Raw genomic sequence first — 54,413 nt, 5'->3', positions numbered from 1 at the left:
GGGCCACGAGGTAGCCGCCGGCGAAGGCGTCGCCCGCGCCGACGGCGTCGAGCACCTCGACCTCGTGCGACGGCTCGAAGACCGTCTCGGGGCCCGAGAACACGGTCGCTCCGATGTGGCCGTCCTTCACCACGAGCTCCGCCACGTCGGGGAGCAGTGCGCGGACGTCGTCCGCGGTCGGCGTGCCCCAGAGGGTCTCGGCCTCGTCGCGGCCGACGAAGACGACGTCGGCGAGGCGGGCGAGCTCGGCGAGCGCGGGAGCCGCGTCCTCGGCGCTCCACAGCGCCGCGCGGTGGTTCACGTCGACGCTCACGGGGATCCCGAGCTCGCGGGCGCGCAGGGCGGCGCGGCGGAGGAACCGGGCCGCCGGCTCCGAGAGCGCGGCGGTGATGCCCGAGAGGTGCAGCAGCGCGACCCCGTCGAACGGCGCCGCGTCGGCGTCCGCCTCGTCGAGGCGGGAGGCGGCCGAACCGGAGCGGTAGTAGACGACGCCCCGCCCCGGGTCCTTCACGTAGAGCCCGGTCGGGTGCTCCGGATCGGCGACCACGGAGGAGACGTCGATGCCGCGGGCGGACAGCTGGCGCAGCACGCGCTCGCCGAGCGCATCCGCTCCGAGACGGCTGTGCCAGCGGGCCGGCACCCCGAGGGCCGCCGCGTGCGCGAGCACGTTCGACTCCGCGCCGCCGGCGTCGACGAGGAACGCGCCCGCCTGCGCCACCGAGCCGTCCGTCGGCACGACCACGGCCATGGTCTCGCCCATGGCCAGCAGCACGCCGCGCGCCACGGCCGCTCCCGACGAGCTCACGCCAGGTCGGCGACCGGCGCCGGATCCATGTCGTCGAAGGCCTGGTTCTCGCCGGCCATCGCCCAGACGAACGAGTACGCCGAGGTGCCGACTCCGGAGTGCAGCGACCAGCTCGGCGAGATGATCGCCTGGCGGTCGGCGACCACGAGGTGGCGCGTCTCCTGGCGCTCGCCGAGGAGGTGGATGACGCGGGCCTCCTCGGGCAGGTCGAAGTAGAGATAGCACTCGGTGCGGCGGTCGTGGGTGTGCGCGGGCATCGTGTTCCACATCGATCCCTCGTGCAGCGTCGTGACGCCCATGACGATCTGGCAGCTGCGCACGCCGTTCTCGTGAATGTACTGGTTGAGCGTGCGGCGATTGCTCGTGGCCTGCTCGCCGAGCTCGCGCACGGTGCCCTCGCCCGGCGACACGAGCGCGGTCGGGTAGGCCGTGTGCGCGGGGGCCGAGAACAGGTAGAACTGCGCGGCTCCGTCGGCGTCCTCGAACGCCACCCGCTCGATCCCGCGGCCCAGGTACAGGCAGGCGCCGGTGACGAGCGTGTAGGTCTCGCCGTCGGCGGTCACGGTGCCGGTCCCGCCGACGTTGATCACGCCCAGCTCGCGGTGCTCGAGGAAGGTCTCGCTGCGGATCTCCTCGTAGCCGGTCAGCTCGAGCCGCTTGCCGGCGGGCATCGCTCCGCCCAGCACGATGCGGTCGTGGTGCGTGTAGACGAGGCGGATCTCGCCCTCGACGAAGATCTCGGGCACGAGGAAGTGCGAGCGGAGGTCCTCGGTGGTCATCCCGGGGATCTGCGAGGGGTTGGTGGCGTAGCGCTGGTCCATGTCGGAGGCTCCTGTGTCGCGGGTGGGAGGGGTCATCGCACGAGCCAGCCGCCGTCGACGGGGAGCACGGTCCCGGTGACGTAGGCCGACGCGTCGGAGGCGAGGAAGACGAAGGCGCCCTGCAGGTCGGCGGGCAGTCCCCAGCGTCCGGCGGGGATGCGGGCGAGGATCGCGGCGTCGCGCGCGGCGTCGGCGCGCAGGGCCGCGGTGTTGTCGGTGGCGAGGTAGCCGGGGGCGATCGCGTTGACGGTCACTCCGGAGGCGGCCCACTCGTTGGCGAACGCCTTCGTGAGTCCGGCGACGGCGTGCTTGGAGGCGGTGTACCCGGGCACGGTGATGCCGCCCTGGAACGACAGCATCGACGCGACGCTGATGATCCGGCCGGAGCCCTGCGCGATCATCCGGCGGCCGGCCGCCTGGGTGAGGTGGAACACCGAGTCGAGGTTCACGCGCAGCACCTCGTCCCAGTCGCCGGCGCTGTGCTCGGCGGCCGGGGCGCGCTTGATGGTGCCGGCGTTGTTGACGAGCACGTCGATCCGCCCGAGCCCGTCGACGGCCTCGTCGATCGCCGAGTGCAGCTCGTCGGCGCTCGCCGCGGCGAAGTCGCGTCGGATCAGCACGACCCGGCGGCCGAGCGCCCGGATCGCCTCGGCCGTCCCGGAGGCGTCGCCGCGGTCGATCAGGGCGATGTCGGCTCCGGCCTCGGCGAGGGCCAGCGCGGCCCCGCGGCCGATGCCCTTGCTGGTGCCGGTGACCACGGCGACGCGGCCGTCGAGTCGGAAGCTGTCGAGGATCATCGTCCTGCCTTTCGGAAGAGGGTCGTGAGCGAGCCGAGGCCGTCGACGCGCACGGTGACGGAGTCGCCGTCGGCCAGCGGCCGGTGCGCGGCGAGCGCGTCGGGCAGCTTCTGCGGGCTGCCGGTCGAGATCACGTCGCCGGGCTCGAGGGTGAGGCCCTCGCTGAGGTGGTGGACGAGCGCCGCCATGGTGAAGACGAGGTCGGCGGTGCTCTGCGAGACGGTGATCCGCCCCTCCCGCTCGACCTCGACGCGCAGGTCCTGCGGCTCGGGCACGTCGTCGGGCGTGACGAGCCAGGGGCCCAGCGGAGCGAAGCCGTCGGAGCACTTGCCGAGGGTCCACTGGCTCGAGCGGCCCTGCCAGGTGCGCTCCGACACGTCGTTCATCAGCGAGTAGCCGCCGATGTGCGAGGCGGCCTGCTCGAGCGGGATGTCGCGGCCCGCGCGGCCGATCACGAGCGCGATCTCGCCCTCGTAGTCGACGTCGGTGGCGGTCGCAGGCAGGGTCACGGGGTCGCCGGGAGCCGAGAGCGTGTTGGGCGTCTTCACGAAGACGTCGGGGGTCGTCGGGACCGGCCTGTCCTCTCCTCCGCTGGGCACGTGGCCGCGGTAGTTGTAGCCGATGCAGAGGATCTTGCCCGGCACGACCGGCGGCAGCAGGCGCAGGGAGTCGAGTCGCGGCAGGTCGCCGCCGGACGCGGCCCCGGCGCGCTCGCGGGCGTCTGCGAGGAGTGCGTCGTCGGCGAGCAGGCCGCTCACGGGCAGCGAGCCCAGATCGAGCACGCGGTCGCCGTCGACGATCACGCCGGTGCGGTCGCCGTCGGGCGAGGAGTAGCGGAGGAGTCTCACCAGTAGGGCCGCCAGTCCGGTCGCGAGGCGCGCACGAGCGCCTCCAGGTAGAAGTAGTCGCCCCAGAGGGTGCCCTCGTCGACGCCCACGTCCTTCGGCAGGTCGTAGACGCTGTGCAGCAGGACGGTGTCGGCCGACTCGGGGGTCGCGGGGGCGCAGTGCTCGATCAGGGCGGCGAGCAGGTCGTGCGCCGACCGGCGCCAGTGCTCGGCGCGCTCCTCGTCGGGCTCCACGGAGGCGAGCTCGAAGAGGCCGCAGACCGCGATCGCGGCCGCGGAGCTGTCGCGCGGGGCGTCGCTCCCGTCGGTGTAGACGAGGTCCCAGTAGGGCACGAGGTCGGCCGGGAGGTGCGCGAGGAAGTAGTCGGCGCACGCGCGCGACGCCTCCAGCACGGCCGGGTCGCCCGAGACGCGGTGGTTCATCGCGAAGCCGTAGATCCCCCAGGCCTGTCCGCGGGCCCAGCAGGAGTCGTCGAAGGCGCCCTGCTCGGTGCCGCCGTGCAGCGGCTCCCCGGTCTCGGCGTCCCAGTAGAAGGTGTGGAAGGTCGAGTGGTCCGGGCGGAGGATGTGCGTGCGCAGCGCCTCGACGTGGCGGCGCACGGCCTCGGCCTTGTGCGCGTCGCCCGTCTGCTCGGCCGCCCAGGTGAGCAGCGGCATGTTCATGAGGGAGTCGATGATGGTCCGACCGCGCTGCGCGGGGTCGCGGAGGTCGCCCCAGGCCTGCACGATGCCCGCGTTCTCGAGGAACCGCGTCATCAGCACGTCGGCGGCGGCCAGAGCGGTCGAGCGGCCCAGCGGGTGCTCGAGCAGCCGCCACGGCGCGACGGCCGAGAGCGTGTAGAGGAAGCCGAGGTCGTGGGTGTCGAGGTCTTCGCCCTCGTTCAGGCGCCGGGCGAAGTCCTCGAGGTGGCCGGTGGCCGCGCCGCGGAACACCTCCTCGCCGGTGAGCTCCCACGCGATCCACTGCATGCCGGGCCAGAAGCTGGTGGTCCAGCCGCGGTTGGCTCCGGCCGCGAACCCGGCCGTCGCCGGGCGCAGCTCGTACCGGCCGTCGGTGGTGGTGTCGTCCGGGTAGGCGCTGCCGAACCGCTCGATCATGCGGCGCACGACCTCGAGCGCATCGGCCAGGGCCCGCTCCGTCGTCGTCCTCGCGGAGGACGGGTGGGTGGTGGTCATGACGGTCTGTCCTTCGTCGTGGCTCACGCGGCGACCGGCTGGTCGGCGGGGAGGGCGGGCAGGAGGGTGTAGCGCGCGTCGGCCCAGACGAGGTACAGGGCGGGCGCCGCCGAGACGCCGAGGGCGAGGGCCGGCGAGAGGGTGAAGAGGTACGCCTGGAAGGCGAGGACCAGCAGCGACACGAGGGTCAGGTGCCAGCGGCGGGTGGCGAGGATCAGCGAGATCCGCAGGGTGCGCAGCAGCGCGGCTCCGGGGGCCTCGATCAGCGCGACCAGCACGACCGGGGCGGTGCCGACGACGAGCAGCACGACGATCAGGAGGAGCGGCACGACGACCACTCCGATCTGCGACGTCGAGAGGAACCGCACGTCGACCAGCGCGATCGCGGCGACCGCGGTGGCCCCCGCGGCGAGGGCGAGGGTGCGGCCCCAGCCCTGCCGCCAGGCGGCCCAGAAGGTGCGGACGACGCGGGTCCCGCCCCGGCCGTGCTCGCCGAAGACCGCGAAGGCTCCGCGGACGGCCGGCGCGCACAGCGGCAGGGCGGCCGCGAGCAGCGGCCACGACCGCGCCGGGTCGGTGGTGATCAGCAGCAGCACGAGCGGCAGGCAGCCGAGCACGAGCAGCACGTTGGTCGTGAGGATCAGGTGGACGACACCGAACAGCGAGGCGTAGAGGCCGTGCGGGATGCGGCGCATGTCAGCCCTTCAATCCGCTCGTCGCGATGCCCTCGACGAAGTACTTCTGACCGAGCAGGAAGACCACGGCGATGGGGATCACCGAGATGACCAGGCCCGCGAACAGCAGCGCGTAGTTGGCGTCGTAGAGGGTGCTGACGAAGCTCTGCAGCCCGAGCTGGATCGTCCAGAGGTCGGGGTTGCGGAGGTAGATCAGCGGTCCGAGGTAGTCGTTCCAGGTGGCGACGAAGGTGAGGAGCGTGAGGCTCGCGATCGCGGGGATCGACAGGGGCACCATGATCCGGGCCCAGATGCCGTACTCGCTCAGCCCGTCCAGGCGCGCGGCCTCCGAGAGCTCCTCGGGGATCGTCTCGTAGAACTGCTTCATCAGGAACACGCCGAACGCGCCGAACGCCTGGATGAGGATGATCGCCCAGAGGGTGTTCGACACCTTCAGGTTCGACAGCAGGATGAACTGCGGGATCATGTACGACTGCCACGGCACCGCGATGGTGCCGATGTAGACCAGGAACAGCACGTCGCGACCGGGGAACCGCATCCGCGAGAAGCCGTAGGCCGCGAACGAGCCGGTGAGCACCTGCAGCACGGTCACGACGACCGCCAGGATCAGCGTGTTCCGGATCCACGTGAGCATCCCGGACTGCGCCCAGATGTCGACGTAGTTGTTCCAGACCCAGGTGTCGGGCACCCACTTCACGGGCACCGAGAAGACGTCGTTCGGCGTCTTGAGCGAGCTCATGATCATCCAGAAGAACGGCAGCAGCAGCGCGGCCGCGGCCAGGATCATCACGGCGTAGCCGAGCAGGCGGCCCACGCGCGACAGGGTGGAGCGGCCGGCGGTCCTCCGACGGGGCGCGAGCGGCTCGTCGACGCGCGGCAGGACGGGAGCGCCCTCGGGGATCAGCAGTCCGGTCATCGGGACTCACTCCTTCTGTTGAGGAAGAACTGCACGAGCGTGACGACGATGCAGAGCAGGAAGAGGACCACCGAGACCGCCGACGCGTAGCCGAACTGGTTCTCCTGGAAGCCCTTCTGGTAGATGAACTGCGAGAGCACGAGGGTCGCCTGGCCGGGCCCGCCCTGGGTCATCACCAGGATCAGATCGAAGATCTTGAACGAGTTGATGGTCAGCATCACGGTGACGAAGAACGTGGTCGGCCGCAGGCACGGGATGGTCACGTTCACGAAGCGCTGCCAGACGGACGCACCGTCGACGCGAGCGGCCTCGTGGAGCTCGCGCGGCACCGTCTGGAGGCCGGCGAGGAACAGGATCATGTAGTAGCCCATGTCGCGCCACGTGCTGATGATGACGACGGCGGGCATCGCCCACTCCGACGATGTCAGCCACCCGGGCGGGCTCGAGAAGCCGACCGCGCGGAGGATCTCGTTGATCGGTCCGTACTCGGGGCTGAAGAGCAGGTTCCACACGACGGCGATCGCGACGATCGACGTGATGTAGGGGAAGAACGCGGCGGTGCGGAAGAACGCGACACCGCGGAGCTTGTTGTTGAGCAGCAGCGCGAGCCCGAGCGAGACGATCAGCGTCAGCGGGATGTGCAGTGCGGCGTAGTAGAGCGTGTTGGTCAGCGCGATGCGGAAGCTGCCGTCGCCGAGCAGGCGCTGGAAGTTCGCGAGCCCGACCCAGTTCGCCTGCCCGAACACGTTCCAGTCGGTGAGCGACATGTAGAAGAGCGTGATCACCGGCACGAGCGTGAGCGCCGCGAAGCCGAGGAAGTTCGGGAGGATGAAGGTGTACCCGATGAGGGTGTTCCTCACCGCGTACGCGGAGCGGCGCCGTTTCGGCGGCGGTGTCGACGTGCCGGCGTCGGCGGCGGCGAGGGTCGTCATGAGACCTCCAAGGTCTGGGCGGGGCTGGGGCTGGGGCTGTGCCGGGGTCGAGCGGAGGCGGTGGCCGGCCGGGGTCGGCCGGCCACCGCGGGGAGTCAGTCGGTGCCGACTTCGTTCTTCACGCGGTCGTCCGCCGACTTCACGGCGTCCTCGATGCTCGCGGAGCCCGAGAGGACCGAGGTGTGCAGGTCGAGCAGGATGTTCTGCACGGCCGCGGTCTTGGCCGAGGTGGGGTTCTCCGGCTTGGTGTCGTGCTCGGACCAGGCGGTCTTCGACAGCTCGTCGGTGGGTGCGCCCTCGACGGCGAAGTAGGCCTCGGCCACCGCGTCGCTGGTGAGCGCCGGGGTGATGCCGAGCGACGCGACGACCTCCGCGCCCTCCTCGCTCGCGGCGAACTCGAGGAACTCCTTGGCGGCGGCAGCCTTGGAGTCGTCGATGTTCGCGTTGATGCCGAAGCCGGTCGGGTCGCCGAAGGTCACCGGGGTGTCGCCCTCGCCGGTCGTCGAGTCGTCGAACTGCGGGATCGGGGCGATGCCCCAGTTGAAGGTGTCGGAGTCGCCCGACTTCTGCTGGGCGATCAGCGACGCGACGAACCAGGTGCCCATCGGCATCATCGCGGCGTTCTGCTTGCCGAACTCGGCCTGGTAGGTGAGCTTGTTGGCGACGACGGTGTTGTAGTCGACCTGCGCGCCGGCGTCCTGCAGCGCGAGGACGCGCTCGTAGTACGGCTCGAGGTAGCTGTAGTCGCCGCCGAGGATGTCGACGTCGGGGGTCTGCGCGGCGGCGAAGCCCTGGACGGTCGACTGCCAGCTGTGCTCGTAGGTGCCGTTCGCGGCGCTCCCGGCGGCCGAGAGCGCGGTCTTCAGCGACTCGGCGTTCGACTCGTAGTCGTCCCAGGTCCAGGAGCCGTCGGGGTAGGCGACGCCGGCCTGGTCGAAGAGGTCCTTGTTGTAGAAGAGGACCCAGGAGTCCTGGCGGTAGGGGGTCGCCCACTGCTTGTCGTCGACCTCGTACGCCTCCGCGCCGCCGATCGAGTCGGGGATCGCGACGTCGGAGACGTCCATCAGCTGTCCGCCCGCCTGGTAGGTCAAGACGTTCTTCACGTTCTTCTGCGTGATGATGTCGGGCCCGCTGCCGGCCGCGAGATCCGCGGTCATCAGCGTGTCGTAGTTGGTGGCGTCGTACTCCTTGACCTCGACCGTGACGTCGGGGTCCTTCTCGTGGAACGCGTCGGCGAGGGCCTGGAACTCGGGAGTCGTGCTCAGGCTCCAGCCCGAGACCGACAGGGTGACGGGACCGTCGGCCGGGGCGGCGGCGTCACCGCCCCCTCCTCCCGAGCAGGCGGTGAGGGACAGGGCGGCGGCGAGGGCCACCCCGGTGACGGCGAATCTTCTCTTCATGCGTGCTGCTCCTTTGCATCGGCGTGCAGGACCCCACCTCGGGTCCGCGGGTACCGGAGCGGCCGTGCGGCGCCTCCGGAGTCTGTGAGGACGTGCTCGGTGACCAGGCCGTCGGGCCAGGTCGCGGACACGTGCAGGTCGTCGCCCTCGCGGGCGACCCGGACGGCGGCGGCGAGCGGCGCGTCCGCACCCGTGAGGGTGATCAGGGCGACGACGGGCTCGCCGATGACGACGGGGACGCTCAGCACCGGCACCGCGACGCGGGGGCCGAGCGGGGAGGCGCCGTCGCGCTCGACGACGTCGGGGTCGACGTCGCCGCCCGACAGCAGGGTGATCGCGCTGGTCCGGCCGGCCGAGGCCGCCGCGGCTCCGGAGTCGTCGGTCGCGGTCGCCACGTCGTCGCCGGCCGTCGCCCAGCCGCCGATCCGCAGGCGCAGATCCTCGGGTCGGACGTCGTCGGCGAGCGAGTCGACGCGCACGACGCGCAGTTCCCAGGGGCCGCGCACGAGCGAGTCGACGACCAGGTGCCCGCCGAGGCGGGCGCTGCCGGACAGGCCCTCGCCGTGCCGGTGCGAGGAGGCCGCCGCCCGGATCCAGTGCGCGTCCCACTTCGACCCGGCGCGGCCGACGGAGCCGTCGACCGTCGTCCCCGTGCAGGTCATGCCGGTGCGGGCCGTGCCGGCGCCGGTCGGGTCCACGAGGGCGACGCTCTGCTCGAGCGGCTCGCTCCAGCCGCGCTCGTCGAGCAGCGGCGCCGCGGCCGTCGAGTAGCCCAGCCGGGCGTACAGCGGGGAGTCCGCCGAGACGGTGCCCTCGAGCGCCTTGTCGGTGCCGTGGTTGACCACGCGGACGATGCCGTCGTCGCGGGTCCCCGAGACGATCCAGCCGGGGGAGGCGATGCTCAGCAGCTCGTCGGAGCGCTCGATCGGGAGCGGCTCGGCGGGGGCGGACCACACGGGGTGGTCGGCCGGCAGGGCGATGCCGAGCATCCCCTTGACCGCCCAGTACGGCGATCCGGGGCCCGAGTAGGACTGGGCGAGCGTGCGCCACTCGTGGTGCCAGCCCATCGTGAGCACGCCCCGCTCGTCCGGAGCTCCGTGATCGGCGAAGTGCGAGACGACGGCGCTCGCCGCGCGTCGGAGGGCCCCGGGCGAGTGCGAGGGCACCTCGGCCATCACGCCGACCCAGAACGGGGCCGCGGCGGCGAAGCGGTAGATCAGGCTGCGGCCCTGCAGCAGCGGCGCGCCGTCGCCGCCGGTCAGGGTGAGCGCGTCCGAGAGGTAGCGGTCGAGCTGCGCGGTGTCGTGCGCTCGGCGCCCGGCGGCGAGCTCCGCGGCGCCCTGCATCCGCGACCACAGCACGGGGTAGACGTGCAGCGCCCAGCCCACGTAGTGGTCGAACGCGCGCTCCACGCCGTCGGCCATCCAGCCGTCCTCGCGCACGAAGGAGTCGTGCCGGGCCAGGTCGGCGGCGATGTCGTCGGCCGACCACGCGCCGCCGATCGAGCGGAGGAAGGTCTGCACGACGATCCGGAACCAGACCCAGTTGGTCTGCGGGTAGGTGTCGTCGCCCACGACCGGCTCGAGGTAGGCGATGACGCGCTGCTGAGTGACGGCGTCGAGGCGGTCCCAGATCCAGGGGCGGGTGAGGTCGAGGACGAGGGCGATCGACGCGGCCTCGACCTTCGCCTGCGCGTGCTCCTCGAGGCGGACCCAGCGGTCGGCGGCCTCGGGATCGACGCCGGTCGCGATGCCGCGGGAGTAGAAGTCGATCAGGTGGTCGACGCCGACGCCCCGCTCGCCCGCGATGCGGAACCCGGCGAGGAGGAAGGTGCGGGCGAAGCCCTCGAGCCCGTCGACCGCGCGGCCGTAGCCGCCCTCGGCGCCCGGGAGGAGGATCCGGCCGTGGCCGTCGGACGCGTACTCCATGGCGGAGGAGAGGAGGGAGTCGGCGAAGCCGACCCAGCGGTCCCGCGACCAGTCGCCCTGAGGGTCCACCTCGTTCTCCTTCGAATCGATGCCGGCTCGCCCACCAGCGGGCCGAACAAATCAGAAGCGTACACAGCGAAAAGCGACACAGCAAGACGCCCGATGCGGTTAAATGATCGTTACCGATCGAGTGAGCCCACTCGGCACCGTCCGCGCTACGGGATCGGGACCCGGAGGGGACGGACCGCGTCATGGGACGATCGAGACGACGACGCGGCCTCCCGCGCCTCTCCTCCGGCCCGACAGCGTCATCGCGGCCGGGACCGGGAGCGGGCGAGCGCCGGCTCCTCCGGTTCGCGCTACAAATGGACACATCGATCGGAGACCGGACATGAGCGATCAGACGCTGCCACGACCTCTTGCCGCAGAGCGGCGCGCGCACATCCTGACGACCCTCGCCTCGGAGGGAGCGGTGCGGATCTCGCAGCTCACGGAGGCGCTCGGAGTGGCCACCGTGACGCTCCGCCGCGATCTCGTCGACATGGAGCGGGAGGGCCTGCTCAGCCGGGTGCACGGCGGCGCCGTCGCCCTCGCCTCCTCGGCCGAGACTCCCCGCCCGCCCCGAGGCGATGCTGCGACGCTCGGCTCGATCGCCGTGCTGGTCCCCTCGCTCGCCTACTACTGGCCCGGCGTGCTGCGCGGGATGGAGAAGGCGGGGGAGCGCCTGGGCTACGAGGTGATCCTGCGCGGAGCCTCCTACGAGCTGCAGGACGAGCGCCCCGTCCTCGAGCGCCTCCTGAAGTCGGGGGACGTGCGCGGGCTGATCGTCGCGCCGAACACCGACACGGAGCATTCGGGCGAGGTCATCCGCTGGCTCAGCGACTGCTCGGTGCCGGTGGTGCTGGTCGAGCGCGACGTGACGCTCGAGCCCGAGGGCGACCTGCAGCTCGAGACCGTCACCACCGACCACGCGCTCGGCGCCGTGCTGGCCGCGCGCCACCTCGCCGAGCTGGGGCACCGGAAGGTGGGGCTCGTGCTCTCCCGGTCCTCGCCCACCTCGCGCAAGATCACGGCGGGCTGGCTGCGCGCCTGCCAGTCCCTCGGCCTCACCCCGGCCGACCACTTCGAGCAGCTGCTGCCCGATCGCTCGAGCCCCGAGTTCTCGGAGGTCGTGAACGCGACGCTCGAGACCGCGCGGGCGACCGGAGTCACGGCGCTGCTCGTCCACTCCGACCCCGAGGCGATGGCCTTCGTCGACCTCGCGCTCAACCGCGGCATCTCGGTGCCGGGGGATCTCTCGGTCATTGCGTACGACGACGAGGTGGCGCGCCTGTTCACCCCCGCGCTGACCGCGGTGAGCCCGCCCCGCACCGAGGTGGGCGAGGCGGCGGTGCGCCTCCTGGTCGACCGCATCGAGAACCCGCGCCGGTCGATCTACCGGATCCAGCTGAACCCCGAGCTCATCGTCCGCGACTCGACGGCGGCGCCGACCCGCCGCTGACGGCTCCCCCTGCTGGTCGAGTAGCCGCGCAGCGGCGTATCGAGACCCGCAGACACCAGAAGTACGGCGGAGGGGGATCTCGATACGGCCGCTCCACGGCCTACTCGATCAGCAGGGGAGGGTAGGAGTCCGCGGCCGCTCCGGTCAGCGCAGCTCGACCAGCCCGCGGAACGGCGCCAGCCGCTCGTCGGCGGGGTCGAGCTCCGTCACCATCACGCTGATCGCGTCCCAGGCGAGGGCCCGCGCCAGAGCCGTGCGCTCGAGCTTCGTCGAATCCACGAGCAGCACGGTCTCGCTCGACGAGGCGACGAAGACGCGCTTGACCTGCGCCTCCTGCAGCGTCACCTCGCTGGTCCCGTCGATCGACACGGCGGAAGCGGAGGTGAAGAAGCGGTCGTAGTGCAGCTCGGCCGCGCTCGAGCACGCGAGCGGGCCGACGAAGCTGTCGGTCTCCTCCTCGAGCTCCCCGCCGATCAGCACCACGCGGGCGCGCGCGGCGCGGCGGGCGGAGGCGTGGTTCTCGAGCGAGTTCGTGGCGACGAGCAGCTGCGGCGACTCCGGAGCGGCTCCGAGCAGGGTGCCGGCGGTGGAGGAGGCGTCGACCGCGATCGCGCCGCTCACGGGTACGAGGGCGACGGCCTTCCGCGCGATCTCGCGCTTCGCGGCGGCTCCGGCGGCCAGGCGCTCGGCGAACGGGCGCGGGCGCAGCGCGGGCACCGCTCCTCCGCGGACGCGGCTGAGCCGTCCCTCCGCCTCGAGGTCGGCGAGGTCGCGCCGCACGGTCATGGTCGAGACGTCGAGCTCGGCCGCCGCGTCGTCGAGCCGCACGGCGCCGTCGCGCTCGAGCAGGCCGATCAGGCGCGCGCGCCGCTCCGCCGAGTCCACCGTGGCCATGCCGCTCCCGTTCCGCGCCGCATCGGCGCCCGCGCGGTCGAGCGTATCCGCAGGTCGGGAGGGATGCCGCCCGCTAGACCCGCACGCCGCCCGCCCGCTCGCGCACCAGGACGGCGGCCACGAGCCCCGCGCAGACGACGGCGATCACGGCGACCGTGCCGGCCACTCCGACCGCCGGAGCGGCCAGCGGGGCCGCGGCGACCAGTGCGACGGCGGGCAGCACGATCGCCGCCCGCAGCGGTTCGCGGTCGCCCAGCGGACGGTGGACCGCCCACAGCAGGAGCAGGTACCCGGCCACCGGAACGGCCACGGCGGCCCCGAGCACGAGCTCGGTCTCCTCGAGATGCCCGGCGGTGGCCGCCACCGCCGACTCCAGCCCGGCTCCGAGCGCCGCCAGCGCCGCGAAGACGAGGTAGTGCGCGTAGCCCCAGCGGTACGACAGGCCGCGCCGCGCCTCGAGGAGCTCGCCCGAGGGGTGGAGGTACGACAGCCACCACAGCGCGAAGACGAGCACGAGCGCCGCCAGCGAGACCAGCGCGAGCGGCGCGCTGAACCCGCGTTCGGCCAGCGACTCCTGCATCCCGGCCACCGCGGCCAGCACGCCCTCGCCGAGCAGGATGATCGTGAAGAGGCCGTACCGCTCCGCGATGTGGTGCGGGTGCCAGCTCGGCTCGCCCTTCCGCGCCGCGTACAGCGGGACGCACAGCTCCAGGGCCGCGAGCACGACGAAGCTCGCGATCGCCCACTGCTCCGGGAGCAGGAGCCTCAGGAGCCAGCCGACCTGCACGAGGGTGAACCCGATCGCGCTGCGCTGAGCGGAGCGGCGGTGCGCGGGCGAGGACACGGCGACGCGGACCCACTGGCTGACGAGCGCCATCCGCATGACCGCGTAGCCGATCGTGATCGCGGTGAAGTCGCCGCTCTCGAACGCCGTCGGCACCCCGGCCGCGAGGACGAGGACGCCCGCCATCTGCGCGAGCGTCAGCAGCCGGTACGGCACGTCGTCGGTGTCGTAGCCGGAGGCGAACCAGGTGAAGTTCATCCACGCCCACCAGATGGCGAAGAACACCATGCCGAAGGGGAGGATCGTCTCGCCGGCGTGCCCCTCCTCGATCGCGTGGGCGAGCTGCTGCACGATCTGGGCGATCGCGACGACGAACGTCAGGTCGACGAGCAGTTCGAGCGGGCTGGACGCGCGGTGCTGCTCGTCGACGGAGCGCGGACGCATCCTGACGAGGAGGGGTCGCGGGGCGGCGGTCATGCGGGGGGCCGGCGGCACGGGGAGCACATGCGGTCATCCTCCTCCCTTCGGGCGCCGGTCGACGGAGGTGCGGCGAGCGCGCGAGGACGCCGCAGTGCCGCCTGTCAACGCCCTCCAGCACGCGGCCGGTCCCGGCCTACCGTGTGGTCGTGGAGGTGGACGCATGAGGAGAAGGACGCTGGCAGTGCTCGTGCCGGTGCTCGCCCTGGCCGGCTGCTCCGGGCCCGACACCGCGGCGGCCGAGAGCACCGCGGCCGCGTTCGAGGCGGCCCTCGCGCGGGGTGACGGAGCCGCGGTGTGCGCCCTCCTCACTCCGCAGGCGGCGGCGGCGCTGACCGAGCAGGAGGGGACGGACTGCGTGCAGGCGATCGGCTCGCTCGCGCTGGCGGCCGGCACGGGCGAGCCGCGCGCCGAGGCGTTCGGGCAGGGCGCGATCGTGGAGCTCGACGGCGACACCGTGTTCCTCGCGGCCAGCGGTGACGGCTGGCGCGTGCGGGCCGCGGGCTGCGCGCCGACCGGCGAGGACACTCCGTTCGACTGCAGGATCGACGGCTCCTGATGCGCGCCGTCTTCACGGGCTGCCTCGCCGTCGTCTCGGCGGGCCTGGTCTACTTCGTCGCGCTGGGGGTGCTGCACCGGTGACCTCGCTGCTCCGCGAGCCCCGCACCCCGACGCGCTCCTTCCTGCGCGACAACTCGCTGACGCTGCTCTTCGCGGCTCTCTTCCTCCTGAGCCTCGTCGGCCAGTCGATCGCGGGGCTGCTGTCGTACCGGCAGGAGCTCGAGTCCGCCGGGCTCGAGCCCGTCGGCTGGCTCCGCTACGTCACCTCGTCGAGTTTCGCGGGCGACGTCGCCGAGAACTGGCAGTCGGAGTACCTGCAGTTCTTCCTCTACATCGCCGCCACGGTGTGGTTCGTGCAGCGCGGCTCGTCCGAGTCGAAGACCGTGGACGACCAGGGTCCGGGCACCGACGAGGAGCAGCGGGTGGGGGAGTACGCGGAGGAGTCGTCACCCGGCCCCGCGACGGCACCGCCCGGTCCGCGCCGCTGGTTCTACTCCCACTCACTGCTGCTCGTGATGGGCGCGATCTTCCTCGGGTCGTGGTTCGCGCAGTCGGTCACCGGGCGGGTCGCCTACTCGGAGCAGCAGCTGATGGACCTCTCGGCGCCCGTCTCGTACGCCGAGTACCTGATGAGCTCGGACTTCTGGAACCGCACGCTGCAGAACTGGCAGTCCGAGTTCCTCGCGGTCGGCAGCATGGCCGCGCTGTCGGTGTACCTGCGCGAACGGGGGTCGCCGGAGTCGAAGGCCGTCGGGGCCCCGCACGCCGAGACGGGCGGGGCCGAGTAGGTCAGCCCGCCCAGGCGACCTCGACGTCGAGGACCCAGGTGACGCCGAAGCGGTCGCGCAGCATGCCGTAGAGCGGCGACCAGCCGGACGGGGCGAGCGGAGCGACGATGTCCGCGCCCTCGGCGAGCGACTCCCAGTAGCCCGAGATCTCGTCGGCGTCGGTGCCGCGGACCGAGACGAACACCGGGTTCGTGCCCGGGTCGTACTCGGTGCCGGAGCGCACGTCGAAGGCCATCACGCGGAAGCCCGCCTCCGAGACGACCTGCCCCCACGAGAGCTGGTCGGCCTCGGCCGGGTCCGTCGTGAGCTGCGCCTGGTCGTTCGTGACGGCGTCGAGCCGGCCGCCGAAGACCGAGCGGTAGAACTCGAGCGCCGCGCGGGCCTCGCCGCGGAAGTTGAGGTGCGTGGTGGTGGTGATGCTCATGGGATTCCCTCCGATCGGCCGGGACGTCCTCCCGGCGACGCCCACTGTGCCGGGGAATGCGGACGAATCCTGTCCTCTTCTCGATCTAACATCGGGACATGCCCTCTCCCAGTGCGCGGATGCTCCAGCTGCTCTCGCTCCTGCAGCTGCGGCGGGACTGGCCGGGCGCGGTACTGGCGGAGCGGCTCGACACGACGCCGCGGACGGTCCGGCGCGACGTCGATCGGCTGCGGGAGATGGGCTACCGGATCCGCGGGACGAAGGGGCCCGACGGCGGCTACCGGCTCGAGGCGGGGACCGAGCTGCCGCCCCTCCTCCTCGACGACGAGCAGGCGCTGGCCCTCGCTGTGGCGCTGCGCTCGGCCTCGGCGACCGGCACCGGTCTCGAGGAGGCGTCGGCGCGGGCCCTCGCGACTCTGCGGCAGGTGCTGCCGGCGCGGTTGGCGCAGCGGCTGGACGCGCTGCGGTTCACGACGGCGCCGGTGCCGGGGCCGACGGTCGAGCCGGAGGTGCTCGTCGCGGTCTCGGCGGCCGTGCGGGCGGCGGAGGTGCTCCGGTTCGCGTACGCGGGTGCGGGCGCGGGCCCGGACGGGCGGCGTCGGGTGGAGCCGCACCACCTGGTGGCGCGGCAGGGGCGCTGGTACGTGATCGCGTTCGACCTCGACCGGGAGGACTGGCGGACGTTCCGCGCCGATCGCGTCTCGGATCCGGAGTCGATGCGGCGGCGCTTCGAGCGCCGGCCGGTGCCGGGCGGCACTCCGGCGGCGTTCCTCTCGGCGCGGTTCCGCGGATCGGACGACGGTGCGTGGCCGTGCGTGGGGAGCGCGGTGCTGCGCACGCCGGCCGCCGCGGTGCTGCCTTTCGCCGAGGAGGTCGAGGACCTCGGCGACGGGAGCTGCCGCGTCACGGCCGGGTCGTGGTCGTGGGAGGCGCTCGCCGCCTCCTTCGGGCGCTTCGGCGTGGAGGTGGAGGGGGCGCGGCCGGTGGAGCTGGTGGCGGCGTTCGGCGTGCTGGCGCGGCGGTTCGCGGCGGTGGGGGCGGATGCGGGTTCGGGGGAGGCTCCTCCACAGGCCTGATTCCGCGCCGGACTTCCTCGATGCGGGAGGAAGGTGGTCATACTCGGATGGGTCCGCGCATACGGTTCCGGCACTGCCTCACCCGGCAGTCCGCCCCGCAGGCGGTCCCCCTCTCCGAACGGATGACCATGCCCTCTCCCCGCACCCTGCCGTCTCGCATCCTGCTGTCCCGCATCCTGCCCTCGCGCGCTCCGGGCTCCCGCCGCTCCTTCCTCGCCGCGGTCGCCCTCGCCGGGACGATGCTCGTCGCCCCCGCGGCGGCAGCGGCCTACACGACCGCCCACCCGGAGGGAGGCACCTGGTACTACGGCGTGAGCAACGGCACCGTGCTCTCCTCCTACAACCACCCGTCGCGGTCTCACCGCGCCTCGGTCTTCAACGGGAACCACTACGGCACGGCCTGCACGGCGAAGAAGCGGGTGGCGTCGGTCAGCGCCCCGGAGCGCCCGCTCGTGACGGACCGCGCGTACTACGCGTTCTGCTGACCACCGACCCGCGAGGCGGGTGGAGCACCCGCTCCGCCCGCCGCTGCCCTGGAGGCTGATGTGAGAAGCAGGAGCGTCGTCGTCGGCGCGGTTCTGGCGGTCGTCCTGTCGGCGGTCTTCGCCGTCCTCTTCGTCCGGGCGTTCGACGCCCGAGGTCCGATCTGGAACGGCGGATGGCAGATCCGCGTCTCGGGGGACGCCGCACCGGTGATCCCGGCCGCCGAGCTGTACGGCGAGCTCGTCAGCCTCGCCGGAGCCCGAGGGATCGACGTCGCGCGGTTCGTGGAGGACGCCGAGGACCCGGCAGGGGTGCGCCACCTGTTCGTCGTCGGCGACGGGGCGTCGGCGGAACTGCTCCGCGGGGGTTATCAGGCGGTCGACACCTCTCGGACGACCACGGTGGCGCCTCTCGTCGACCTCGGGAGCCTCGACGTGCGGGGCGCCTATCTGGTCGCAGGGGATCGAGCGGAGGCGGACGCGGTGCTCGCCGTGATCGAAGCGGGCGGGTGGACCGGCACCGTGCATCCCTACCCGAGGAGCGTCGACCTCGACTCCTTCCGCGAGTACGGCGATCTCCTGCGGGCGCTCATCGTGGCCGTGCTCGGGGTCGTGATCCTGATCGGTGCCGGCACCGTCCTGCGGAGCAGGGCGCACGGTGTCCAGCGCCTGCACGGCGCAGGCTTCGCGGGGATCCTGATCAGCGAGTGGCGCGGGCTCGCCGCCCCGGTCGCCTGCTGGTCGGCGGCGGGTCTGGCGTCGGTGGTCCTCGCGACGGCGGGGCTCAACGGCCTCGCGCAGTCGGCGACGCTCGTCGCACTCTTCGCCGACATCCTCGGGATCGTCGTCCCCGCCGCGATCGTCTCCCACCTCGCCGGCATCGCGCTCACCGACGGCCGTCACCTCGTCGACCAGGTCAAGGGCGAGATCGACGGATGGTGGGTGCTCGTCGGCGTCTACGCGGTGCGCGTTCCCGCCGTGCTCGTCCTCCTGGCGGTCGTCGCCGCACTCGGGCAGAGCGCTCGCGTCGCGGAGCTCGAGAACCGGACGCGCGAGTTCTGGAGCTCAGCGCAGGACGCCGTGATCCTCGGGATCAGCGGATACCTGAGCCAGGAGGAGTACCTCGGCGGGATGCCCGCGTTCGCGGACCTCGTCTCCTCGCAGGCGTCCGAAGGAGCCCTCATCCTGGCGGAGCCGGGCCTCTCAGTGGAGCCGGACGTCCTCCTCGTCGACGAGGGGTACCTCCGAGCGGTCGAGGTCCTCGGAGAAGGAGGATCGCGCATCACCGACGTCCCGGACGGGGTCGTCACGGTCCTGGAGCCCGAGGGGACGAGCCCCGAGCGCAGGCGGGTCGTCCTGGAGGACGTGCGGGCGTGGCAGGAGACGCAGTCCGGAGTCGCCGTTCCGGCGTCGGGCACTGTCTCTCTGGGGATCGAGGAACGTGTCCTGCCCCGGGGACAGACCCTCTTCACCTTCCGCAGCACCGACGTCGACGTCCTCGCGAGGGAGACGTCCGTCGAGGATCCCGTCCTCGTGGTGCTTCCGTCGATCGACGTCTACGCGCCCTCCGAGGTCTACTCGGCGATCACCCGCGGCGCCGTCCTCTTCACCGACCCCGGAGCGGTTCCCGACGCTCTCCGGGAGCGGGGCCTCGAGGATCAGGTCGTCGCCCTCACCCCCGTGGCGTATCAGGCGAACGAGCAGTACCAGCGGGCGCTCGGCACGCTCTCGATCAACGTGCTGGGACTCGTCAGCGGGACCGTCGTGGTCCTGCTCACCGGTCTGGTGTCGGCGATGGTCATGGCCGAGAAGGACCGGCGGCGGGCGTTCGTCCACCGCATCGCCGGGCTCGGCCCGCTGTCGGCCCATCGGAGCGGTCTCGTGCTCGAGGGCGTCCTCCTGCTGGGCGCGGTGGCCGTCAGCGTCGTGCCGATGTGGTTCCGCGACCCCCGCGACGTGAGGACGGTGCTCGATCTCGGCACGGTCGACACCGAGCGGTTCGTCCTCGAGCAGTCGCTGCTCGCCCTCGGCCTGACCGCGCTCAGCTCGGCGCTGCTCGTCGCCTGCCTCGCACTCGCCCGCCACCGCGCCGCCCGTCCGCGCTCCGACGACTCCTGATCATCCCGACCCGTTCCTCTCGCGAAAGGCTTCCCGTGATCCACGCCACCGCCCTCAGCAAGGGCTTCGCCCGCCGAACCCTGTGGGCCGACCTCGACGTCGACGTCCCGTCCGGCCGCAGCCTCGCGCTGACCGGCTCGAGCGGCAGCGGCAAGTCCACCCTCCTCAACTGCCTCGGCCTGCTCGACGCCCCCGATTCCGGCTCCATCGAGGTCGACGGTGAAGAGCTGACCCGGCTGCGGGCCGGAGGACGTCGACGGTTCCGGAGGCACCGCCTCGGCTACCTCTTCCAGAACTACGCCCTCGTCGACTCGGCGACGGTCGAGCAGAACCTCGCCCTCGCCCTCGGCGAGCGGCGCGGACGAGCGGGCCGCTTCGAGGGAGCCCTCGAGAGGGTCGGGCTGGGCGGACGGAGTCGGGAGCGGGTGTCGCGGCTGAGCGGCGGCGAGCAGCAGCGCGTCGCCCTCGCCCGCCTCCTGGTGAAGAGCCCGACGGTCGTGCTGGCCGACGAGCCCACCGGCGCCCTCGACGCCGACAACTCCGCGATGGTCCTCGAGGTGCTCGCCGAGCTCGCCGGTCGCGGCGCCAGCGTCGTCGTCGCGACCCACGACGAGGCGGTGGCCGCCTGGTGCGACGACCGCCTGCACCTCTCACCGCGGTGATGCGCGCCCGCGCCGCGCCGCCGCTCCGGAGCGGAACTCACCCGGCGACGGCGTGCCCCTCGTAGCTCAGCGACTCCAGCACCGTCGCGCCGATCAGCGACTGCAGCCCCAGCACCCGCCCGGTGAACCCGCCCGCGACCTCGGTCGAGAGGTAGCGCCCGTCCAGCACGGCGAGGCGCTCGTACCCGCCGACGTCCTCGACCCCCAGCTCGATGTCGTCGGGACCGCCCGCGGCGGCGGGGACGCTGGCGAGCACCAGGGTGATCGGGCCGGGAGTGCGATCGCGACGGGTGACCGAGGATTCCAGGGGTCCGATCCGGGCTCGCGCCGAGACTCCGGTCGCGTCCGCATCGATCCCGTACCAGTGCGCGTCGTCCAGCCGCAGCAGGAAGCGGAACGAGCCCTCGCCCGGGTCGATGCGGCAGCGGGCGCGCCAGTGCTCGTCCGGGATCCGCGTCGCGAGCATGCCGCTGGATCCGTCCGCCTCGATCGTCGCGACGAGCTCGGTGCGTCCGTCCGACGCCTGCAGCACCCGCTGCGGGACCGTGTTCGGCGACACCCAGCGCGGTCCGAGCGGCAGAGCGAACGACTCCGTGAAGGAGTGGTCGACGGAGGCCCCCGTGAACCGGTCCGGCACGACGACGGGCCAGTCGTCGACCCAGTCGACTCCCGCCAGGAACGTCTCGCGGCCGTTGACGTGGAACATCGGCGTGATCCCGCGAGGCCGCACCCCGAGGAACACCATCGCCCACTCCCCGTCCGGGCCCTCGACCAGGTCGGCGTGACCGGTGTTCTGCACGGGCAGGGTCGTGCTCCGGTGGGTCAGGATCGGATTCGCGGGGTCGCCCTCGAACGGGCCCGAGATGCTCCGGGACCGCGAGATCGAGGCGCAGTGCCCCCGCTCCGTGCCACCCTCGGCGACCAGCAGGTACCACCACCCGCCGCGGGAGTAGAGGTGCGGAGCCTCCGGGAACGCGAGGCCGGTGCCCGACCAGACCGATCGCGGCGCTTCGAGAAGCATCCCGGTCGTCGTGTCGAGGCGCGCCTGCACGATCCCCGACAACGGACCCGTGCCGCACCAGGTCAGGACGCAGGTCCCGTCCTCGTCCCACGCCAGATCCGGATCGATCCCCGGGGCGCCGACGACCCGCACCGGGTCGGACCAGGGGCCGCTCGCCTCCTTCGCGGTCACGATCAGATGGCCCGAGCCCGGACCCGACACGTCCGTCGTGATCATCCAGAACCGGCCGTCGTGGTGGCGCAGCGTCGGCGCGTAGATGCCGCGGCTGCCGCCTCCGCCCGGTGCGAGCTGCGACGGCCGGTCGAGGACGTTGCCCAGCAGCGACCACGACCGCAGATCACGGCTGCGCAGGATCGGCACGCCCGGGAAGTACTCGAAGGAGGAGGCGACGAGGAAGTAGTCCTCGCCGACGCGGCAGATGCTCGGATCGGGATGGAACCCCGGCACGATCGGCGCCTGCGTCGTGGTGAGGGCGGGAGCGTTCTCGAGGAGGGTCACTTGATCCCCACCGCCGCGATGCCCTGGATGAAGTAGCGCTGCAGCGCGACGAAGAGCAGCAGGATCGGCGTCAGCACGAGCACGGAGCCGGCCAGCAGGATCCCGTAGTTCGTCGCGTTCTGGCCGGTCGAGTAGAGCGAGAGGGCGACCGGGAGCGTGTACATGTCCTCGGACTGCGCGGCGACGAGCGGCCAGAGGAAGTTGTTCCACGAGCCCAGGAAGGTCAGGATCGCGAGGGTCGCGAGCGCCGGGCCGCACAGGGGGAGGACGATGCGGGTGAAGATCCGCACCTCACCCGCTCCGTCGATCCGCGCGGCCTCGAGCAGGGCGTCGGGGATCCCCATGATGAACTGCCGCATCAGGAACACCCCCATCGGCCCGGCCAGGAACGGGAGGATCAGCGCCGCGTACGTGCTGATCAGCCCGAGCTTGCTGACGACGACGAAGAGCGGGATGAAGGTGACGATGCCGGGCACCATCAGCGTGATCATCACGAGCGCGAAGATCACCTTCTTGCCGGCGAAGTCGATCTTGGCGAGCACGTAGCCGACCATCGAGCAGAACAGCAGATTGCCCAGCACGGTGAACAGCGCCACGACGGTGCTGTTCACGAAGAACCGCCCGATGTCGAGGCGGGTGAACCACGCGACGAGGTTGTCGAGCGTCGCGTCCTCGGGCCACCAGGTGATCGGGCGCTGCAGCAGCTCGGCGTTCGTCTTGAACGCGCCGAGGAACATCCAGACGAACGGAGTGAGGGTCACGACCAGCGCGATGACCAGCACCGCGTAGGTCAGCATCCGACCGTGGCGGATCGGACGGCGGCGGCGGACCGGCTCCGGCACGCGCTCGGGCGTCCGGTCGGGCGAGGCTCCGAGCGGAGTGGTCCGCGGGGCGCGGACGGGGGTGGTGGTCATGGCGTCAGTCCTTGGATCGGAAGGCGCGGAACTGCACGAGGCTCAGCAGCGCGATGGCGACGAAGAGGATGTAGCTCGAGGCGGAGGCGAGACCGAAGTTGCCGAACCCGAACTGGTTGTAGGTGAAGTAGCTGATCGACAGCGTCGAGTCCAGCGGCCCGCCCTTGGTCATCACGAACGGCTCCTCGAAGAACTGCAGGAAGCCGACCGACAGCAGCACCGCGCCCAGGAGGAGGGTCGGCCGCAGGATCGGCAGGGTCACCCGGACGAAGCGCTGCCACGGGTTCGCCCCGTCCACCTCGGCCGCTTCGAGCACATCCTGCGGCACGTTCTGCAGGCCGGCGAGGAAGAGCACCATCAGCGTCCCGACACTGCGCCAGACCGCCATCATGATCATCGCCGGCATGGCCCAGGCGGGATCGCCGAGCCAGTTGGGACCGGTGATGCCGATCGCTCCGAGCGCCGTGTTGAGGAGCCCGTCGGGCTGGAGGATGAACCGCCACACGACCGCGACCGCGACGATGCTCGTCACGACCGGCGCGTAGAAGCCCACGCGGAACGCGGTGCGGAAGCGGGTGATGCCGCTGTTGAGCGCCACGGCCAGCGCCAGCGCGATGACCATCGTCAGCGGGATGCCGACGGCGACGAAGTAGAGGGTGTTCACGAGCGAGCGGAGGAACCGCGGCGTCGACAGCAGCGTCGTGAACTGCTCGAGGCCCACGAAGTCCACGCCGAACGGAGTCGCGATGTCGCGGTTCGTGAAGTCGGTGAACGACATCCCGAGCGAGGCGAGCAGCGGGAACACCATGAAGACCGCGAAGGAGGCCAGGAAGGGCAGCGCGAAGAGGTACGCCACCACCGTGGCGCGCCTGCGGGCGGGGTTCCGGCGGCGGTCGCCGACGCGCAGGGCGCCGGCGACCGCCGCGGGTGACTGGACGGACGTCACTGCCCGGTGCCCATCGCGTCCGCGGTCTCCTGGAGCGAGGCGAGGGCCTCGGCCGGGTCGGCGCCTCCGCGGTACACCTGCTCGATCAGGGTGTCGGCGGCCGCCGAGATCTCGGGCCAGACCGTCAGCGCGGGCAGGCCGCGCACGTCCTTCAGCTGCTCGCCGAAGACGGCGACGCGCGGGTCCTCGGTGAGCGCCTGGTCCTCCCATGCCGAGGTCTGCGAGGGCAGGTCGCCGACGAGCTCGAACCACTCGGTCTGCGTCGACGGCTCGGACAGCCACTGGATCAGCTTCCAGGCGGCCTCCTTGTTCTCCGACTCCTCGAAGACGGCCAGGTTGGCTCCGGCGATGAGCGACGTGCCGCTCGTGCCCACGGGCATCGGCGCGACCGAGAACTTGTCCTCGAAGCCGGGACCGCCCGCCTCCATGATCTGCCCGACGTCCCACGGGCCGCTCATCATCATGGGAACGGTCCCGGCGACGAGGTCGGCCGACGGGCCCGTCGTCGCGTCCGGGTTCTTCGAGGCGATGCCCTCGTCGAAGAAGCTCTTGAGGTAGGTGACCGCCTCGATCATCTCGGGGGAGTCGAGCGTCCACTCGGTGCCGCCGTCGTTCTGCAGCTCCGCGCCCTGCGACCAGGCGAAGGGCATGCCCGAGAGGAACGCGTTCCAGCCACCGGACGGCAGCGCGACGCCGTACTGCGCGCCGTTGTCCTGGTAGGCCTTCGCCAGGGCCTTGAAGCCCTCGAAGTCGGTCGGGAACGAGTCGAAGCCCGCTTCCTCCATCAGGTCGGTGCGGTAGAAGATCGCGCGGGTCTCGACGTACCACGGCACTCCGAGGACCTCCTCGCCGATCTCGGTCGAGGCGACCGCGCCCGGGAACATCCCGGAGGTGTCGATCTCGTCCGGCACGGGGGAGAGGGCGTCCGAGAACGTCGGCATCCAGTCCGAGCCGAGCATGCCGATGTCGGGGGTGTTCCCGCCCGCGATCGCGGTCTGGTACTTGCTCTGCGCCGAGTCCCACGGCACGGCCGTGACGGTCACGTCGAGGTCGGGGTTCTGCTCCTCGAACTCCTGCAGGAGCTCGGGCAGCGCCTCGCCCTCGGTGCCCTGGGCCCAGATGGTGAGCTCGCCGGTGGCGGGTCCGTCGGACAGGCCGACGGCCTCGCCCGCGGCGGTCGCGGTGCCGTCGCCGCGGCCGCATCCGGTCAGCAGCAGAGCACCGGTCGCGAGCACCGCGAGCCCGGCGAGGGTGGAGCGCCTGGGGGTTCGGATCATCATCGTTCCTGTCTCGGGAGCCGCGTCGCTCCCGGTCGCTGTGGTGGGGACGGGAAGCCCGTCGTGAAGAATCTAAGCGCTTTGATTTTCGAGCGCAAGAGCAGGATCGGAGACCCCGGCCGCTCAGCGGCAGCCGCAGCTCCGACGGATCGAGACGGTCGCCTCGAGGGCGGCTGCCGGAGCCGCGTCGACCGACCCGAGCACCGCCAGCAGTGCGGCCACGGCCGCGCGCCCGATCTGCTCCATCGGCTGCACGACCGTGCTCACCGGCGGGTCCGCGAGCCGTCCCGCCACGATCCCGTCGAACCCGGTGACGGCGATGTCCTCGGGTACCCGGAGCCCGGCGAGGCGCAGCCGGTCGAGCACGACCACCGCCTCCTGGTCGGTCGAGCAGACGATCGCCTCGGGCGGCGCGCCGAGCAGCTCGGCGAGCGAGTCGAGGGTCGCCTCGGCAAAGCCGGGGCGGCTAGGCCGCGGCTGCTCGGGGACGAGTCCCGCGCCGGTCAGCGCGTCGACATAGCCGTCGTACCGCTGCTGGAACTCGGGCAGGGAGGTGTCGCCGAGGTAGGCGATCCGCCGCAGGCCGTGCTCCGAGATCAGGTGCGCGACGAGATCGCGCATGCCCGAGCGGTTGTCGACCGGAACCGTGCCGACTCCCTCCACCCGCTCCTGCCCGCCGAGCTCGACGACGGGCAGCCGGGTCGAGAGCGAGCGCAGCACGTCGTACTCGAGCGCGCCGGCGAAGCTGATCAGCCCGTCGACCCGCCCGGCGATGTCGGTGACGGAGGGGGCGTGGCCGGTGCGTCCGCCGCCGCCGATCATCAGGGCGAGCCCGCGGTCCCAGCACTCCAGCTGCACGCCGCGCTGCACCTCGTCCACGTAGAGGGGGAAGAGCCTCGCGTCGTCGTTGGCCGACGGATGCGGCCGCTCGTCGCCTCGGACGTGGAAGGACTGGTCGACGAAGTAGTCGAAGGAGTAGAGCCCGATGGCGCCGGTGCGTCCCTTCGCCAGCCCTCTGGCACTGGCGCTGGGGATGTAGCCCAGCTCGTCCGCCGCCGCGAGGACGCCTTCGAGGGTGGCCGTCTTGACCCGGTGCGGCTGCGAGAAGGCGAACGAGACGGTCGCGATCGAGACGCCGGCGCGCGCGGCGACGTCGTACACGGTCGGGCGCTTCCTCACGACTCCTCCTTCGCGCCCGGGCGGGCGGTACGAGCTACGAGCTTAGGAGCGGCGGTGCGGGCGTGCGTCCACCGCCCCGAACGACGGCGTCCCCCTCCCCGAGAACTCGGGGGAGGGGGACGCCGTCGTGCGGAGCCGTCCGACTACTCGGTGATCGTGAAGCCCTGCGACTCGCCGTAGGTCGCGAGGTTCTCCTGCCAGGCCTCGAGACCGGCGTTGAGGTCGGTGCCGTTGGAGTAGGCCTGGCCGACCGTGTCCGCGAACACGCTGTTCGCGTAGACCTGGAAGGGCAGGTACTCGAAGCCCTCGACCACGTTCTCGGAGGCGTCGACGAGGACCTTGTTGATCTCCTGGCCGCCGAAGTACTCGGGGGTCGCGTTCAGGAACGCGTCGTCGTTGAGCTGGGCGGTGGTGGAGGGGAATCCGCCGCCGTCGAGGAACACGCCGATGCTCTCGTCGGAGTTGTTCAGCCAGCGCAGGAACGCCGCGGCGAGGGCCGGGTCGTCGGTCTGCTCGATGACGGACTGCGCGCTGCCGCCGTTCTCAGCGGTGGCGGCCGAGCCGTCGTAGCTCGGCAGCGGGGCGACCCGCCAGTCGCCGGCCCCGTCGGGGACCGAGCCCTCGAGGATCCCGGGCATCCAGGCTCCCGTGATCAGCGTCGCGATCGTGCCGTTGCCCAGCGCCGTGAACCAGTCGTCCGACCAGGTCGGGATCGGCGAGAGCAGACCCGGCTCGAGCAGCTGGTTCCAGGTGTCGGCCCACTTCTTCGACCCCTCGTCCTGCAGATCGATCGTGACGTCGGTGCCGTCGGTCGTGAACGGCTGTCCGCCGGCCTGCCAGATCAGCGGGTCGGCGAAGCCGGGGTCACCGGCGTCGTTGGTGATGAACTTCGACGGGTCGGCGGCGGTGAGCTTCGCGGCCTCGGCGATGTACTCGTCCCAGGTGGTGGGCACGGCGAGGCCGTACTGGTCGAAGATCGCCTGGTTGTAGAGCATCACCATGGGGCCCGAGTCCTGCGGGAGGCCGTAGAGGCCGCCGTTGAGGTTGACGGCGCTCCAGGTGGACGCGGTGTAGTCCTCCTCGAGGTCGGCGAGGCCGTAGGGGGTGAGGTCGAGCAGTCCGTCCGACAGGGCGAACTGCTGCATCGCGTAGTACTCGATCTGGGCGACGTCGGGCGCTCCCGAGCCGGCCTTGATCGCGTTCTGCAGCTTGGTGTACTCGTCCGTCGCGGTGCCGGCGTTGACGACCTCGACCTCGACGTTCGGGTACTCCTCCATGAAGGCGGCGGCCTGGTCGGCGCCGGTGGGCGTCCAGGTCCAGTAGGTGAGCTCGCCGCCGCGCTCGAGGGCGGCGTCGAGGTCGGCGGCCGACCCGGCGGAAGCGGATCCGGTTCCGGAGTCGGAGCTGCACGAGACGAGGGACATCGCGGAGATGCCGGCGACGACGAGCCCGGCGAGCACGCGGCTCCGGGTGCCTCGGCGGAGTTCGAACATGGTGGTCCTTTCACTTCTTCGTGGTGGGGAGGGAGTGCTGTGCGGGAGGGGTGGTGCAGGTGCGCGGGGCGGACCGGGGGTCAGCCCTTGACGCTTCCGGCGCTCAGGCCCGACTGCCAGAAGCGCTGGAGGAACAGGAAGATCACGACGATCGGGACGATCGTGATCAGGGAGCCGGTGATGACGAGGTTGTAGATCGGCTCGGCCGAGACGCCGCTGGCCTGCGAGCTCCACTGGTTCAGGCCCACCGTGAGGGGGTACCAGGTCGGGTCGCTGAGCATGATCAGGGGCAGGAAGTAGTTGTTCCAGGTGGCGACCACCGAGAACAGCGCGACGGTCACGACTCCGGGGGTCAGCAGCTTGAGCGAGATGGTGAAGAACGTGCGCATCTCGGTCGCCCCGTCCAGCCGCGCCGCCTCGAGCAGCTCGGTCGGCACGGAGTCGATCGTGTAGACCCAGACCAGGTACAGCCCGAACGGGGTGATCAGCGACGGCAGGATGATCGCCCACGGCGTGTTCGTGAGCCCGAGCTGGCTGAAGAGCAGGAACGTCGGCACGGCCAGCGCGGTGCCCGGCACGGCGACCGCGCCCAGCACGACCGCGAAGTAGGCCTTCTTGCCGGGGAACCGGAACTTCGCGAGACCGTAGCCGCCGAGGGTGGCGAGCAGGGTCGCCCCGCCCGCGCCGACGACCACGTAGAGCAGCGTGTTGCCGAGCCAGCGGAGGAAGATGCCGTTGTCGTAGGCGAAGGTCGCGACGATGTTCTCGCCCAGCACGAAGCTGTCGCCGAAGCCGAGTCCGAACGAGCTGAACAGATCGGCCTGCGTCTTGGACGCGTTGATCACGAGCCACAGCAGCGGGACGAGCGCGTAGAGGAGGAACGCCAGCATCACCAGCGTCAGCGCGACGGATTTGCGGGGCCGGCTGATCGATCCGACGCGGCGGACCCGCGGGTTCAGGGTGCGCAGGGTGGTGCTCACTGGTCTTCCTTCCGGCTGCCGCGCAGCTGCACGACGTAGGCGATCGTGGCGGTGATGACGCCCATGACGATGGCGACGGTGGCCGCCGAGTTGAACTGCTGGCCGGCGAACGAGAGGTTGTAGGCGTACATGTTCGGCGTGAAGTAGGACGAGATCACGTTCTCGGCGAGCGGCTTCAGCACGTTGGGCTCGTTGAAGAGCTGGAAGCTGCCGATGATCGAGAAGATCGTCGCGATCACGATCGCGCCGCGGGCGGCGGGCAGCTTGATCGCGGTGATGACCTGGAAGCCCCGCGCCCCGTCGATCTCGGCGGCCTCGTACAGCTCGGCGGGGATCGTCTTCAGCGCCGAGTAGAAGATCAGCATGTTGTAGCCGATGTACTCCCAGGTGACGATGTTGCCGATCGACGCGAGGATCCACTGGCTCGAGAGCGGTCGCAGCACCTCGGCTCCGAGCAGGTCGTTGATATTGGCGGTGAGCCCGAAGTTGTTCCCGTAGAGGAAGCCCCAGATGAGGACGGCGACGACGGCCGGCACCGCGTAGGGCAGGAAGATCACCATCCGGAACAGGCCCGACGCGTAGAGCCGCGCGCTGTCGATCGCGAGGGCCGCGATCAGCGAGAGGAGCAGCATGACCGGCACCTGCACGAGCAGCACGAGCACGACCCGGAGGAAGCCGTCCCAGAACTGCGGATCCGAGAGGACCGCGGCGTAGTTGTCGAGGCCGACGAAGCTGTTGCCGCCGATGATCCGGTTCTGGAAGAGGCTCAGCCAGAACGCGTAGGCCAGCGGAGCGAGGAACACGAGCGCGAACACGGCGGCGAAGGGGCCGGTGAACTGCCAGCCGCGCCAGTCGCGGCGCGCCCTGGTCGGTCGCGGGGGCGCCGGCGCCCGGCGGTCGTCGTCGGAGCGGAGGCGCTCCACCATCGTGGTCATCGGCCGGTCTCCTCTGCAGCGGTGCGGAGCACCCGGACGTCCCAGGGTCCGAGTTCCACGGGGGTGCCGGGAGCGAGCTCCCGGCCGGTGAGCACGTCGACCGCCGCGCGCTCGAGCGTCGCGGCCCGCGGGGTCCAGCCCCAGTTGAAGACGAAGACGAAGCGCGAGCCGGAGGCGGTGCCCGAGGACACCGTCACCGCGCGGTGATGCGCGGTGACCACCGGCTCCGCCGCGGTCAGTGCGAAGCGCACGACCTCCCGGGCGAGCTCGGGGTCCGGCACGGTGCCGACCACCGTGATGTCGCCGCGGCCGTACCGCGTCGTCGTCACGGCGGGGAAGTCGCCGAACCGGGGGTGGGCGTAGCCCGCGAGCACGGTCGCCCCGGTGGGGAGGAGCCCGTCGATCCACAGGGTCGCCCGGGCGTCGGTCGAGAGCGGGAGGAGGGTCGAGCCGGTCACGGGGACCGGCGTCGGCACGGTGCTGAACTCCTCGTAGCCGACCTGCGCGGGGCCGGCGAGGCGCGCCGGCGCGGGCTCGATGCGGGCGCGCGCCTCGTCGTCGCCGTAGGCGGTGCGCGGGCCGATGACCAGGTGGCCGCCCAGTGCCGCGTACTCGCGCAGCAGCTCGAGGTCGTCGTCGGTGCAGACGTACAGCGCCGCCGCCACGATCACGGGGAAGCGCCGGGCGAGTTCGGCGGCGCCCAGGCCGCGCGCCTGCTCGACGTGCAGGATGCGCGCCTGGCCGCCGGCGTCGACGATCCCGCGGTGGAAGGAGTCGACGATCCGCTCGTAGGATTCCTCGTCGGGCCGGCCGTCGCGGCTCAGCGGCGGCATGAACTGCAGCGCGTACCGGCTCGAGGTCGACCAGAGCACAGCGGCGTCCGCATCCGGGACGTAGCCGTCGAGCGCGTCGCCGAGGGCGGCGAGGTCGCGTCCGATCGCCGAGACCTCGGAGTAGACGCGGCCGGGGACGAGGCTGTGCGGGAGGACCCCGCCCCAGTAGGTCTCGGCGCCGAACGGCAGCGTGTGCCAGTGCCAGTACTCGATCATCGCCGCGCCGCGCGCCACGAAGGCGAGGGCCGACTGGCGCAGCTGGCCCGGGTAGGGCGGGAGGTTGTTGTCGGCGGTGTCGATGGCCTGCGCGTTCGTCTCGGTGACGAGGTAGCGCTGCTGACGGGAGGCGTAGAGCCGGTCGGCCTGGCGCAGCAGGCCCGGGACGCCGGACGTCGTCCAGTAGTTCGGGTGCTCGTGCTCGACACCGGTCTCGAGATGGTCCTGCATGCCGTAGTAGGGGTTGCCCGCTCCGACGTCGAGGGCCTCGAACACGGCGCGCTCGTCGACGCCGCGGCGCGGGTACTGGAGGCACGTGGTCACGAACTGGTCCTCGCGGGAGTACTCGCGGACGAGAGCGGCCTGCCACGCGATGAAGTCGGTGGTCACCGCCGACTGGTACCGGCGCCACGCCAGGTCGTACTGCGGGAAGGTGTTCCCGTCGGGACGCCAGAGCTCGCTCCAGTCGTCGACCCGGTGCGACCAGTAGGTGAGGCCCCACTCGCGGTTGAGCGTCTCGACGTCGCCGTACTGCTCGCGGAGGCTGCGCACGAATCCGGTGAAGACGCCGTGGTTGTGCAGGAGCTCCAGGCCCGGCTCGTTGTCGACCTGGTAGCCGATGACCGCGGGGTGCGCGGCGTAGCGGCCGATGATGCGGCGGATCACGCGCTCGGCGTGGAAGCGGAACGCGGGGTGCGAGTAGTCGACCTCCTGGCGGGCACCCCAGGCGATGCGCTCGCCCGTCCGCCGCTCGCCGGCGATCTCGGGGTGCGCGGTCTGCAGCCACGGCGGCACCGCGTAGGTGGGGGTGCCGAGGATCACGCGGATGCCGCGCTCGTGGGCCTCGTCGAGCACCCGCTGCATCCACTCGAGCTCGAAGACGCCGTCGCGCGGCTCCCAGGTCGACCAGACGGATTCGCCCACCCGGATCGCGGTGATGCCCGCCGCGACCATCAGATCGAGGTCCTCGATCAGCCGGTCCGAGACGTGGTACTCGGGGTAGTAGGCGACACCGAGCAGGATCTGCTGCGGCAGTGTCGGCGATGCGGAAGTCATGGCTCTGGGCACTCCATCGTGGTGAACTGTTCTCGATAACAGTTGGCAGAGGCGATTGTGATCGACAACATTGGAAAAAGCAAGACCGCCCCGACGGAGGACCGCATGACGACGACCACCGACCCCGGGACCCCGGGTCCTCCGACGACCGGCACGATCTACGACATCGCCCGCGTGGCAGGGGTCTCGCACGCCTCCGTCAGCCGCTACATGCGCGGCCTCGACATGCGGCCCTCGACGAAGCAGAAGATCGAGGCCGCACTCACGACGATCCGCTACCGGCCGAACCTCAGCGCACGGGCGCTCATCTCGGGGCGGTCGATGCGGATCGGGGCGCTGACGCACGAGGTGAGCCAGGTCGGGCCGAACCGCATCATCCAGGCCGCGACGAGCGCCGCGCGCGACGCCGGCTACCTCCTCGACGTCGTGACCCTCGACATGGCAGACCCCGCGGAGCTGCAGGACGCCCTCCAGCTGCTCACCCGGCACGACCTCGCCGGGCTCCTGGCCTTCGCGTCGACGGACGGCGTGCGCGAGGTGTTCGAGCACACCGACTTCGGCGTCCCCGTCGTCATCGCCGCGGAGGAGGAGGCCGACGGAGCGACGCTCGCCGCGTCCGGTCACGGCGTCGTCGAGCTCGTCGACCACCTCGTTGCGCTGGGGCACCGGGAGTTCGTCCACATCGCCGGCCCTGCCGCCTGGTCGGCCGCCCGGAACCGGTTGCGCGCGGTCGACGCGGCGCTCGAGCGGCACGGCCTGCCCCCGGCCCGCATCCTGCACGGCGACTGGTCGGCGCGCTCCGGATTCGAGGCGATCGCCGCCCTCGAGCGCCTGCCGACGGCGATCCTCGCCGGGAACGATCAGATGGCGCTGGGCGCGCTGCACGCCCTCGATGCACGCGGCGCGTCGGTCCCCGGCGACGTCAGCGTGACGGGCGTCGACGACACTCCCGAGGCGGCCTACTTCACGCCCGCCCTGACGACGCTCCGGCTCGACTTCGAGGCGCAGGGGAGGGAGGCGCTGCAGGCGCTCCTGGACCGGATCGATGATCCGGCCGCAGCCGATCGAGCGGGCGCGCCCCGTCCCTCGCTCGTCGTGCGCGCCTCGACCGGCCCGGCCCGCTGACGCGGCGTCAGCGCGGCGCGGGCCCGGAGGAGCGCCGCGGGACGAGCTCGGAGGCGAGCGTCACGTGCGGTGCGGCGTCGACCCCGTCGATCAGCGCGAGCAGCTCGCCGAGCGCCGAGCGGCCCTGACCGGCGAAGTCGACCCGGAGGGTCGTCAGCGGCGGCACGAGGTAGGCCGCCTCCGGGATGTCGTCGACGCCGGTCACGCTGACGTCCTCCGGCACGCGCAGCCCGCGGTCGGTGAGTGCGAGGACCGCTCCGAGGGCCATCTGGTCGTTCGCGGCCACGATCGCCGTCGCGCGGAGCTCGTCGAGGCCGCGGATGAGCTCGTAGCCGGAGCGGGCCGACCAGTCGCCCTCGAGCACCGCCGTCGAGTGCAGGCCGTGCCGGGTCACGGCGCTCTCGTAGGCCTTCCGGCGGTTGCGCGCGGCCGACCAGGTCGGCGGGCCCGCCAGGTGCAGGAACTCGCGGTGGCCCAGGTCGGCGAGGTGCGCGACGAGGGCCGGGAAGCCCTGAGTGGTCAGCTGCGACGGAGAGCCGGTCGCGTCGTCGTCCTCCTCGACGGCCAGGTGCGCGGGGACGCGGAAGCGGGTCGTGCGGAAGGCGCGGGTCATCTCGTCGGTCGAGGCGAGGGCGAGGACGCCGGCGAGCTCGTGCTGGGTGACCAGGTCGAGCGCCTCCTCGATCGCGGCGGAGTCGCTCATGTCGAGCGAGACGATGTCGAGGACGTAGCCGGCCTCGCGGGCGGCGGTGCTCGCTCCCTGCAGGATCTTGCTCGGCCCGACCTGGTCGATCTCGTGGGTGAGGGCGCCGATGCGGTGCGAGCGCCGGGCGCGCAGCGAGCGAGCGGTGAGGTTGGGGCGGTAGTCGAGCTCGGCGAGCGCGGCCTCGACCCGCGAGCGGGTGGCGGGCCGGATGCCCTCGAAGCCCTGCAGGAACCGCGTGACCGTCTGGTGCGACACTCCGGCAACGCGGGCCACGTCGTAGATCGTCGCCTGCTTCGCGGGCGCACGCGCGGGAAGTGATTCCTCCGCCATGGACTTCCCCCTCCGAGCACCGGTGCCGGGCCGATGTCGATCCAGTGTGGCGCGGAGGCTTGTGCTCCCGGCCACTGTTGTCGATAACATGGACGAAGCCGCGTGAAGTGATCGACAACATCGCGCGGCGAGGGACTCAGGGGCGAGGACCGGGCCGGCAACGACTCGAGCTCCGCCTCGTCCGCCAGCCACGACCGAAGGAACGAGAACGATGAGGTTCACCACGACGTCCCGGCGCTCCGGGATGCTGCTCGGAGCAGTGGCGGTCGCCGCCGCGCTGCTCGCGGGCCCGACGATCACCGCCCAGGCCTACGTGCCGCAGGGAGGGATCCTTTACCAGCTCGATCCCGACGCACCGTGTCTGAAGGGCCGCGGCAACTGCGCCGTCTACCCCAAGTCCGTCCAGCTGCCCAGCGGGAGGATCCTCGCAGCGTTCGAGAAGTCGACCGTCGTGGCGTCGTCCCAGGGGGCGACCGGCCAGACCATGCCGGTCTACCGCAGCGACGACGACGGCACCTCGTGGCAGCCGCTGTCCGAGGTGAAGGCCCCCGCCTACCTGTCCACGGACCCCCGGTACGCGAAGTACACGAGCAACTGGACCAATCCGAACCTCTACGTGCTGCCGCAGGCCGTGGGCGACCTCGCTGCCGGCACCCTCCTGCTGGCGACCGTCGTCACCGGCGAGGACGAGTACTACAAGGAGCGCAAGGCGGCCGACCCGAACTGGCTGCCGTCGAACGACGGCGACCGCCGCGACGTCGCCCTCGCGCTCTACTCCTCCGCCGACGAGGGAGCGACCTGGTCGATCCGGAACATCATCGCGACCGGCGGGTGGCAGGGCGGCAGCGCCGGGGCGATCGGGACGAACGTGGCCGCGGCGAACGCGACCCGCCAGGTCGATCCGCTGTGGGAGCCGCACCTCGACGTGCACGACGGCAAGCTCGTCGCCTACTACTCGGACGAGAACGACTACCTCGGCTACAACGCCGCGACCGGCGAGGCGATCGTGGACCCCGCGAACGCGACGGCTCCCGACTCGACGGGCCAGATCCTGGCGCACCGCACCTGGGACGGCCGCGCCGCCTCCTCGTGGAGCCCGACGATCCTCGACGTCCCGGGGCTGACGGTGGACCGCGGGAACGGCAAGACCCAGATCGGCGGAGGCCGCCCCGGCATGACCACCGTCGCTCCCACCACGGACGGCAAGTACATTCTGACCTTCGAGTACTTCGGCGGCGGCGACGGCGTCCACTACAAGATCGCCGACGACCCGCTGCGCTTCCGCGACGCCGGATCGCCCAACGGCGAGAACATCACGGCACTACCGCGCGATCCCGGATCCCGCCCGCACGGCACCGGCGGCAGCCCCGTCCTCATCACGCTGCCCGACGGCCGCATCCTCTACAACGCGGCTGACAGCGGCAGCATCTGGGTGAACGAGTCCGGCCGCAGCGACGGCGCCTGGACCGAGTTCCAGACCCCGCTCCCCGCCGGCTACAGCCGCAACATGCAGTACGTCGCGGGCACCGGCCGCGTCGTGATCCTCTCGGCGACCTGGGGTGGGCCGGGCACGCAGGCCACCGTGCGCAACGGCGAGGTCGACCTCGGCCGCTCGCAGGGCGCCTACTACCAGCTCGTGAACCGCAAGACCGGTCAGGTCCTCGGAACGGGAGGCAACACGAACGACGACAACATCGGCAACGCCGACGTGCCGAGCGTCGCGTCCGAGGCCGCCGGATCGGCGTCGAACCCGGACACGCAGTACTGGCACCTGACCCGCAAGGCCGACGGAGCACTGACCCTGCTCAACAAGGCGGGTGGGCGCGAGGCCGCGATCTGGGGCGGCGGTGCCAGTGCTGGGCAGCGCATCGGGCAGTGGATCGACAACAGCGCTCCCGGTCTCTGGAACACCGTTCCCGGGCAGGACGGCTTCGTCCGCTTCCAGTCGACCCGCAACAGCGGGCTCTACCTCTCCGCGGGGACCGCGAACGCTCCCGCCACGTTGCAGGCGTCGGCCACGGACGGTTCCCAGGACTGGCGGCTCGTTCAGCAGGCGCCCGTCCCCGCCCAGCTGGACGACCGCACCCGCCTCGCCGCCCTCGTCGGCGACGCTCCGGTCGTTCCCGGAGCGACCATCCCGCTCGACGCGCGTCAGACGGCGCGCAACGGCTCGCCCCTGCACGCCGGGACGACCGGTCGCGCCTACTCCGTGACGGCCGCAGGCGCCGTGGCGGACCTCGGTCCGGTGGCGTTCGACGCCGACCAGCGCGGCAGCACGACGCTGCCGTCGACGACCGGCGCCGGGTCGGTGCGCATCGCCGTGCAGTTCGACTCCGGTCCGCTCGTCTGGGACTCCGTCACCGTGCAGGCCGCGGCGACACAGGTCGACTACACGACGACCGCCTCCACCCGCTGCATCTCGGGCAGGGCCGTCCTCACCACGACGGTGCGCAACGACGAGGCCGTACCGCTGGCCGTGGCCGTGTCGACGGCGTACGGGAGCAAGTCGGCCGCGGCAGTCGCTCCCTCCCAGAGCACGACCTCGGCCTTCACCACGCGCCTGAAGACCCTGCCTGCAGGCGAGGTGAGCGTGACTGGGACCGCAGTGATCGAGGGGCGGAGCGTCTCCAGCACCACCGTCACCGCCTACTCCGCTCGGAGCTGCTGAGGTCGGGAGCGGATCGATGTGCCCGAGCGGGTCGGGCACGAGCAGGACGGCCGCCGGCAGGAGCATGCTCCCCGGCGGCCGTCCGTCGTGAGCGGGCTGCTCCCTCCCGCCGACCTAGGCGACGGCGGCGGCCCCGCGCAAGGGCTGGCTCGCCCCGGCGGCGGCTGGTCGAGTGGACCCATGCAGGAAATCACCTACGCGTCCAAGTGCATCGTGACCACGGACGCGGTCGCCGACGCGCTCCTCGAACTGGTCACCGCGATCAACCGCCACGACCACTCCGAGGCCGTCACCGTGCCGGCGTTCACCGACGAGGGCGAGCTCATCGACGCGCGGATGACCCTCGACGCGAGCAGCGAGCTCGTCGCGGTGCCCGTCGAGCTCGACATCGACCAGGATCCGTCGGTGTCCGACGTCCTCGAGGCCGCGGTCGCCGACCTGCGCAAGCGCATCGCCAAGAATCGCCCCGACGACTCCTTCGTCGCGCACCCGATCGCCCTGCCGCTCGCCGACCGCGAGACGATCGACTTCGACGACTTCTGAGTCCGGCTCCTCGCCTGAACGGTGCCCGCGCGACTCCCGCCGTTCACCGCCCGTCCCTAGCCTGACGAGCATGGCGATGACCGGAATCGTGCCTGCCCCCGTCCGACGACGTCGGCCGTCGATCCTGCTGGCCGCGCTCTCGGTGGTGGTCGGCGTCCTGCTGCTGGCGCACGCGGCGGTGCAGGGGATCGGCGCGGCGGTCTTCTGGCGGCCCTGCTGGTCCCAGGGGTACGAGAGCGCGGCGTGCTCGTTCCTGCAGTACGAGGCGACGACGCCGCTGGAGCTCCTCCCGTTCTGGCTGTGGTTCGCGGAGGTGCTGCTCGCCCTCGTCGTGATCGGCGCTTCGGTCGCCGCAGGCAGGCGGCTCGGCACCGCGGGCCTCGCGCTCGTCGCCGTGCTGGCGTCGAGTGTGCTGATCGACCTCGTCTTCACTCCGGCGATCAACGGCGGCCACACCTCCGCCGACGAGCCGCCGGGCGCCGGGCTGATCGGCGCCGCCTTCCTCGTGGTCGCGGGGGCGCTGATGTTCCGCGTCGCGACCCCGTACCGCCGCCCGCGCATCTGACAGCCGCTGCACACGTCCCTATTCGATCAGCGGAGGGAGGCCCGGCATCGACCGCCGTTCACGACGGATGGGCGATGCGCGAGCGCACGTCGCCGGCGAACCGTCGCGAACGGCCGCCCCTCAGCCTCCCGGACGGCCTTCCGTGACGGATGAGCGGCTGTACCCGAGGAGAGCTGCGACGGAACCTCAGCCAGGAGCACCCGTCAGCCACCCTCGTGGCCGAGGAGCACTCTCGGCCAAGATTCCGCGCGCCCACGTCTCGCGGAAGGCCGAATCCAGACGATCCGTCAGGAGATCCCGTAGCTGAAGTCCAGGTCGTACCCCTGCTGGTCGCCCTCCCAGGAGAACTCGACCGGGGCGTCGGGGTGCTCCTCCAGGCGCACGCTGCTCGAAGGGGTGATCAGCGCGTGCACGACTCCGCGGTTCAGCGACGGGAAGCCGACCCAGCGTCCGACGCTCGAGACGCCGTCCAGCAGCGCCGAGCGCAGTGCGTCCAGGTCGATCTCGGGTGCGAGCGTGTAGTCGAAGCCGTCGAGCGTCAACCGCGTCACAGCCATCCAGGTCCTCCTCCGGTCCGTAGTCACGGTAGGTCGGAGAGGGGCCGGCGACGAGACGGTTGACATCTCCCCACCCGGGTACGGCGCGACGGAGGAGCGCTCTCAGCGACGCGCGGCGTCGAGCAGCTCGCGTGCCTCGGTGCTCTCGGGGAACTGCTGCAGGACCCGCTCGAGATCGCGTCGCGCCGGCGCTCGCCGCCCGTCCGAGAGGTGCGTGCTGGCGCGCTCGAGCAGGGCCTCGGCGCGCAGCTCGAACGGGCGGGCGGTGGTCACGTTGGGCCGCACGACCTTGTCGAAGGCGTCGAGCGCGCTCTCGATCAGCCCGAGTTCGCGCAGGGCGACTCCGCGGCGGATGAGGGCGGCCGCCGACGCCGCATCGACGTTCACGATCCGGGAGGTCGTCTGCGCGAGGTCCGACCAGCGACGGCGAGCGGAGTAGAGCGCCGTCAGGCTCGACGCGGCGAGCGTGGACGGCGCCAGGGCCTCCACCGCGGCGGCGGCGCCCGCGGGATCCTCCGCCGCGGCGAGCTCCGCGAAGAGCAGCCGCAGCGACTCCGTCTCGAGCGGCACCGTGACGTCGAGCCCCGCGCTGAGCGGGAGGCGGACGGAGAGCGAGATCCCGTAGCGGCTGAGGAACGGGTCCTTGCCCGGGTCGTAGCGGTTGCGCACCAGCCAGCCCGAGAGCCGCAGCGCCCGCTCGTCGTCCGGCCGGTCCAGGGCGTCGCGCACCAGCTCGATCACGGCGGCCAGTCGCGCCCCCTCGGGCGCGGCGGCGGTCGCGGCGTGCAGCTCGGGAGCGGGGGCGCCGGCGCGGACGAGGCGGATGAGCGCCGCCTCCCACGGCTGCGCGAGAGCGGAGGGGCGCACCAGGCCGGGGCCGGACGGCATCGAGATCGCGGTCGAGATCCGCGTGCGGCGGGGCCCGCGGGCCAGCGAGAGGTCGCTGACCGGCTGCAGTCGGGCCCGTCCGAGCGCCCGGAGCGGCCCGTCCTGGCGGAATCCGACTGCCACTGCGACCCTCCCGCGCTCCGCGGTGCGCCCGACCCCCGGGTGCTCCGAAGTGCCGAGTTTACGCGCTCCGGATGGACGTTTCCCCCCGAACGGGGAGTCTTTGTGGTGTCGCGGAACGAAGGACGGTGCGGGGCCCGATTTCCCGCCCGCCGACAGGAACGCGGCCGCCCGTACCGTGCCGCCGCCGACCGCGTCAGCGCTTCGCCGGAAGGCGACCGGGTCGTCGTCGCCAGGAGAGCACCGCGTGGGCCAGAAGGCCGCCCACGGCCGCGCCGAGGGTGTTCGTGATGCCGTCACTCGTGTCGCAGGCGCGGCCGATGGCCGGCACCACGGCCTGGACGAGCTCGATGACCGCGGACAGCGCGCTCGCTCCGATGATCGCCGCCGCCGGTCGCCGCCAGTGCACTCCTGCGAGGAACGCGACCGGCACGAACAGCAGGATGTTCGCCATCGACTCCACGGCGGTCGGTGTGAGAGTCGGCCACTCGACCGCGCAGGCGACCATCGGTCCGGTTCGGCCGTTCTCCGGGTAGAGCGTCAGCGCTGCGACGGCGACGAGCGCTGCGGAGAGCAGCACGGCGGTCGCCCGCGGTCGCGCGACGAGCACTCGACCCGCGAAGGGTGCTATCACGATCACGCCGACGAGGACGGCGAACGCGAGCCACGGCACGGTGACGAGCAGGGTCGAGAGCATCGGTCGACACTACAGGCGCGTCGTCGAAGCCAGGCGTCGGAGGTGGTCCTCACCGGTGCCGCTCGTCCCCTCGCGTGATCCACTGGGCCCTATGAGGCCGACGCGCATCCGATCAGCGGCGGCGGTGCTGCTCGGGCTCGGCACCGCGCTCGGCGTGAGCGGCTGTGCCGGAGTGGGATCCCGCTCCGCTGCGTCATGCGCGATGCCGACGGTCGAGCTCCGCGAATCCTCCCTCCATCCCGGAGGTGTCGTCGGACTCGAGGCCGACTTCGTCTGGGAGACGTGCGAGGACACCGGCGGCACGAGCCGCGCCGCGTCGGACGTCACGGTCACCATCACCCCGTCCGCGACCGGTGAGGAGATCGTGCTCGCTCGGCCGGTTCCGGAGGGGGATCGATGGACCGTCAGCGGCTCCTTCGACCTCCCCGCCGACCTGGCTCTCGGGCCCGCTGTGCTCGCGGTGCGGACCCGCACCGGCGACCGGATCGACGCTGAGCTGGCGATCGACGTCACCGCTCCTCCCACCTGAGGCGTGTCGGCGGGCGTCCGGGCTTCCTGCGGAGTGACGCCTGGTTCCGCGGCCGCCCCGGGGCGAGGACGGGCGCCGTCGGCGAGGAGAGCTCAGGACGGGGCCGGCCGTCGGGGGCCGGTCGTCTCGGCAGCGGCGATCCCCGGATCCTTCCGGCCCCGGCCGCTCCGGAGCGTGACGACGCCCAGCCCGAGGAAGACGACGAGGGTGGCCGCGATCGCCGGGTCGGTCAGGGGTCGCAGCGACAGGATCGTCGTGAAGTCGGCCGCGGCGTGCAGCAGGATCAGCGGGAGGACCCAGCGGTAGCGGTACTGGAACGCGGCGAGAGCGAATCCGTAGCACGCGGACACGAGCACGTTCAGGGCGATGTCGTCGGCCGTGCGGGTCGTGGTCGCGAACGCCGAGAAGTGCTGGAGCCCGAACAGCGCGGCGGTGATCGTCACGGCGGCGGGCGCTGCGAACGAGGAGCGCAGCCGCTCGAGCACGACGACCCGGCTGATCAGCTCCTCGTTGACGCCGACGAGCAGCAGAGTGAGCGCCCACAGGCCGAAGCCCGGTGCGCGGTCCTCGAGCCCGCCGGTCGTCCACGCGAGCACTTCGAGGAGGAGGGGCACGAGGAGGAGAAGCGCCGTCCGACCGCGCCACGCGACGAGGATCCCGCTCGTGCGCCACAGCCGCCGCCAGGTCACGAGTGCCGCCGCGAACGCGACGCACGCGACGTTCGCGGTCAGGCCGAGGTACCAGCCGGGCACACCGATCGCGGCCGCCGCAGCGAGCGCGCCCGTGATGGCGCCGAACCGTGCGAGATGCACGGCGACGCCGAAGAGGACGGCCCGGGTCCGATCATCCGCCATGTCGCGCACGCTAGCAGCGCGTCACCGACGAGCGGCAGGGCTCTCGGCGTCCCGCTCCGGGCTGTTCCGAGAGGGGATCGTCGACCGGTAAGAAGTCGCGAAGCCGTGCTTCGGTCAGCGATCGAGTTCGATCGTCGCGAAACCACTCGTCGACCTCATCGACATCCCCGTCTGACCGACCCGACGGGGTGCTGCTTCTCTCTCCGGTGCAGGCGCGCCGCCCGTCGCACGAAGTACACGGTTCCGCAGATCGCGATCGCTGCCCACGAGAGAGACTGCCACTGCCCGAGAAGGACGTTCAGCAGGAACGCGATCGAGAGGGATGCGCACGCGGCGCCGAACACCACGCAGATCCACACCTTCGTGAAGAGACGGTTCATGTCCGCACCCTAGCCTCGGCGCACGTGTCGGCACGCTTCGGCCGGTGAGCGGTCTGCGTGCGGCACTGAGCCGTTTCCCTCCGGAACGGCACTGTCCCGTCGGATGCCCGCGTCAGGCACGCGCGTGAGAGGGGGTACCCGATCGAGGGATGGTCGGAGCCGGATCCGGCGACGATCGCCCGTCACACCGGGCGCAGCGCGGAGCGGACCACGACGACTCCGGTACCGAACTCCCGATCGAGGTCGGCCTGGATCGAGCCGTCGTCGTAGACGACGACTGCGTGGACGATGCCGTCCCACTCCACCGCGTCCAGGTGGTTCGCATCCTCGGACCGGCGTGTCCGGAGGTTCTCGAGCGCCCGCGCGAGGGTCTCGGAGTCGGCCGAGCCGACCGACGAGGCGAACGGGTCCTCCTGATCGACTCCGGACTGGTCACCCACCGCGAACGGCCGAGTGAGGGTGATCGCGGACCCGTCCCACGTGCCGTACAGAGTTCCGTCGAACCAGCGCGTCCCGCTCGTCTCGGGCACCTCGGGTAGTGCGTCCCAGTCCAAGCCGATCAGAGTGACCGTGTCTCCGGAGCACCGAGGAGGCGCCGACTCCATCACCGCGGAGAGGCACAGCAGCGGCACCCCCGAACCCGGACCGGACTCGATCACCGATCCGGACCCGATCAGCTCCCCGGGAGACGATGACCCGGACCCTCCTGAACCGCATCCCGCCACGGTGAGCATGATGACCCCCAGACCTGCCAGACCCCACGAACGCCGCCCCATGAGCTCATCCTCTCAGCAGGCGTGAGCGGCCTGAGGATCCCCGTCCGACGACCGGTCCTTCGGTGGCGCGATCGATCTGAGGCGGTCGGCGCGGCGCTGAACCCCCTGTCGTTCACTCGCCGGCCCGACAGTGGCGAGGTGCAGGCGCTCTCCATCAGAACCTCCGCGGTGATCGCGACTGTCGCCACCCTCCTCGCCCTCGTCGCCGGCCTCCTCCTCGACGGGTCCACACTCGCGTGCAACGAGCCGATCCCTCCCCAGTGCATCGGGTTCCACGTCGCCTGGCCGGCTCTCCTCCCCGTCGCACTCCTCACCCTCGTTCTCGCGTTCGCGGCGGTGGGGCTCAGCGGGCGCTCCCGTTCTCGCTGGGCGCGCCTGCTGATCGTCGTCGCCTTCGCCGGCGGGGTCACCAGCTGGGTCCTGGCACTGCGCACCGCTGTCGTCCTCGGCTGAGAACTGCGAGTTCCGGCGTTCTGCAGCGGCATTGCGGCGCCGCTGCGTATCGCGCCTAGCCGAGGAGCTCGGTCCGGATCCGAGCGGCGACAGCCTCTCGGAGGGGACGGACGTTCTCGGCGCTCCAGTCGGTCGGATCGGGGAACCTCCATTCCAGGAACCGGCCGGTCGGGGTCGCGGGCAGGGTGAGGCCGGGCTTCATCGCAACGACGATGTCCGCGGTGTCGAGGTCTTCGACGGTGACGGCGCGGGGGGTGCGGTCGCTGATGTCGAGGCCGAGCTCCGCGACGGTGGAGGCGATCGCAGGGTTCACCGTGTCCGCGGGCGACAGCCCGGCGGAGGTGGCGGTGTAGCGGTCGCCGCCGAGGACTTCGAGCAGGCCGGCGCCGAGTTGGGAGCGGCCGGCGTTGTGCTGGCAGAGGAAGAGGACGGTGGGCTTCTGAGTCATGCGGGGTTGCTGCTTCCGGTGTTCGTGCGGGTCCAGGTCTGGGCGGCGATCTGCACGGCGTCCCAGGGGGAGCCGAGCGGGGGAGTGTAGGAGAGGTCGAGGTCGGAGACCTGCTCGACGGTGAGTTCGGCGAACAGGGCGGTCGCATAGGTGTCGACGCGCTTCGCCGTCTCGGTGCCGAGGCGGCCGACGAGCTGAGCGCCGAGCAGGCGCCCGTCGCGGGTGTCGCCGGTGATGCGGATCGTGATGGGCTGCGCGCCCGGGTAGTAGCGCTTGTGGTCGTCCGCGACCGCGGTCGTCGTCGCCGGAGCGAATCCGGCGGCGAGGGCCTCGTGCTTGCGCAGGCCGGTGCGGGAGGCGACGAGGTCGAAGACCTTCACGACCTGCGTGCCGACAGAGCCGGCGAACCGGGCGTCGCCGCCGAGGGCGTTCTCGCCCGCGACGCGGCCCTGCTTGTGCGCGGTCGTGCCCAGCGGCAGGTAGGTGCTGCCGAGCAGGCGGTGGTGGGTGGTCACTCCGTCGCCTGCCGCGAACACGTGCGGCAGGCCTGTGCGCATGGCCTCGTCGACGACGACGGCGCGGCCGGCGCCGAGGGAGGCTCCGGCGCGGGCGAGGAGGTCGGTGTTCGGCTTCACTCCGACGACCAGGAGCACGACGTCGGCGGTGCGGGTGAGGGGTGTGCCGTCGTGGTCGGCGTGCACGGCGAGGCCGGTGGTGGTCTTCTCGATCGAGGCGACGGTGGTGCGGGTGAGGACGTCGACGCCGTGCTGGTCGAGCTCGGTGTGGACGAGGGCGCCGAGTTCGGGGTCGAGGGTGGAGAGCACCTCCGGGCCGCGCTGCAGCTGGGTGACGCGGAGGCCGCGGACGGTCAGGGCTTCGGCCATCTCGAGGCCGACGTAGCCGGCGCCGACGATGATCGCGGTCTGCGGGTCGCGGCTGTCGAGGTAGCGCTCGAGGGCGAAGGTGTCTCCCATCGAGTGCAGCACGTGCACGCCGTCCTCCGGCCCCAGCTCGTCCACACCGACGATCCCGGCGGAGGACGCGAGGGCGCCGGTTCCGACGATCAGCTCGTCGTACCCGATCCGGTCGAGCGTCCCGTGCGGGGTGCGGACGGTGAGCTGCTGTCCGGCGACGTCGATGTCGGTCGCGAAGGTGTCCAGGCGCAGGCTCATGCCGGTGGCTTCGAGGTCGGCGTGGGTGCGGTGCGCGAGCGACTGCCACGGCTGCACCTCTCGGGAGAAGTAGTACGGGATCCCGCAGATCGAGAAGTTCGGGTAGGAGTCGGCGACGACGACGGTCACGTCGACGGACGGGTCGAGCTCGCGGGCGCGCAGCGCGGCGGAGATCCCCGCGTCGCTGCCGCCGATGGCGACGAGATGCATCAGAAGGCCTTTCGGATCAGACGTGCGACGAGGTCGAGGCGGCCGGGACCACGAGGCTCCCGGCGGCCCGGGCGGCGCCCGGGAAGAGGAACACGGCGATTCCGACGCCGATCGCGGCGCCGGCGAGCTGCGCGGCGACGAAGGGCAGGACGGAGGTGGGGGCGATGCCGGCGAAGGTGTCGGTGACGACGCGGCCGAGGGTCACGGCGGGGTTCGCGAACGAGGTCGAGGACGTGAACCAGTACGCCGCACCGATGTACGCGCCGACCGCGGCGGCCGCGAGCGGGCCGCGGTTCGTGCGAGCGAGGGAGAGGATCACGAGGACCAGGCCCGCGGTGGCGACGACCTCCCCGAGCAGGTGCCCGGCGGTGACGCGCTCGGTCGTCGCGATCGCGGTCGGGACCTCGAACATCGCGTTCGCGAGGACCGCTCCGCCGATCCCGCCGAGCAGCTGCGCGCCGAGGAACACCGCCAGCTCACGGCCCGACAGGCCGGAGCGGTCGCGGCGACCGAGGAGCGCGTCGACGGCGGAGACGAGCGGGTTGAAGTGCGCCCCCGACACGGGGCCGAAGACGAGGATCAGCACCGCGAGTCCCAGAGCGGTCGCGAGGGAGTTCTCCAGCAGTTGCAGGCCGACGTCGTCCGGGGAGAGGGTCTGCGCGGCGATGCCGGAGCCGACGACGATCGCCACGAGCAGGCCCGTGCCGAGGAACTCGGCCACGGCCCGACGAGCGAGCGGAGGAGGGGAGGTGGTGTCCATGTCGTTCGCCATCTTGACCGCTCGCGATCACTCAGTCAAGATTGAGTCAATGAACACCGAGCGAACCGAACTGGAAGCGCGTGCCGCCCGGCACGCGGCCCTCAGTGACCCCGCACGCCTGCGGATCACCGACCTGCTCACCCTCGGAGACCTAGCGCCGCGAGAGCTGCAGGACCGGCTCGGGATGCCCTCGAACCTCGTCGCGCACCACCTCGCTGTGCTCGAGCGGGAGGGCATGATCCTCCGACGCCGTTCGGAGGCGGACCGGCGCCGGAGCTACGTGCACCTGATCCCGGGCGCGTTCGATCAGCTCGGGCCGTCGACCACCGCTGCAGCGCGGCGCGTGCTGTTCGTGTGCACCGCGAACTCCGCCCGATCCCGACTCGCTGCGCAGCTCTGGGCGCAGCGCAGCCCCATCCCCGCCGCCTCTGCCGGCACCCACCCGGCCATCGCGGTGGCCGCCGGAGCGATCGCCGCCGCCGAACGTCACGGCCTCCCGCTGCCCATCGGCGCCCCCCAGCAGTTCGCCGACGTCGCCGTCGACACCGACCTCATCGTCACCGTCTGCGACGCCGCCCATGAGGAGCTCGGCTCGGAGGCGCTGCACTGGTCGATCCCCGATCCGGTGCCCGCCGGCACGGACGCCGCGTTCGATGCCGCCTACGACGAGCTCGCCGCGCGCGTCGACGCTCTCGCGGCGAGGGTCACGGCCGCCTGATCAGACGCGGGTGAGCATGCCTGCGAGGGAGTCGAGCGCGCCGGGGACGAGGGAGAAGTACGCCCACGTGCCGCGCTTCTCGCGGGTCGCGCTTGCGTGGTCGGTAGCGAAGCAGCAGTCGGTGTTGCATCGGACGCCGACGCCTCCTCGCCAGTCGACGAGCAGTCCAGGTCGCTCGGCACTGCTCGCGGTGCTCCCTGGTTGTGCTCGGTGGCGGAGGGGCATGAGGCTGTTCGGGTGAGTGGACTCGCTGCTGTTCTCGTCATCGACATGCAAGTCGGTGTGCTTGGAGACTTCCATGACGCGCCGGGGGTGTCAGCGCGGTGCGCGGCACTCGTCGATCGTGCTCGATCGGGCGCGATCCAGCGTCGCGCCTCACGACCACATGACGGTCTCCTCGCAGACGCTTCAGATCGCGACGCCGCAGTAGTCACTCCCGGACATCGACCAGTGAAGGAGGCGCCATGGGCGTTGCGCGGTCTCCGCTCGTTCCCCCTCGCGCTGCGACACCCCGCGACGCCGGCGAACTCGTGCGGCTACGCCATGCGATGTTCCGAGACATGGCGAGCACAGGTTCAGCAGCACGACCGCAGACGGTCGAGGACACCGGCTGGTACGCCGCCGCGGAACGCGACCTAGCGGCTCGACTGGAGGACGGTTCCCTCGCCGCGTTCGTCCTCGACGATCCCCACTCCGGTTCCCCTCGTCTGGTCGGCTGCGCAGTCGCCCACCTGATCAGGCGCTTGCCCGGGCCCGGTTTCCCCACGGGCCTCGCGGGCGAGCTCTCGAACGTCTACGTCGAGCTCCCTCACCGCAGAGCCGGGCGCGGCCGAGAACTCGTCCTCGCCGCCCTGCGCTGGCTCGACGTCGCCGGTTGTGAGGTCGTCGACCTTCACGCGACACCGGACTCCGAGCGGATCTACCGAGCCCTGGGCTTCGATGCTCCGGCATCACAGGCGATGAGACGCCTCCACCCTGCGGGCTCTCTCGTCGCGACGAGCCTCGACTCACCGGTCACCTCTTGACTCGCGCGGGTCGCCGGTCCACCGTCGGAACACCGCACTCATCGGTGAGAGAGAGGAATCCGACTGTGGGACGAATCAGCGCGACCGAGAGCGTCAGCCTCGACGGCGTCCTGCAGGGCCCCGGGCGCCCGGACGAGGACACCCGCGGAGGCTTCGCTCACGGAGGGTGGGGGAACGGCTACCAGGACGAGGTGTCGATGTCGTTCATGGCCGAGGGGATGACGGGCGAGGGGGCGATGCTCTTCGGGCGCCGCACCTACGAGGACCTGCTCGGCTACTGGACCACGACCGCGGAACCCAACCCGTTCACCGACCTGCTCACCCGGGCGCCGAAGTACGTGGTGTCCCGCTCCGCCGAGACGGAGCTGGGGTATCCGAACTCGACGCTGCTCGCCGGCGACGCGGTGCAGACGGTCGCCGCGCTGCGCGACTCCTTCGACGGAGACCTCACCGTCCTCGGGAGCGGCGAGCTCGTCCGCGCCCTTCACCGCGCGGGTCTGATCGACGAGTACGTCCTGCAGATCCACCCGATCGTGCTCGGCTCCGGGCAGCCCCTTTTCGGCGACTCCGACCGAGGGTCTCTGACACTGCAGCGCAGCGTCGCGACCACGACCGGGGTGCTGATCGCTCAGTACCTCGTCGAGTACTGACAGTCCCGTCTCTCGGTCTCGGCGCCCTCCTGGAGGTCCACGAAGCTCGCTCGTCAGGAGCGGCAGACGGTGCAGTCAGGCCGGCCGTCCGACGAGTGGGCGCCCGGAGGTCGTGAGCGCTAACCGTGCACGGACGGCCGGTAGGTCAGGGCGACGGTCTTCCCGTCGAGTGTGCGGGTCTCGAGCAGCTCGAGGTCGTAGTCGGCCAGGCCCGCGTAGATCGGGCTGACCCCGGTGCGGCCGGTGATGACGGGGAAGACGGTCACCTCGATGCGGTCCACGAGTCCCGCGGCGAGCAGCGACCAGTTCAGGGACAGGCTGGCTTGAGAGCGCAGCGGCAGGTCCGACGTCTCCTTCAGCCGTCCGATGATCTCCACCGCATCACCCGACTCGATCGTCGCGTCGGGCCAGCCCAGCGTGTCGTGCAGTGTCGAGGAGACGACGGTGGCGGGCATCGCGTGCAACCGGCGGTTCCACTCGTCGAGAGCGTTCGGGTCGACGCCCGCAGCGAAGATCCCCGCGACCTCGCGGAAGGTCTTCGCCCCGTAGACCATGCGCAGCGGCTCGGCGAAGAGCCCTGCCCGCCACTCGAGCAGCTCCGGGTCCTGCTTCGACCAGTAGCCGCCCCAGTCCGCGCCGTCCGGGCCGGTGTCGTAGGACCCGTAGCCGTCGAGGGTGGCGAACACGTCCCACGTGTAGGTGGCGGTCATCCGCTGCTCGCGTCGTAGCGGAGCCGGACGAGCTCGGATCCGGGAAGCACGACGGCGTCGAGGAGGGTGAGGCCGGGATGCGGTGCCCCGGAGTAGAGGGGAGAGCCTCCGCCGGCGAGTCCGGCTCCGACGAGGACGATCAGCTCGTCGACGAGGCCCTGCTCGAGGAGCGGGTTCCAGGTCGTTCCGCTGCCGAACATCAGGAGGTCGCGACCGCCGGCCGACTTGAGCGCGCGGATCTCGGCGGGCGCGTTCTCGCGCGGGACGATCCGGGTGGTGGCGGCCCAGGGCGCGTCGGGATCGGGAGTGAGGGAGTCGCTGATGACGACGGAGTCGAGGGTCGTGACGAGGTGGGCGATCTCGCGGTCGCGGTCGTTCGCGCAGTCGTCGGCGGCCACGGCGCTCCAGCTGTCCCAGTTGTTCCGGAACCAGCGGCTCCCGTAGACGAGGGTGCCCGCCTGTCTCAGCAGTTCGAGGTTGTGGTCGTTGAAGGCGTCCTCGAACGGGAGCGTCGAGAGGTCGTGCTCGGGACCCTCGTAGTAGCCGTCGAGGGAGGTGAGGACGGAGACGACGAGTCTGCTCATGCGCCGACGCTAGCGAGTCCGGCCCGCCCGGTTCCAGTGCCCGATCAACCTCCGTGCTCGCGCGTGGAGCGGACCTGGATGCGCGCTTCGCCGATCCTGGTGAAGGCGACCGTCATCCACTCGCCCCAGCCGCCGTCCGGCCGACGCGTCTCCCACCGAGCGGTCATCGCGTCCGGAGCGTCGAACGTCAGGGTCGCTCGCGCGCTCTCGTTCCCGCTGCGGTACGTTCCGTCGGCGTCGAACCGGCCCCGGGCGTGCTCGATGCTCCCGTCCGCCTCGAACGAGGTCTGATCGAAGGAGCGCGGCGTACCGGGATGCGGGGTGAAGATCTCGAGCGCCTCCCTGCGGGCGCCGAGCATCTCGACGTCGACGCGGTGGACGAGGTGCCGCTCGCCCGGGAACCACTCGTAGACGTCCCAGCCGTGCCACCGCTCGCCGTCGTGCTCGCCGCCGTCGACGATCCGGCCCTCGGATCGCCACGTTCCGGTGAACCGGTCCAGGAGGTCGTGGAGTTCGCTCATGGATTCAGGATGCCCAGGGTCCTGGTCGTCGGCAACGCCGGTCATGCCGGGCGATGTCCCTCGGACAGGTGGCGCCAACTGCGGAGTCCGCCGTAGCGTCGACGCATGGAGATCGACGGCGGGATCGTGGTGAGGAACGCGGTCGCGAGCGATGCGCCGCGGCTGGGCGAGGTCTTCGATGCGGCGGTGCTCGACGGGTGGACCCATCTCGAGCGCATCGAGGAGATCGTGCCGATGTTCCCTCCGGCGTTCTGGGTCGAGGCCGTGGCCGAGACGGGTTCGGCGGACGTGCTGCTCGTGGCCGAGCTCGACGGCCGCGTCGTCGGATACTCCGGGACCCACGGTGACGACGGCGAGCTGTACGTCCTCTTCGTCCATCCCGCCGCCGGCGGGCGCGGGATCGGGCGGCGGCTGCTCGAGGCCGCGGAGGCGGATCTGCGCGCTCGCGGCCGGGACGAGGTGTTCCTGTGGACCCACGACGCCGATACCCGTGCTCAGCACGTGTACGCCGCTGCCGGCTACACGCCTACCGGAGCGCGGCGGAATGGCGAGATCCACGGCCGCCGCTACGTCGAGGTCGAGCTGCGCAAACCGCTGATCGCCTCGAACGCGTAGTCCTGACGTCGATTCCTGCTGGATCGCGGACGTGACAGGTGCCTACGATGCGGGCATGAGCATCGCGAAGCCTCCCGTCGTCTCCGCGTCCGAGTGGGACTCCTCCGTCGCCGCCCTCAGAGAGCAGGAGGAGCGACTGGCCGCCGTGCTCGAGGAGACCGCCGCGGCGCGCAAGCGGATGCCGATGGTCCTCGTCGAGGACGAGTACCTGTTCGAGAGCCCGGAGGGTGTCGTCCGGCTGATCGACCTGTTCGAGGGGCGCAGCCAGCTGATCCTCTACCGCTTCTTCTTCGAGGAGGGAGTCGCGGGCTGGCCCGACGCGGGGTGCGCGGGCTGCTCGTCCTGGGCCGACGGTGTCGGCGACCTCGGACTCGTCCACGCGCACGACGTCACCTTCGCCATGGCGTCCCCCGCCGAGCAGTCGCAGCTCGCGGCGTACAAGACGCGCATGGGCTGGGACGACATCCCCTGGTACACGATCCGGACACCCTCCTTCACGAGCGACTTCGGGGCGACGGAGTGGTTCGCGCTCAACGTCTTCCTCCGCGACGGCGACACGGTCTACCGCACGTACTTCCTCCAGAACGGAACCGTGGTCGGCGGCATCGGCAGCGTCAACAGCCTCCTCTCGCTCACGCCGTACGGGAGTCAGATGGAGGGGGAGGACGTTCCCGACGGGTGGCCGCAGGCGCCGCACGCGTTCTGGATGCGTCGGCACGACGAGTACACGGAACCCGCCCCTTCCGCTGTCACCGGTCCCTCCGAGAGCTGAACCGGGCGGGCGATCCAGGCGCGGATCGACGGACTCACGCGGAGGGGACCAGGCCCCGTCAGGGTTCGAGAGAGGCCAGGCCCTGCCCGGTAGTCGGATCCCAGGGGATGGACTCGTGGTCGTGGACGATCCGCCACCGACCGTCGATCTTCTTCCAGACCAGCGTGGCACGCACCCACATCGAGACCTCGTCGCCCGAGTGCAGGGTCCCGGTGACGTGATAGAGGAAGGCCGTCGCGCCGACGCTCCCGTCCACGTCGATCCGGAGATCGTGCACCTCGTAGCCGTACCCGTCGAACCAGGCCCGCGTCTGCTCCGCCACCTGATCCGATCCGCGGAGGCGCAGGGGAGGCAGGACGTTGAACGCGAGGACCTCCGGGTCCTGCGCATCGGCGAGGTACTGCGCATCGCGGGACGCGATCGCGTGCACCCTCTCGTCGATGAGGGTCCGGAGTTCCGCTGCCGCAGTGTTCTCAGTCACGTCTCCAGGCTGGCACCGGACGAGGCGCGCGCCAAGAGGTGATCGACGGCGCTCCTCGGCCGCCATCCCTCCGATGGAGCAGCCCTACGCGACGAAGGGCTCGGCCGGAGGTGACCGAACCCCTCTCGTCCGAGTTGCTCGCGCACTCAGCTGAAGGGATCCGACTCACTCTCGATGGTGAACTTCGACATCTGCATGCCGACCAGCTCCACGTCGAGCTCAGGTGGATCGGCGATGGCGCGGAAAGCCGTCAGAGCCTCTTCGTTCTCCCAACGCTCGTAGTTGTCGACCCTCCCGGGCTCGAACGGGTCCGCGGTGATCGCAAGGTCGAGACATCCTGGCGTCCTCCGTGCCCGCTCGACGAGACCGCGGAACGCCTCGACGTCAGCGTCGCGTTGCGTCGCATCGACGGAGTAGTGGCCGGCGATGATCAGCATCTCGACGACTCGGTCGGGTCTTGTGACATCGCCATCCCACAAGCGTGACGATCGAGCGCGAATGTGGCAAGAGCTCGTGGGAGCCGCTTGCACGTGACTCGATAGCGTGAGCGCCCGCGCCGACTCCCGATCAAGCCCACCGACGGCACTGAGCACGATGAGGATCTTGTGAGCCGGCTCACGAGTACCGTGCCCCGCGCTCCAGAGAGGTCAGACGATCGGCCTTCGGCGGGCTCCTCGTGGAGGGCGCGTACGTCGATGCGGCTGCCGAGTGCTCGAGCACCTGCCCAGGACGCCAACCGCCGGCTGCTGCGCCGCTCGCCCGGCGCGGCTTCGTGAAGGCAGGGTCACCGAGCGCCATGCCCGCGTTGCTGCCCTCGTCGTTCCGAGCGTGCTGATGCGCACATCAGTGGCGAGGCCGATTCATCGGGCGGAGCGCGTCGCACGTCGACTCGCTCCGCCCTTCACGGAACAACGCGGAGACGCGAGATCAGTGGGCTGTAGATCGTCACGCCGGCAGCAGTGAGTGCCTCGCGAAGCTCTGCGTTCGGCTCGCCGCAGACCTCGCCGGTCATGGAGCACACCTCGGAGAGCGACTCCATCACGCGGCCGATGTTGCGCATGTGCTCCAAGCCCGCCGCCGAGTCCCGATAACGCTCGTGCACGAACGCCTCTGTGCCCTCGGCGTTCACGAAGAAGGAGTACTCCACCGTGCCGGTCTCGGCTTCGCGGACGATGTCGACGCACTCCTGGGCGAGCTCCTTGAATCGCTCGAGCCCACCGTCGAAGATCTGGATCCGCGACGTTCCGCGTAACTCCTCGGCGGCAACCCGGCCCTGCTCGGTGGACTGCTGGCCAGGATCGTCGTGGTCGCTGCGGCTCCTCATGGTCGAGAGCGTAGAGGCCGCGGATGCAGGATGCTCCGTGACGAACAACGGTCCTTGCCGGGTTCTCGTCGGAGCCGAGGCGATGTCAGGCTCGGGCGCTGTGCTTCCGCACATGGCCGGCGATCGCCGGCGCCAGCTCGTCCCACGTCGCGGGTGGCGGCGCCTGGTGGCCGACGCCGTCGAGGATCAGCAGGCGCGCGCCGAGCGCCTCCGCGAGTGCCGCGCCGTGCGCCGGTGGGAAGAGCGGGTCGGCCGAACCGTGGACGACGAGCGTCGGCATCTCGCGCAGCACCGAGAGCTCGATCGGAGTCGCGCTCTCCGCGACGAGGAAGTGGTTCGCGGCCGACGCCATCGACGGCGTGCGATCCCAGACCCGGCCGGCGAGATCCCGCAGCGCCTCCTCGTCGAACGCCTCCGGGCCGGCGTAGGGCCGTTCGCTCGAAACGACCCAGTCGATGACGCTGCGCCGATCCGTCCAATCCGGATCGTCGGCCTCCTCCTCGAAAGTGGCCAGGATCTCGGCAGTCGGCGGCGGCAGCTCGCGTCCGACATCGCCCGCCGGGCTGGTCGAGAGCAGCACGAGCGCGTCCACCCTGTCGAGGTGCCGGGCCGCCACGCGCTGCGCCAGGCCGCCACCCATCGAGAGCCCGGCGACCGACGCCGAGCGGACGCCGAACGCGTCGAGCACCGCGATCGCGTCGTCGGCGAGGTCGTCGGCCGTGTAGCCGGGATCCCCGAGCGGGATCGCCGTCGACGCGCCGGTGTCGCGCGGATCGTATCGGAGCACCCGCAGCCCGAGCGTCACGAGCCGGTCGCAGAAGTCGTCGGCCCACCAGTCGCGCGACCAGGTGGCGCCGCCGAGGAGGAGGATCGCCGGGTCGGCGACAGCGCCTCGACTCTGCGCCGCGAGCCGCCCGCCGCGTACCTCGACATCGAGGTCGGTCCACTCCTCAAGCGCGTCCGCGTCGTTCATGCACTCCAGCGTCACACATCGGGCACGCCGTGTCAGCCGATGCTGCGCTAGTCGACTGCGCGCCTGAGCCGCCGTCGATGCTGCGCATCCGAGCGGGCCGTGCTGTTGCGAGTCGGATGCTCATCGCCGAAGACTGAAGGCATGACGATCTCGAACCACGACGACTACATCGCCGCGGCGCCGGAGCGGTTCCGTCCGCTGCTCAGCACGCTGCGCGCACAGCTGGCGCGGACACTGCCGGACGCGCTGGAGGTCATCGAGTACGATATGCCCGGGTTCCGGATAGGGGATTCGATCGTCGCCGGCTACGCCGCCTTCACGAGGCAGTGCGGCCTCTACCTCTCCCCGGGCGCCCTCGCCGCCCACGCTGATGACATCACCGCACTCGGGTTGAAGGCCACCAAGACCGGCATCACCTTCCCGGCGAGCAAGCCCCTCCCCGAGGATCTCGTCGAACGACTCGCTCTCGCCTCGCGCCGGGACGTCGGGCAGTGAGACGTTCGCGATGATGAGCCGGGGATTCGCGCCGCGACGGCGGTCGCCCGTTCGCCGGCGCGTCACCTCACCTGCGGTCGGTTCCCTCGTTGCAGCTCGCACGATCAGGCCGTGCTCGCGACGGCGATCGCGTGTTCACCGAGGAGGCTCAGCTGTGCGTCGTGTTCTCCCGGATCTCCTCGAGGCTGACCTCCGGTGCGCCGCCGGCCGCCGCAGCCGGGTCCATCCAGACGTAGTCCCAGTGGTGGCCGTCCGGGTCGTCGAAGCTCTTGGAGTACATGAACCCGTGGTCCTGGGTGCCGGCGTCCGTCGCGCCCGCGGAGAGGGCCTTG

At 71.5% G+C, this 54,413-nt stretch carries 57 protein-coding genes and 1 pseudogene (1 of these 58 running past the window's edge); 19 read left to right on the top strand and 39 right to left on the bottom strand.

The window, feature by feature from the left end; all coding sequences use genetic code 11:
* The 10 genes from ASF46_RS15615 to ASF46_RS15570 all read right to left on the bottom strand — a co-directional run.
* Positions 1 to 805, bottom strand: the 5' portion of a protein-coding gene (locus tag ASF46_RS15615; protein ID WP_235576964.1) for a sugar kinase. The gene continues 107 nt to the left of window position 1, outside the view; the window shows 805 of its 912 coding nt (coding positions 1-805); the start codon lies at positions 803 to 805; the stop codon falls past the left edge of the window.
* Positions 802 to 1,662, bottom strand: a complete 861-nt coding sequence (gene kduI / locus ASF46_RS15610) for a 5-dehydro-4-deoxy-D-glucuronate isomerase (protein WP_235576963.1) — start codon at positions 1,660 to 1,662, stop codon at positions 802 to 804. Before kduI ends, ASF46_RS15615 begins: the two co-directional genes overlap by 4 nt.
* Entirely contained in the window at positions 1,659 to 2,423 is a 765-nt protein-coding gene (kduD, locus tag ASF46_RS15605) for a 2-dehydro-3-deoxy-D-gluconate 5-dehydrogenase KduD (RefSeq protein ID WP_200919725.1), read from the bottom strand. The genes kduI and kduD overlap by 4 nt, the downstream gene beginning before the upstream one ends.
* Positions 2,420 to 3,271, bottom strand: coding sequence for a fumarylacetoacetate hydrolase family protein (locus tag ASF46_RS15600; RefSeq protein WP_157602603.1), 852 nt, complete (start codon positions 3,269 to 3,271; stop codon positions 2,420 to 2,422). The genes kduD and ASF46_RS15600 overlap by 4 nt, the downstream gene beginning before the upstream one ends.
* Positions 3,268 to 4,446, bottom strand: a complete 1,179-nt coding sequence (locus ASF46_RS15595) for a glycoside hydrolase family 88 protein (protein ID WP_056868383.1) — start codon at positions 4,444 to 4,446, stop codon at positions 3,268 to 3,270. Before ASF46_RS15595 ends, ASF46_RS15600 begins: the two co-directional genes overlap by 4 nt.
* Positions 4,447 to 4,469: 23 nt before the next feature.
* Positions 4,470 to 5,141, bottom strand: a complete 672-nt coding sequence (locus ASF46_RS15590) for a DUF624 domain-containing protein (protein WP_056868382.1) — start codon at positions 5,139 to 5,141, stop codon at positions 4,470 to 4,472.
* Position 5,142: 1 nt separating this feature from the next.
* A complete protein-coding gene (locus ASF46_RS15585; protein WP_056868381.1) occupies positions 5,143 to 6,057 on the bottom strand; it encodes a carbohydrate ABC transporter permease in 915 nt (304 codons plus the stop codon).
* Complete coding sequence (locus tag ASF46_RS15580) at positions 6,054 to 6,989, bottom strand: carbohydrate ABC transporter permease (protein WP_055789508.1); 936 nt, start codon at positions 6,987 to 6,989, stop codon at positions 6,054 to 6,056. Before ASF46_RS15580 ends, ASF46_RS15585 begins: the two co-directional genes overlap by 4 nt.
* A 95-nt stretch (positions 6,990 to 7,084) precedes the next feature.
* The gene (locus ASF46_RS15575; RefSeq protein WP_056868380.1) at positions 7,085 to 8,389 is read right to left on the bottom strand and encodes an extracellular solute-binding protein; all 1,305 of its coding nucleotides are present in this window, start codon (positions 8,387 to 8,389) and stop codon (positions 7,085 to 7,087) included.
* Positions 8,386 to 10,386, bottom strand: coding sequence for a DUF2264 domain-containing protein (locus ASF46_RS15570; RefSeq protein WP_056868379.1), 2,001 nt, complete (start codon positions 10,384 to 10,386; stop codon positions 8,386 to 8,388). Before ASF46_RS15570 ends, ASF46_RS15575 begins: the two co-directional genes overlap by 4 nt.
* A 322-nt stretch (positions 10,387 to 10,708) precedes the next feature.
* On the opposite strand from ASF46_RS15570, the gene ASF46_RS15565 reads away from it, so the two are divergent.
* Positions 10,709 to 11,818, top strand: a complete 1,110-nt coding sequence (locus ASF46_RS15565) for a substrate-binding domain-containing protein (RefSeq protein ID WP_056868378.1) — start codon at positions 10,709 to 10,711, stop codon at positions 11,816 to 11,818.
* Between the two features lie 144 nt (positions 11,819 to 11,962).
* Here the strand turns inward: ASF46_RS15565 and ASF46_RS15560 are convergent, their stop codons facing one another.
* Both ASF46_RS15560 and ASF46_RS15555 read right to left on the bottom strand, forming a co-directional pair.
* Positions 11,963 to 12,712 (bottom strand): DeoR/GlpR family DNA-binding transcription regulator, encoded by a 750-nt coding sequence (locus ASF46_RS15560; RefSeq protein ID WP_056868377.1) that lies wholly within the window; start codon positions 12,710 to 12,712, stop codon positions 11,963 to 11,965.
* A 73-nt stretch (positions 12,713 to 12,785) separates the two neighbouring features.
* Positions 12,786 to 13,940 carry a low temperature requirement protein A gene (locus ASF46_RS15555; RefSeq protein ID WP_082485618.1) on the bottom strand — a complete coding sequence of 385 codons (1,155 nt, stop codon included), beginning with the start codon at positions 13,938 to 13,940 and terminating at the stop codon, positions 12,786 to 12,788.
* A gap of 196 nt (positions 13,941 to 14,136) precedes the next feature.
* Here ASF46_RS15555 and ASF46_RS15550 point away from each other — a divergent pair, with 196 nt between their 5' ends.
* Positions 14,137 to 14,532 carry a hypothetical protein gene (locus tag ASF46_RS15550; RefSeq protein WP_157602600.1) on the top strand — a complete coding sequence of 132 codons (396 nt, stop codon included), beginning with the start codon at positions 14,137 to 14,139 and terminating at the stop codon, positions 14,530 to 14,532.
* Between the two features lie 79 nt (positions 14,533 to 14,611).
* Complete coding sequence (locus ASF46_RS15545; RefSeq protein ID WP_235576962.1) at positions 14,612 to 15,322, top strand: DUF6766 family protein; 711 nt, start codon at positions 14,612 to 14,614, stop codon at positions 15,320 to 15,322.
* A gap of 1 nt (position 15,323) precedes the next feature.
* Here ASF46_RS15545 and ASF46_RS15540 read toward each other — a convergent pair whose 3' ends face one another.
* Positions 15,324 to 15,746 (bottom strand): VOC family protein, encoded by a 423-nt coding sequence (locus tag ASF46_RS15540; RefSeq protein WP_056868375.1) that lies wholly within the window; start codon positions 15,744 to 15,746, stop codon positions 15,324 to 15,326.
* Positions 15,747 to 15,844: 98 nt separating this feature from the next.
* Between ASF46_RS15540 and ASF46_RS15535 the strand changes: the two genes are divergently transcribed.
* From ASF46_RS15535 to ASF46_RS19215, 4 genes are all read left to right on the top strand, one after another.
* Positions 15,845 to 16,822 (top strand): helix-turn-helix transcriptional regulator, encoded by a 978-nt coding sequence (locus ASF46_RS15535; protein WP_056868374.1) that lies wholly within the window; start codon positions 15,845 to 15,847, stop codon positions 16,820 to 16,822.
* Positions 16,823 to 16,950: 128 nt separating this feature from the next.
* Positions 16,951 to 17,307 (top strand): lactococcin 972 family bacteriocin, encoded by a 357-nt coding sequence (locus ASF46_RS15530; RefSeq protein ID WP_056868373.1) that lies wholly within the window; start codon positions 16,951 to 16,953, stop codon positions 17,305 to 17,307.
* 60 nt (positions 17,308 to 17,367) lie between these two features.
* On the top strand, positions 17,368 to 19,422 hold the full coding sequence (locus ASF46_RS19220; protein WP_056868372.1) for a hypothetical protein: 2,055 nt from the start codon (positions 17,368 to 17,370) through the stop codon (positions 19,420 to 19,422).
* A gap of 35 nt (positions 19,423 to 19,457) precedes the next feature.
* Positions 19,458 to 20,084, top strand: a complete 627-nt coding sequence (locus tag ASF46_RS19215) for an ABC transporter ATP-binding protein (protein WP_056868371.1) — start codon at positions 19,458 to 19,460, stop codon at positions 20,082 to 20,084.
* Between the two features lie 37 nt (positions 20,085 to 20,121).
* Here ASF46_RS19215 and ASF46_RS15515 read toward each other — a convergent pair whose 3' ends face one another.
* From ASF46_RS15515 to ASF46_RS15475, 9 genes are all read right to left on the bottom strand, one after another.
* Entirely contained in the window at positions 20,122 to 21,603 is a 1,482-nt protein-coding gene (locus tag ASF46_RS15515; RefSeq protein WP_056868370.1) for a glycoside hydrolase family 43 protein, read from the bottom strand.
* Positions 21,600 to 22,517: a carbohydrate ABC transporter permease gene (locus ASF46_RS15510; protein ID WP_082485545.1), complete on the bottom strand. Its 918-nt coding sequence runs from the start codon at positions 22,515 to 22,517 to the stop codon at positions 21,600 to 21,602. The genes ASF46_RS15515 and ASF46_RS15510 overlap by 4 nt, the downstream gene beginning before the upstream one ends.
* A gap of 4 nt (positions 22,518 to 22,521) precedes the next feature.
* Positions 22,522 to 23,463: a carbohydrate ABC transporter permease gene (locus ASF46_RS15505; RefSeq protein ID WP_056868369.1), complete on the bottom strand. Its 942-nt coding sequence runs from the start codon at positions 23,461 to 23,463 to the stop codon at positions 22,522 to 22,524.
* Entirely contained in the window at positions 23,460 to 24,743 is a 1,284-nt protein-coding gene (locus ASF46_RS15500) for an extracellular solute-binding protein (RefSeq protein WP_056868368.1), read from the bottom strand. The genes ASF46_RS15505 and ASF46_RS15500 overlap by 4 nt, the downstream gene beginning before the upstream one ends.
* A 120-nt stretch (positions 24,744 to 24,863) precedes the next feature.
* Positions 24,864 to 25,919, bottom strand: a complete 1,056-nt coding sequence (locus ASF46_RS15495) for a LacI family DNA-binding transcriptional regulator (RefSeq protein WP_056868367.1) — start codon at positions 25,917 to 25,919, stop codon at positions 24,864 to 24,866.
* Between the two features lie 143 nt (positions 25,920 to 26,062).
* The gene (locus ASF46_RS15490) at positions 26,063 to 27,412 is read right to left on the bottom strand and encodes an ABC transporter substrate-binding protein (protein WP_056868366.1); all 1,350 of its coding nucleotides are present in this window, start codon (positions 27,410 to 27,412) and stop codon (positions 26,063 to 26,065) included.
* Positions 27,413 to 27,492: 80 nt separating this feature from the next.
* The gene (locus ASF46_RS15485) at positions 27,493 to 28,302 is read right to left on the bottom strand and encodes a carbohydrate ABC transporter permease (RefSeq protein WP_056868636.1); all 810 of its coding nucleotides are present in this window, start codon (positions 28,300 to 28,302) and stop codon (positions 27,493 to 27,495) included.
* 86 nt (positions 28,303 to 28,388) lie between these two features.
* Complete coding sequence (locus ASF46_RS15480) at positions 28,389 to 29,327, bottom strand: carbohydrate ABC transporter permease (RefSeq protein ID WP_416351497.1); 939 nt, start codon at positions 29,325 to 29,327, stop codon at positions 28,389 to 28,391.
* Positions 29,324 to 31,432: a beta-galactosidase gene (locus tag ASF46_RS15475; RefSeq protein WP_056868365.1), complete on the bottom strand. Its 2,109-nt coding sequence runs from the start codon at positions 31,430 to 31,432 to the stop codon at positions 29,324 to 29,326. Before ASF46_RS15475 ends, ASF46_RS15480 begins: the two co-directional genes overlap by 4 nt.
* Positions 31,433 to 31,537: 105 nt before the next feature.
* Here ASF46_RS15475 and ASF46_RS15470 point away from each other — a divergent pair, with 105 nt between their 5' ends.
* Positions 31,538 to 32,557 carry a substrate-binding domain-containing protein gene (locus tag ASF46_RS15470; RefSeq protein WP_056868364.1) on the top strand — a complete coding sequence of 340 codons (1,020 nt, stop codon included), beginning with the start codon at positions 31,538 to 31,540 and terminating at the stop codon, positions 32,555 to 32,557.
* 7 nt (positions 32,558 to 32,564) lie between these two features.
* Here the strand turns inward: ASF46_RS15470 and ASF46_RS15465 are convergent, their stop codons facing one another.
* Entirely contained in the window at positions 32,565 to 33,593 is a 1,029-nt protein-coding gene (locus ASF46_RS15465) for a LacI family DNA-binding transcriptional regulator (protein ID WP_056868363.1), read from the bottom strand.
* Between the two features lie 211 nt (positions 33,594 to 33,804).
* Between ASF46_RS15465 and ASF46_RS15460 the strand changes: the two genes are divergently transcribed.
* From ASF46_RS15460 to ASF46_RS15450, 3 genes are all read left to right on the top strand, one after another.
* Positions 33,805 to 36,261: an RICIN domain-containing protein gene (locus ASF46_RS15460; RefSeq protein WP_200919724.1), complete on the top strand. Its 2,457-nt coding sequence runs from the start codon at positions 33,805 to 33,807 to the stop codon at positions 36,259 to 36,261.
* 180 nt (positions 36,262 to 36,441) lie between these two features.
* Positions 36,442 to 36,804 (top strand): hypothetical protein, encoded by a 363-nt coding sequence (locus tag ASF46_RS15455; protein ID WP_055789542.1) that lies wholly within the window; start codon positions 36,442 to 36,444, stop codon positions 36,802 to 36,804.
* A gap of 70 nt (positions 36,805 to 36,874) precedes the next feature.
* Positions 36,875 to 37,369, top strand: a complete 495-nt coding sequence (locus tag ASF46_RS15450; protein WP_056868362.1) for a hypothetical protein — start codon at positions 36,875 to 36,877, stop codon at positions 37,367 to 37,369.
* Between the two features lie 287 nt (positions 37,370 to 37,656).
* Here ASF46_RS15450 and ASF46_RS15445 read toward each other — a convergent pair whose 3' ends face one another.
* From ASF46_RS15445 to ASF46_RS15435, 3 genes are all read right to left on the bottom strand, one after another.
* Complete coding sequence (locus ASF46_RS15445) at positions 37,657 to 37,926, bottom strand: hypothetical protein (protein ID WP_146168347.1); 270 nt, start codon at positions 37,924 to 37,926, stop codon at positions 37,657 to 37,659.
* Positions 37,927 to 38,028: 102 nt separating this feature from the next.
* Entirely contained in the window at positions 38,029 to 38,937 is a 909-nt protein-coding gene (locus ASF46_RS15440) for a tetratricopeptide repeat protein (protein ID WP_056868360.1), read from the bottom strand.
* A gap of 193 nt (positions 38,938 to 39,130) precedes the next feature.
* Positions 39,131 to 39,631 (bottom strand): VanZ family protein, encoded by a 501-nt coding sequence (locus ASF46_RS15435; RefSeq protein ID WP_056868359.1) that lies wholly within the window; start codon positions 39,629 to 39,631, stop codon positions 39,131 to 39,133.
* A gap of 91 nt (positions 39,632 to 39,722) precedes the next feature.
* Between ASF46_RS15435 and ASF46_RS15430 the strand changes: the two genes are divergently transcribed.
* The gene (locus ASF46_RS15430) at positions 39,723 to 40,160 is read left to right on the top strand and encodes a hypothetical protein (RefSeq protein ID WP_157602597.1); all 438 of its coding nucleotides are present in this window, start codon (positions 39,723 to 39,725) and stop codon (positions 40,158 to 40,160) included.
* Between the two features lie 92 nt (positions 40,161 to 40,252).
* Here ASF46_RS15430 and ASF46_RS15425 read toward each other — a convergent pair whose 3' ends face one another.
* Positions 40,253 to 41,014 (bottom strand): CPBP family intramembrane glutamic endopeptidase, encoded by a 762-nt coding sequence (locus ASF46_RS15425; protein WP_157602594.1) that lies wholly within the window; start codon positions 41,012 to 41,014, stop codon positions 40,253 to 40,255.
* A 562-nt stretch (positions 41,015 to 41,576) separates the two neighbouring features.
* Entirely contained in the window at positions 41,577 to 41,948 is a 372-nt protein-coding gene (locus tag ASF46_RS15415) for a hypothetical protein (RefSeq protein WP_157602591.1), read from the bottom strand.
* 360 nt (positions 41,949 to 42,308) lie between these two features.
* Between ASF46_RS15415 and ASF46_RS15410 the strand changes: the two genes are divergently transcribed.
* Positions 42,309 to 42,623, top strand: coding sequence for a hypothetical protein (locus tag ASF46_RS15410; RefSeq protein ID WP_056868354.1), 315 nt, complete (start codon positions 42,309 to 42,311; stop codon positions 42,621 to 42,623).
* A 55-nt stretch (positions 42,624 to 42,678) separates the two neighbouring features.
* On the opposite strand, the gene ASF46_RS15405 is transcribed toward ASF46_RS15410, so the two are convergent.
* Genes ASF46_RS15405 through ASF46_RS15395 form a run of 3 tightly spaced genes read right to left on the bottom strand, consistent with a single transcriptional unit; the run spans position 42,679 to position 45,213 of the window.
* Positions 42,679 to 43,071, bottom strand: coding sequence for a low molecular weight phosphatase family protein (locus ASF46_RS15405; protein WP_056868353.1), 393 nt, complete (start codon positions 43,069 to 43,071; stop codon positions 42,679 to 42,681).
* Positions 43,068 to 44,453, bottom strand: a complete 1,386-nt coding sequence (locus ASF46_RS15400; protein WP_056868352.1) for an FAD-dependent oxidoreductase — start codon at positions 44,451 to 44,453, stop codon at positions 43,068 to 43,070. The genes ASF46_RS15405 and ASF46_RS15400 overlap by 4 nt, the downstream gene beginning before the upstream one ends.
* A 16-nt stretch (positions 44,454 to 44,469) precedes the next feature.
* The gene (locus ASF46_RS15395) at positions 44,470 to 45,213 is read right to left on the bottom strand and encodes an aquaporin (RefSeq protein ID WP_200919723.1); all 744 of its coding nucleotides are present in this window, start codon (positions 45,211 to 45,213) and stop codon (positions 44,470 to 44,472) included.
* Positions 45,214 to 45,262: 49 nt separating this feature from the next.
* Here ASF46_RS15395 and ASF46_RS15390 point away from each other — a divergent pair, with 49 nt between their 5' ends.
* From ASF46_RS15390 to ASF46_RS15375, 3 genes are all read left to right on the top strand, one after another.
* Entirely contained in the window at positions 45,263 to 45,931 is a 669-nt protein-coding gene (locus tag ASF46_RS15390) for a helix-turn-helix domain-containing protein (RefSeq protein WP_056868350.1), read from the top strand.
* A gap of 464 nt (positions 45,932 to 46,395) precedes the next feature.
* Positions 46,396 to 46,956 (top strand): GNAT family N-acetyltransferase, encoded by a 561-nt coding sequence (locus tag ASF46_RS19930; RefSeq protein WP_082485543.1) that lies wholly within the window; start codon positions 46,396 to 46,398, stop codon positions 46,954 to 46,956.
* A gap of 65 nt (positions 46,957 to 47,021) precedes the next feature.
* Positions 47,022 to 47,606: a dihydrofolate reductase family protein gene (locus ASF46_RS15375; RefSeq protein WP_056868347.1), complete on the top strand. Its 585-nt coding sequence runs from the start codon at positions 47,022 to 47,024 to the stop codon at positions 47,604 to 47,606.
* 119 nt (positions 47,607 to 47,725) lie between these two features.
* Here the strand turns inward: ASF46_RS15375 and ASF46_RS15370 are convergent, their stop codons facing one another.
* Genes ASF46_RS15370 through ASF46_RS19485 form a run of 3 tightly spaced genes read right to left on the bottom strand, consistent with a single transcriptional unit; the run spans position 47,726 to position 49,421 of the window.
* Positions 47,726 to 48,316: a dihydrofolate reductase family protein gene (locus ASF46_RS15370; RefSeq protein ID WP_056868346.1), complete on the bottom strand. Its 591-nt coding sequence runs from the start codon at positions 48,314 to 48,316 to the stop codon at positions 47,726 to 47,728.
* The gene (locus ASF46_RS15365; RefSeq protein ID WP_056868345.1) at positions 48,313 to 48,900 is read right to left on the bottom strand and encodes a dihydrofolate reductase family protein; all 588 of its coding nucleotides are present in this window, start codon (positions 48,898 to 48,900) and stop codon (positions 48,313 to 48,315) included. The genes ASF46_RS15370 and ASF46_RS15365 overlap by 4 nt, the downstream gene beginning before the upstream one ends.
* Before the next feature lie 44 nt (positions 48,901 to 48,944).
* A complete protein-coding gene (locus ASF46_RS19485) occupies positions 48,945 to 49,421 on the bottom strand; it encodes a DUF1579 family protein (protein ID WP_056868344.1) in 477 nt (158 codons plus the stop codon).
* A gap of 105 nt (positions 49,422 to 49,526) precedes the next feature.
* On the opposite strand from ASF46_RS19485, the gene ASF46_RS19480 reads away from it, so the two are divergent.
* The gene (locus ASF46_RS19480) at positions 49,527 to 50,036 is read left to right on the top strand and encodes a GNAT family N-acetyltransferase (RefSeq protein ID WP_056868343.1); all 510 of its coding nucleotides are present in this window, start codon (positions 49,527 to 49,529) and stop codon (positions 50,034 to 50,036) included.
* Between the two features lie 55 nt (positions 50,037 to 50,091).
* The gene (locus tag ASF46_RS15350) at positions 50,092 to 50,808 is read left to right on the top strand and encodes a DUF899 family protein (protein ID WP_056868342.1); all 717 of its coding nucleotides are present in this window, start codon (positions 50,092 to 50,094) and stop codon (positions 50,806 to 50,808) included.
* Positions 50,809 to 50,866: 58 nt separating this feature from the next.
* On the opposite strand, the gene ASF46_RS15345 is transcribed toward ASF46_RS15350, so the two are convergent.
* From ASF46_RS15345 to ASF46_RS15330, 4 genes are all read right to left on the bottom strand, one after another.
* On the bottom strand, positions 50,867 to 51,289 hold the full coding sequence (locus tag ASF46_RS15345; protein WP_056868341.1) for a YybH family protein: 423 nt from the start codon (positions 51,287 to 51,289) through the stop codon (positions 50,867 to 50,869).
* Between the two features lie 146 nt (positions 51,290 to 51,435).
* Positions 51,436 to 51,726 carry a putative quinol monooxygenase gene (locus ASF46_RS15340; RefSeq protein ID WP_056868340.1) on the bottom strand — a complete coding sequence of 97 codons (291 nt, stop codon included), beginning with the start codon at positions 51,724 to 51,726 and terminating at the stop codon, positions 51,436 to 51,438.
* A 464-nt stretch (positions 51,727 to 52,190) separates the two neighbouring features.
* A complete protein-coding gene (locus tag ASF46_RS15335; protein ID WP_162240191.1) occupies positions 52,191 to 52,613 on the bottom strand; it encodes a putative quinol monooxygenase in 423 nt (140 codons plus the stop codon).
* A gap of 85 nt (positions 52,614 to 52,698) precedes the next feature.
* Positions 52,699 to 53,586: an alpha/beta fold hydrolase gene (locus ASF46_RS15330; RefSeq protein ID WP_056868338.1), complete on the bottom strand. Its 888-nt coding sequence runs from the start codon at positions 53,584 to 53,586 to the stop codon at positions 52,699 to 52,701.
* A gap of 141 nt (positions 53,587 to 53,727) precedes the next feature.
* Here ASF46_RS15330 and ASF46_RS15325 point away from each other — a divergent pair, with 141 nt between their 5' ends.
* Positions 53,728 to 54,081, top strand: coding sequence for an iron chaperone (locus ASF46_RS15325; RefSeq protein WP_056868337.1), 354 nt, complete (start codon positions 53,728 to 53,730; stop codon positions 54,079 to 54,081).
* Between the two features lie 148 nt (positions 54,082 to 54,229).
* On the opposite strand, the pseudogene ASF46_RS18915 reads toward ASF46_RS15325, so the two are convergent.
* Positions 54,230 to 54,413, bottom strand: a pseudogene (locus ASF46_RS18915) (hypothetical protein); the annotation flags it as partial.

The organism is Rathayibacter sp. Leaf296, from assembly GCF_001423045.1.
Lineage (GTDB): Bacteria > Actinomycetota > Actinomycetes > Actinomycetales > Microbacteriaceae > Rathayibacter > Rathayibacter caricis.
This window is presented reverse-complemented; position numbering and strand designations above follow the sequence as displayed.

Excerpts from the sequence above, each read along its gene's own strand:
- ASF46_RS19480 (WP_056868343.1), top strand. The coding sequence starts at position 49,527 with ATGGAGATCGACGGCGGGATCGTGGTGAGGAACGCGGTCGCGAGCGAT.
- ASF46_RS15565 (WP_056868378.1), top strand. The coding sequence starts at position 10,709 with ATGAGCGATCAGACGCTGCCACGACCTCTTGCCGCAGAGCGGCGCGCG.
- ASF46_RS15585 (WP_056868381.1), bottom strand. The coding sequence starts at position 6,057 with ATGACCGGACTGCTGATCCCCGAGGGCGCTCCCGTCCTGCCGCGCGTC.
- ASF46_RS15580 (WP_055789508.1), bottom strand. The coding sequence starts at position 6,989 with ATGACGACCCTCGCCGCCGCCGACGCCGGCACGTCGACACCGCCGCCG.
- ASF46_RS15555 (WP_082485618.1), bottom strand. The coding sequence starts at position 13,940 with ATGCGTCCGCGCTCCGTCGACGAGCAGCACCGCGCGTCCAGCCCGCTC.
- ASF46_RS15490 (WP_056868366.1), bottom strand. The coding sequence starts at position 27,412 with ATGTTCGAACTCCGCCGAGGCACCCGGAGCCGCGTGCTCGCCGGGCTC.
- ASF46_RS15445 (WP_146168347.1), bottom strand. The coding sequence starts at position 37,926 with ATGGCTGTGACGCGGTTGACGCTCGACGGCTTCGACTACACGCTCGCA.
- ASF46_RS15465 (WP_056868363.1), bottom strand. The coding sequence starts at position 33,593 with ATGGCGGAGGAATCACTTCCCGCGCGTGCGCCCGCGAAGCAGGCGACG.
- ASF46_RS15325 (WP_056868337.1), top strand. The coding sequence starts at position 53,728 with ATGACGATCTCGAACCACGACGACTACATCGCCGCGGCGCCGGAGCGG.
- ASF46_RS15400 (WP_056868352.1), bottom strand. The coding sequence starts at position 44,453 with ATGCATCTCGTCGCCATCGGCGGCAGCGACGCGGGGATCTCCGCCGCG.
- ASF46_RS15595 (WP_056868383.1), bottom strand. The coding sequence starts at position 4,446 with ATGACCACCACCCACCCGTCCTCCGCGAGGACGACGACGGAGCGGGCC.
- ASF46_RS15510 (WP_082485545.1), bottom strand. The coding sequence starts at position 22,517 with ATGACCACCACCCCCGTCCGCGCCCCGCGGACCACTCCGCTCGGAGCC.
- ASF46_RS15340 (WP_056868340.1), bottom strand. The coding sequence starts at position 51,726 with ATGCTGATCATCGCCGGCCACTACTCCGTCGATGCGACGCAACGCGAC.
- ASF46_RS15575 (WP_056868380.1), bottom strand. The coding sequence starts at position 8,389 with ATGAAGAGAAGATTCGCCGTCACCGGGGTGGCCCTCGCCGCCGCCCTG.
- ASF46_RS15455 (WP_055789542.1), top strand. The coding sequence starts at position 36,442 with ATGCAGGAAATCACCTACGCGTCCAAGTGCATCGTGACCACGGACGCG.
- ASF46_RS15365 (WP_056868345.1), bottom strand. The coding sequence starts at position 48,900 with ATGAGCAGACTCGTCGTCTCCGTCCTCACCTCCCTCGACGGCTACTAC.
- ASF46_RS15560 (WP_056868377.1), bottom strand. The coding sequence starts at position 12,712 with ATGGCCACGGTGGACTCGGCGGAGCGGCGCGCGCGCCTGATCGGCCTG.
- ASF46_RS15590 (WP_056868382.1), bottom strand. The coding sequence starts at position 5,141 with ATGCGCCGCATCCCGCACGGCCTCTACGCCTCGCTGTTCGGTGTCGTC.
- ASF46_RS19485 (WP_056868344.1), bottom strand. The coding sequence starts at position 49,421 with ATGAGCGAACTCCACGACCTCCTGGACCGGTTCACCGGAACGTGGCGA.
- ASF46_RS15530 (WP_056868373.1), top strand. The coding sequence starts at position 16,951 with ATGCCCTCTCCCCGCACCCTGCCGTCTCGCATCCTGCTGTCCCGCATC.
- ASF46_RS15430 (WP_157602597.1), top strand. The coding sequence starts at position 39,723 with ATGAGGCCGACGCGCATCCGATCAGCGGCGGCGGTGCTGCTCGGGCTC.
- ASF46_RS15435 (WP_056868359.1), bottom strand. The coding sequence starts at position 39,631 with ATGCTCTCGACCCTGCTCGTCACCGTGCCGTGGCTCGCGTTCGCCGTC.
- ASF46_RS15470 (WP_056868364.1), top strand. The coding sequence starts at position 31,538 with ATGACGACGACCACCGACCCCGGGACCCCGGGTCCTCCGACGACCGGC.
- ASF46_RS15450 (WP_056868362.1), top strand. The coding sequence starts at position 36,875 with ATGGCGATGACCGGAATCGTGCCTGCCCCCGTCCGACGACGTCGGCCG.
- ASF46_RS15405 (WP_056868353.1), bottom strand. The coding sequence starts at position 43,071 with ATGACTCAGAAGCCCACCGTCCTCTTCCTCTGCCAGCACAACGCCGGC.
- ASF46_RS15335 (WP_162240191.1), bottom strand. The coding sequence starts at position 52,613 with ATGAGGAGCCGCAGCGACCACGACGATCCTGGCCAGCAGTCCACCGAG.
- kduD (WP_200919725.1), bottom strand. The coding sequence starts at position 2,423 with ATGATCCTCGACAGCTTCCGACTCGACGGCCGCGTCGCCGTGGTCACC.
- ASF46_RS15390 (WP_056868350.1), top strand. The coding sequence starts at position 45,263 with ATGAACACCGAGCGAACCGAACTGGAAGCGCGTGCCGCCCGGCACGCG.
- ASF46_RS15550 (WP_157602600.1), top strand. The coding sequence starts at position 14,137 with ATGAGGAGAAGGACGCTGGCAGTGCTCGTGCCGGTGCTCGCCCTGGCC.
- ASF46_RS15330 (WP_056868338.1), bottom strand. The coding sequence starts at position 53,586 with ATGAACGACGCGGACGCGCTTGAGGAGTGGACCGACCTCGATGTCGAG.
- ASF46_RS15485 (WP_056868636.1), bottom strand. The coding sequence starts at position 28,302 with ATGCTGGCGTTCCTCCTCTACGCGCTCGTCCCGCTGCTGTGGCTCGTG.
- ASF46_RS15540 (WP_056868375.1), bottom strand. The coding sequence starts at position 15,746 with ATGAGCATCACCACCACCACGCACCTCAACTTCCGCGGCGAGGCCCGC.
- ASF46_RS15480 (WP_416351497.1), bottom strand. The coding sequence starts at position 29,327 with ATGACCACGATGGTGGAGCGCCTCCGCTCCGACGACGACCGCCGGGCG.
- ASF46_RS19930 (WP_082485543.1), top strand. The coding sequence starts at position 46,396 with ATGGGCGTTGCGCGGTCTCCGCTCGTTCCCCCTCGCGCTGCGACACCC.
- ASF46_RS15425 (WP_157602594.1), bottom strand. The coding sequence starts at position 41,014 with ATGGCGGATGATCGGACCCGGGCCGTCCTCTTCGGCGTCGCCGTGCAT.
- ASF46_RS15395 (WP_200919723.1), bottom strand. The coding sequence starts at position 45,213 with ATGGACACCACCTCCCCTCCTCCGCTCGCTCGTCGGGCCGTGGCCGAG.
- ASF46_RS15460 (WP_200919724.1), top strand. The coding sequence starts at position 33,805 with ATGAGGTTCACCACGACGTCCCGGCGCTCCGGGATGCTGCTCGGAGCA.
- kduI (WP_235576963.1), bottom strand. The coding sequence starts at position 1,662 with ATGACCCCTCCCACCCGCGACACAGGAGCCTCCGACATGGACCAGCGC.
- ASF46_RS15500 (WP_056868368.1), bottom strand. The coding sequence starts at position 24,743 with ATGATGATCCGAACCCCCAGGCGCTCCACCCTCGCCGGGCTCGCGGTG.
- ASF46_RS15370 (WP_056868346.1), bottom strand. The coding sequence starts at position 48,316 with ATGACCGCCACCTACACGTGGGACGTGTTCGCCACCCTCGACGGCTAC.
- ASF46_RS15350 (WP_056868342.1), top strand. The coding sequence starts at position 50,092 with ATGAGCATCGCGAAGCCTCCCGTCGTCTCCGCGTCCGAGTGGGACTCC.
- ASF46_RS15475 (WP_056868365.1), bottom strand. The coding sequence starts at position 31,432 with ATGACTTCCGCATCGCCGACACTGCCGCAGCAGATCCTGCTCGGTGTC.
- ASF46_RS15535 (WP_056868374.1), top strand. The coding sequence starts at position 15,845 with ATGCCCTCTCCCAGTGCGCGGATGCTCCAGCTGCTCTCGCTCCTGCAG.